Below are 57,671 nucleotides of genomic sequence, written 5' to 3'. Positions count from 1 at the left end.
CGTTCCGGGCGCGCATGTCAATGGCGTACGCCGGCGCAGTCGGCGCTCACCCTCCTCGCAGTCCAACCACCGTTCGACGCGGGTCTGCTGCCTGGCTCCCTGAGCGGCGTGGGCAGGGAACCAGGCCCCGGAATGCCGGGCACGCCAGAACCTCATATCATCTCTCAACTCCCTTCACTTAAAGGTGTGTTGACAGCATCAGGCGGCTCGCCTCACCATCTGGAATCAGGTCTGGCCAAGCAACTACGGCACCGTCTCTGGCCAGCTGACGCAGTAAGTACCGCACAGAACTTCCGGTGCTTCCATGCGTACCAAGCTGGTGCGCATGTTCAGCCGTACCCGCTCGCTCAGGTCACAGCGGGTCCATGTCGAAAACGGGGGGAAATCGCATGAGGATCCTGTCCAAGGGCGTCTTACGCGGCCGGGCCGCCGCGCTCGTCGGCCTGGCCGCCCTCTTCGGAATGCTGGGAATGTCCGGACCGGCCGCACCCGTCGCACATGCCGCGACCGCGCCACCGCACCTTGCCGACGGTTACGGCCTCACCGTGGTCAGCCAGCCGAAATGGGTGGACGGCAAGGAGCGCACGTTCATCTTCACGGTGAAGTCCGACCAGGTCCCGACCTACGATGCGATGGCGGGCCAGGTCCCGGGCGAGCACGTCGTGATGGTCACTCTGCCGACCGGGTACGACGGCGCCGCCGGCACCCACTACCCGGTGCTTTACAACCTGCACGGCCGCGGCGACCTCCCGAACTCCAAATGGAACCAGGACTTCGCCGAGCGGTCGGCCAAGGACGAGCCGCTGATCACGGTCAGCCCGAACGGCGGCGGCCACGGCTGGTACGCGAATTGGCGGAACCCCGGCTCGCGGGGCCGCCAGAACTGGGAGACCTTCCACCTCGACCAGGTCATCCCGTTCATCGACGCCAACCTGAAGACCATCCCCGCCAAGAAGGGCCGGGCGATCGTCGGCCACTCGATGGGCGGCTTCGGCGCGTTCCACTACGCCGAGGACCGGCCGGAGCTGTTCAGCTACGTGGGCAGTTTCTCCGGCGGCCTCGACCTCCAGGATCCATTGGTGCGCGCCGCCGTTGTCGGCAGCGGAGTGCTGCCGGACTCCGGGACGCCGTTCGCGATGCCCGACGCGGTCTTCGGGCTGCCGGTGTGGCCCCTCGACCGTGCCTGGAACGAGGCGAGCCCCGCCCAGCACGTCGACAAGCTGCGCGGTATGGGCGTCGCGATGTACAGCGGCGACGGCGGCAACCTGCTGGACAACCCGATCCAGGCCGTGTTCGAGAACGGAGCCCGCCGGACGACCGTGACGACCGCGGCCCACCTGAAGGCGGCCGGCATCCCGTACCGCTTCGTGGACTACGGCGACGGCAGCACATGGGCCGAGGGCTGCACCGGCAAACACGCCCAGTATCCGTGCCTCCAGGCCGATATGGACGACTACGTGAAGCTGATCATGAAGCGCCTTCAGCACCCGTGACCGTCGCGACCGGCGGACTGCCGGGGCCCGCATCCGCAGGGGCGGCAGCGTGAGACGGCCGTCGCCGGTCGCCAGGCTCCTCGGCACGCTGGCGCCCGTCGTGCTCGTACTGGCCGGCGGTCTGGCGGCGGCAACCGGCCTGGTGCCGGCCAGGTACGCGCCGTGGGCCGGGGCCGTGGTCATCGGGCCGGCCGCGGTGATCGTCGTCCGCGAGGTGCATCGCCTCCGGACCGGCACTGCCGCGGCGGGCCGGCGCGCGTCGAGCCGGGGCGCGTCGGCCGGCGCGGCGAGGACGGCCCATGCGGCGCGGACGTCCGGCGTGGCGGCGACGCCCGAGGGTGCGAGTGGGAGCACCACGTCCAACACCATGAGTGGGACCGTGAGCGGCCCCCTGGTCATGGCCGGAGCGGTCGACAACGTGACCTTCGTCGACGTCCGGCCGCTCCCCACCTTCCACAGCGCGCTGGACGACGCCGCGGACCGGCTGGCGGAGTTGATCCGCAGGCAGTGGCGGGGCGAGGAGGAACACCGGAAGATCCAGGATCCGATCCCGCTGCCGGTGTGCTGGCGGCCGGCGCCCGATGAGCTGACGGACCACTGGTCCAACATCTGCTGCTCCCTGGACGCGGACGTCCCGCCACTGGCCCTGGCCGGCCGGCTGAACGAGATCGTGGACGTCTACCGGCGGATTCCGTCCGGACGGCTGGTGGTGCTGGGCCGCGCGGGCTCGGGAAAGACGATTCTCACCATACGGTTCGTCCTGGACCTGCTGACGGTTCGCAGCCGTTCCACCGACCCCGTGCCGGTGATCTTCAGCCTCGCGTCGTGGAACCCCGCCACCACACCACTGCGCCGCTGGCTGACCGGCCAACTGGAGCGCGACTACCCCGGGTTGGCCGCGCCGGGCCCCGACCCGGGCTCCGGGCCCGGTACGTCGTCCCTGGCCGCCGAGCTGGTCGAGAACGACCGTATCCTTCCCGTCCTCGACGGGTTCGACGAGATCGCCGACGGCCTGCACCGTGCCGCGCTGGAGAGGCTCAACGACAACGCGAAGATGCCCCTGCTGCTGACCAGCCGCCGTACCGAATACACCGCGGCCGTGCAGCACAAGGCACTGACCTCGGCCGCGGGTATCGAACTGACCGACCTCTCGGTGGCCGACCTGCACGACTACCTGCCGCGCACCTCCCGCAAGGCCACCCCCACCTCGACCGTGTGGGATCCGGTCCTGACGTACCTGCGCGACCATCCCCAGGACCCGGCCGCCCGCCGTCTCGCCACGGTGCTGACGACTCCCTTGATGGTCGCGCTCGCCCGCACCATCTACAGCGACACCCCGGACCGCGATCCGTCCGTACTGCTGGACACCGACCGCTTCGACACCCCCGAGGCCCTCGAAGACCACCTCCTCGACAACTTCATCCCCGCGGTGTACCGCGATCAGCCCCCGGCCCACCGCGAACGCGTCCCGCACTGGCTCGGCCACCTCGCCCAGCACCTGGACCGGCTCGGCGCCCGCGACCTCGCCTGGTGGGAACTGGGCAGCACGCTGAGCCGCTGGTCGCGCATGTGCGTGATCGGCCTCATGGCCGGTCTGGCCCTCGGACTTGTGGACGTGCTGGTGATGTGGTCCGCGTTGCACTACGTGGGGTACGGACTCGTGCCGGCACTCAGAGTGGGCCTCCTGAACGGGTTTTCGTTCGGGTCCACGTCCGGTCTGATCTTCGGGCTCGTGTACGGACTCAGGTACGGCAACAAGGCACGTGAGCCGTCGCGTGCACGCGTGCGGCTTCTCGGCGGCACGAAGGAGATGCGCAAGGAGTTCGCCCCCAGGCTGGCGATCGGACTCGTGGGCGGGTTCGGCTTCGGATTCACCGGCTGGCTCGTGGAAACGCTCGTGATCGGACTGTCGGAGACCGAGTACGGGCTCATGACCTTGCTCGTCCATGGGTCGGAACTCGGGCTCCGCAGCGGGCTCGCGTACGGTCTTGCCGCCGGCCTCACGTTCGCGCTCACGGCCTCGCTGGAAGCCCCCATCGACCTCGAAACCGCGGTCAGTCCCTCTGAGCTGTTGCGCACCAACCGCGCGACGGTGCTCTTCCACCTGCTGGTGTTCGGGCTCGTCATCGGGATCGTGGGCGGGATCCTGTACGGGCTCCAGGTGATCAGGGTCGACGACTGGATCTTGATCTGGGCCGTGGGCTGGCTGGGCGGCGGCCTCGCCTACGGACTCAGCCTGACGGCGTGGGGCCAGTGGGTGACCCTGTCCCGCATCTGGCTACCGCTGACCGGCCGGCTGCCCTGGACCGTGAACGCCTTCCTGGCGGACGCCCACCGACGAGGCGTGCTCCGCCAGGCCGGCGCGGTCTACCAGTTCCGGCATGCACGGCTCCAGGGCCATCTGAACCGGAAACGGCTGTAAGGCGGCAGCGAGCCAATTGACCGCCTGGCAGGCATAAAAGGGTTGGCGCTGTTGCCTGGTGCTGTTCTACTCTCGGCGATGTTCCTGACGGTGCCCTGGGGCTGCCGTCGTTGGCTGTTGAGGGATTCGGGAGGTGAGTACTGATGACTGTCGTTGCGAGGGGCGCTGCCCGCATCCAGAAGTTCATCAATTCCACCTCCGTGGTCTCCGGCTGACTCGATTTCTCCTTCTCTTCTCGCGCGTTGCGCGCGTAGCCGGGACCGCTCCTTCTTGAAGGGTCATCCCGTTGTTCGACCTCGATCTCTCTGCTGCGCATCCGCTGACCGGCTACGGCTGGGACGACGGATTCGCGGAGAGTTTTCTTCCCTTTGCCGGGCAGGGGCTTGTGCCCGGCCGTATCGTCCGCGTGGACCGCGGGCGCGTGGATGCAGTGGTGCCCGACGGGGCCGGCATCCGTACCGTTCTCGCGGACACCGCACTCGTGGCGACCAGCGATCCGATGCGGGTGCCGTGCACCGGTGACTGGGCCGTGGTGGACCTGGAGAACGGCCGTGTGGGCGATCATGTCGACGGTGTCGTAAGGGTGTTGCTGCCGCGGCGTACGTCGTTCGTGCGGTCGACGTCGTCCAAGCGTTCCGAGGGGCAGGTCCTGGCGGCGAACGTCGATCATGCGGTGATCGCGGTCTCGCTGGCCGATGTGCTGGACCTCGGGCGCATCGAACGGTTCGTCTCGCTGGCCTGGGAGAGCGGGGCGCAGCCGCTGGTCGTGTTGACCAAGGCGGATCTGGTGGGGGAGCTGGGCGGGCTGGAGCATCTCCTCGCCGATGCTGCGGGCGCTGCTCCGGGGGTTCAGGTGCTGGCGGTCAGTGGGGCGACCGGTGAGGGGCTCGATGCGCTGGCCGCGGTGCTCGGTGGCGGGACGTCCGTACTCCTGGGGCAGTCCGGTGCCGGTAAGTCCACGCTGGCCAACGCGCTGCTCGGCGAGAGCGTGCAGGTCGTGCAGGCCATCCGGGACCGGGACGGCAAGGGGCGGCACACCACGACCACGCGGGATCTGCATGCGCTGCCCGGTGGCGGGGTGCTGATCGATACGCCAGGGCTGCGGGGCGTCGGGATGTGGGACGCCGGAGGCGGGCTGGCCCGGACGTTCTCGGATGTCGAGGCGCTGGCCGAGGAGTGCCGTTTCCATGACTGTGCGCATGAGACAGAGCCCGGGTGCGCGGTCCAAGAAGCCGTGGAGAACGGCGAGTTGGCGGTGCGTCGGCTGGAGAGCTACCGCAAGCTGCTGCGTGAGAACCAGCGGATCGTGGCGAAGACGGACGCCCGGCTGCGTGCCGAGATCCGGCGGGACTGGAGGCAGAAGCAGGCGCTGGGCCGGCACATGATGGAGCGGAAGCGGGGGCCGCGGAGGTGAGGTGAGCCGCTGGGGGAACGGGCCGGCCCGCTGAGGGGCCGGCCCTGCGGCGCTGCTCGGCAGGGCGGCCGGCGGGGGCTGTCGTCCGCCGGGAACGCCATGTCCGATTTCCGCCAGTGAGAGTGCGGGTGTGCGGCTCAGACTGGGTGTGTGATGGACGACGAGACCAGTTACGAAGCGGTGTCCAGCCGGGACGGGCGGTTCGACGGGGAGTTCTTCTTCGCGGTGGTGACGACCGGTATCTACTGCCGGCCGAGCTGTCCTGCGGCCACTCCCAAGCGGGTGAATGTGCGGTTCTTCGCGTCCGCCGCGGCGGCGCAGGCGGCCGGGTTCCGGGCCTGTCGGCGGTGCCGGCCGGATGCCGTACCCGGTTCGGCCGAGTGGAATGTGCGGGCTGATCTGGTGGGCCGGGCTATGCGGTTCATCGAGGACGGGGTGGTCGACCGGGAGGGCGTCGACGGGCTTGCGCGGCGGCTGGGGTACAGCGCGCGGCAGGTGCAGCGGCAGCTGACGGCGGAGCTCGGCGCGGGGCCGGTGGCACTGGCGCGGGCCCGCAGGGCGCATACCGCCAGGGTGTTGCTCCAGACCACGCGGCTGCCGGTCACCGAGCTGGCCTTCGCCGCCGGATTCGCCAGCATCCGGCAGTTCAACGACACCATGCGGGAGATCTACGCGGGCACGCCGAGCGAGCTGCGGGCGGCGGCCGGGCGCCGCGGCGGGGGAGCAGTACCGGGCACGCGCGCCGGGAGAGGGGGGCGTTCGGCGGGGCCAGGAGCCGGGGGCCGGGGGGCGTCGGCGGGCGGGGGGATTCCGCTGCGGCTGGCGTACCGGGGACCGTGTGCGACGGCCGAGATCTTTGACTTCCTGGAGGTACGGGCGGTGCCCGGGGTGGAGGAGGTCTGCGGGCCGCGAGGGTCGCGCACCTACCGCCGTACGCTGCGGCTGGACTACGGCAGCGGGATCGCCGAAGTCGACGAGCCCGCCGGGCCGCGCGGACGGCGCCGGCCGCCGGCCGGGCTGGTGTGCCCGGCGGAGCGCGGTGCGGACGGCGGCTGGCTGGAGTGCCGGCTGCGGCTGACCGATCTGCGGGACCTGTCGACGGCAGTGCAGCGGATGCGCCGGCTGTTCGACCTGGATGCCGACCCGTATGCGGTCGCCGAGCGGCTGGGCGCGGACCCGCTGCTCGGACCGTTGGTGGCCGAACGGCCGGGGTTGCGTTCGCCCGGTGCCGCGGACCCCGAGGAGCTGGCCGTACGGATCGTCCTCGGCGGGCCGCCGGAGCGCGCCGCCGAGCTGGTACGGGCGTACGGCACGCCGCTGGAGGCGGCCCACGGCGGCCTCACCCACCTCTTTCCCGCGCCCGGGGAGCTGACCGGCGCACCGGAAGCCGGGGAGCCGGTGCGCACGCTGTGCACCGCGCTCACGGAGGGCACGGTCCTGCTGGACGCGGGCGCGGACCGGCACGCCGCCGAACGTGCGCTGGCCGCACTGCCCGGAATCGGCCCGAGGGCGGCCGCATACATCAGGATGCGGGCGCTGGGCGACCCGGACATCGGCGGTACGGAGAGCGGTGTAGAGAGCGGTGTGGTGGCAGGGGAGGGTGTGCGGCTCGCGGGGGCGTGGCGGCCCTGGGGTGCGTATGCGCTGCATCATCTGTGGTGTGCCGGGCTGTTGCCCGCGGGCGAGCTGCCGGGGACGGCGGACGCGTCCGCAGCGTGGCGCCGGCCGGTGTTCGCCGGGGCCGCCCCGGCCGGGTGAGCCCACCGGCCCGTACTCAGCCTCCCAGTACGGCCCCCACCCAGGCCCCGACCACCAGCAGACACACGAACAGCTCGATCAGTACGCTCAGCCCCACGGTGCGCATGACCGTACGGGTCGAGGCCCAGGCATCGCCATGGCTGCCGAGCCGGACCCGCTCCAGGAGGTAGAGACCGCCGACCGCGCCCAGCGGGCCGCCGATGACCGGGATCACGAAGAAGCCCACGATGCCGGCCGTGCCTGCCAGGAACAGCGTGCGGTACGGCGCGCCCGCGGCACGCAGATTGCGGGCCGGCAGCAGCCACTTCAGCGCCTGATTGAGGAGCAGCAGGGCGGTGGCGCCCATCAGCAGCGTCCAGGCCAGGCCGGACTTCTCGGTCGCCGTCCACCACAGCACACCGGCCCAGACGATCAACGGGCCGGGGATACCGGGCACCAGCACACCGACCAGTCCCAGCAGCATCAGCAGGCCGACCGCGACCAGCTGCCAGGAACTCATCCGCGGGCCTCACTCCCGGCGGGCGTACGCCCGGTGACGGCTCGTACGCTGCGCTCTCTCATGGCCCAAGACTGCCGGAAGCGGCCCGGAAACGCTTGCGGACCCGGCGCCGGCACCCCTGCCGCGACCGCCGGACCGGCCGCCCGTCGGGGAGCGCCTGCCCCGCACCGCCCGCGAGCTGTGCGCCGGGACCGGCGGTGCCGCGGACCGCGGTGACACCCGACTGGCGGAGAGCGTTGTTGCCGGCCACCGCGTGCCCTGTTTCCGCAGGGCGTTCGCCTGGCCAGGTGACGCCCCCGCTGCTGTGCAGGGCCGGTCGGGCCGGAACCGGTGGCAAGAGTCCGTCTTCGTCGCCCGTCCGGTCGCCCGTCAGGGAGACGCGGCCCGGAGGCGGCCGCTCACGCCCCGTGGGTTCATGGGACGGAGGGGAGCAGCCCAGCAGCCCAGCAGCCCAGCAGCCCAGCAGCCCAGCAGCCCAGCAGCCCAGGAAGCCAGCGGGGGGCACCCGTCGAAGGAGCGAGCGCGAGATGGCGAAGCAGACCGTGGCCGAGCAGTTCGTGGACATCCTGGTGCGCGCGGGGGTGCAGCGGCTCTACGGGGTCGTCGGCGACAGCCTGAACCCGGTGGTGGACGCCGTCCGCCGGAACTCCGCGCTGGAGTGGATCCAGGTCCGGCACGAGGAGGCCGCCGCCTTCGCCGCCGGGGCGGAGGCGCAGCTCACCGGCAAGCTCGCGGCCTGCGCCGGCTCCTGCGGTCCGGGCAATCTGCACCTGATCAACGGGCTCTTCGACGCCCATCGCTCGATGGCCCCGGTCCTCGCCCTGGCCTCCCACATCCCGTCCAGCGAGATCGGCACCACCTTCTTCCAGGAGACCCACCCCGACCGGCTGTTCACCGAGTGCAGCCACTACAGCGAACTGATCTCCAGCACCAAGCAGATGCCGCGTGTGCTCCAGACGGCGATCCAGCACGCCGTCGGGCAGAGCGGGGTGGCGGTGGTCGCCCTCCCCGGTGACCTCGCCGCCGAGCAGGCGCCCGAGCGGGCCCCCGAGCACGCCCTGGTCACCACGCGGCCCTCCGTACGCCCCGGCGACGAGGAGATCGACCAGCTGGCCCGGATGATCGACGAGGCCCGCAAGGTCACGCTGTTCTGCGGCAGCGGTACGGCGGGCGCGCACGCCGAGGTGATGGCGTTCGCCGAACGGGTGAAGTCCCCCGTGGGACATGCGCTGCGCGGCAAGGAGTGGATCCAGTACGACAACCCGTACGACGTCGGCATGAGCGGCCTGCTGGGTTACGGCGCGGCCTACGAGGCCACGCACGAGTGCGATCTGCTGATCCTGCTCGGCACGGACTTCCCGTACAACGCGTTCCTGCCCGACGACGTCAAGATCGTGCAGGTCGATGTCCGCCCCGAACACCTGGGCCGCCGCACCAAGCTCGACCTCGCGGTCTGGGGCGATGTCCGCGAGACGCTGCGCTGTCTGATCCCCAAGGTCCAGGTCAAGACCAACCGCAAGTTCCTGGACCGGATGCTGAAGAAGCACGCGGAGGCGCTGGAGGGGGTGGTCAAGGCCTACACCCGCAAGGTGGAGAAGCGCACGCCGATCCACCCGGAGTTCGTCGCCTCCGTGCTGGACGAGGAGGCCGCGGACGATGCGATCTTCACCGTCGACACCGGCATGTGCAACGTCTGGGCGGCCCGCTATCTCACCCCCAACGGCCGTCGCCGGGTGATCGGTTCGTTCAGCCACGGCTCGATGGCGAACGCGCTGCCGCAGGCGATCGGTGCCCAGTTCATCGACCGCGGTCGGCAGGTCGTCTCGATGTCGGGCGACGGCGGATTCGCCATGCTGATGGGCGACTTCCTCACCCTGGTCCAGTACGACCTGCCGGTGAAGGTGGTGCTGTTCAACAACTCCTCGCTGGGCATGGTCGAGCTGGAGATGATGGTGTCCGGACTGCCGTCGTACGGCACGACCAACCGCAACCCGGACTTCGCCGCCATCGCCCGCGCGGCCGGGGCGTACGGCATCCGGGTGGAGAAGCCCAAGCAGTTGCGCAGCGCCCTGCGCCAGGCCTTCAAGCGCAAGGGCCCGGCGCTGGTCGATGTCGTCACCGACCCCAATGCCCTGTCCATGCCGCCGAAGATCAGCGCGGAGATGGTGTCCGGCTTCGCCCTGTCGGCGGGAAAGATGGTGCTGGACGGCGGCGTGGGGCGGATGGTGCAGATGGCGCGGTCCAATCTGCGCAACATTCCCCGGATGTGAGCGGGAGGACACGCCCTGGGGAGACAGTCCTGGGGGGAGAAGCCCCTACGCATGCTGACGCTGGGGGCGCAGCCGTAGCGTCAGGATCTGGAAGGGGCGGAGGTCGAGGGTGACATCGGAGGTCGGGCCCTCCTCCTCGTCGTGCAGCGGGCGCTCCAGCAGGTCGGTCACGGTGGCACGTTCGACGGGGAAGCCGGGGGAGAGGGTGCCGGTGGCCCGGCCGCCCCGGGACTCGTAGAGCCGGACGACCACATCGCCGCTGCGGTCCTCGGCGAGCTTGACCGATTCGACGGTGAGCGCCGGGTGGTCGACGCGGATCAGCGGGGCAACGGGCGGTGCGGTGGCGGCGAGGCGGAGGGGGAGGTTCAGCGCCAGGCCCTCGGCGACCGCGTCACCGACCCCGGCGCCCGGCCGCAGTGCGTAGGTGAAGTGGTGGGTGCCCTGGTCGGTCTCCGGGTCGGGGCTGTGCGGGGCGCGCAGCAGGGTCAGCCGTACGGTCGTCCCGAGGCCGTCGGGGTGCGGGGTGCGGGTGACGTCGTGACCGTAGGTCGCGTCGTTGAGGAGGGCGACGCCGTAGCCCGGTTCGGCCACCTGTAGCCAGCGGTGCGCGCAGATCTCGTAACGGGCGGCGTCCCAGCTGGTGTTGGTGTGGGTGGGGCGGTGCACATGCCCGAACTGCACCTCGGAGGTGGACCGTTCGGCGTGCACATCCAGTGGGAAGGCGGCCTTGAGGACCTTCTCCGATTCGTGCCAGTCGATCTCGGTGCGGATGTCGAGGCGGTGCGCACCGGCCCGCAGGATCAGCTCCTGGGTGAGCCGGGAGGCGCCGAAAGCCCTGGTCACCCGTACCGCGGCGGTCAGTGGTCCGGGCGCCAGCAGCTCGACGGACTCGGCATCGGTCAGATCGGTGTGCCGGTGGCGGTAGTGCGGGTCGAGGTCCCAGGCGTCGTACTTGGTGGGGTGGTCGGGGTGCAGTTGCAGCAGATTGCCGCGGGTGCCCGGCGCCAGGACCTCCCGCCCCGCGTGCAGATCGCGTACGGAGACGAGCAGACCGTCGGTGTCGATCCGGACGCGGAGGAGTCCGTTGTCGAGGGTGAGGGTGCCGTCGGGGCCGGTGGTGGTCCGTACGGGCGGGGGTGGCGGGGTGGGGGAGTCCGGGGCGGGCGGGCGGACGGGCGCCGAGCCCAGTGCGGGTACGTGGACGGGGACGGGGGCCTGGCCGGGCAGCTCGATGATCTCGTTCCGGTCATACGGGGAGGCGTTGAACGCCGTCGGCGGCCCGGCGGCCGGCTCGCCGAGCGCGTCGATCGCCGCCTCGATGAGCTCGGTCAGCTCCGCCACCACCGAGGCATAGGTCGCACGGGCCTCCCGGTGCACCCAGGCGATGGACGAGCCCGGCAGGATGTCATGGAACTGGTGCAGCAGAACGGTCTTCCAGAGCCGGTCGAGAGCGTCGTACGGGTACGCGTAACCGCCGCTCGCGCCCGAGCGCACCGCCGCCGTCGTGGACCACAACTCGGCCTCGCGCAGCAGGTGTTCACAGAGCCGGTTGCCCTGCTTGGTCTTCGCCTGCGAGGTGTACGTACCGCGGTGGTACTGGAGGTACAGCTCGCCCGACCAGACCGGCGCCGCCGCCCCGTACTCCTCGTGGGCGGCCTCGAAGAAGCGGGCCGGCGGTTCGACGGCGACGCGCGGGGAGCCCTCCAGGGAACGCAGCCGGCGGGCCCGCTCCAGCATGTCGCGGGTCGGACCGCCGCCGCCGTCGCCCCAGCCGAACGGCACCAGGGAGCTGGTGGCGCGGCCCTTGTCGGCGAAGTTCCGCTCGGCGTGGGCGAGTTCGCGGGCGTGGAACTGGGCGTTGTAGGTGTCGACCGGCGGGAAGTGGGTGAAGACCCGGGTGCCGTCGATGCCCTCCCACCAGAACGTGTGGTGCGGCATCTTGTCGGACTGGTTCCACGACAGCTTCTGGGTCAGGAACCACTTCGCGCCGGCCAGCCGGGCCAGCTGCGGGAAGGCGGCGGTGTAGCCGAAGGAGTCCGGCAGCCAGATCTCCTCGGTCTCCACCCCCAGCTCCTCCAGGAAGAACCGCTTGCCGTGGACGAGCTGCCGGGCCAGTGCCTCGCCGCCGGGCATATTGGCGTCGGACTCCACCCACATCGAGCCGACCGGAACCCAATTGCCCTGGCGTACGGCCTCCTTGATGCGCGTCCAGATGTGCGGCTGGTGCTCCTTGACCCAGGCGTACTGCTGCGCCTGCGAGCAGGAGAACACCAACTCCGGGTACTCCTCGGCAAGTTGGGTCACATTGGCGAAAGTGCGGGAGGCCTTGCGCACGGTCTCGCGCAGCGGCCACAGCCAGGCGGAGTCGATATGGGCGTGCCCGGTGGCCGAGACGCGGTGGGCGCTGGCGGTGGCCGGGCGGGCGAGGACCTCCGCCAGGGCGGCCCGGCCTGCTGCCGCAGTACCGCCGACATCGTGCAGATCGAGCGCGTCCAGCATGTCTTCCAGGGCCCGCAGGATCTCGTGGCGGCGCGGGCGGTCGGCGGGCAGTTCGTGCATCAGCTCCGAGAGCACCTCGATGTCGAGGACCAGATGCCAGACGGTCTCGTCGAGCACGGCCAGATCCGCCGAGGCGAAGCGGTACAGCGGGCGGTCGGGCGCGGTGCGGACGTCGCCGAGGTCGGTGGGGCGGAAGTCGCGCAGCACCGCCGGGTTCGCGGCGGCCTCCAGCAGCAGCCGCACCTCCTCGCCGCCGCTGACCGGCGCGCCGACCGGGACATGCCGGTTGCGGGGGTGGATGCCCTTGAGCGGTACGCCCTCGGCGTCGTACACCAGGCCCTCGGCCTGGAAGCCGGGCCCGTCGCCGCTGAACCCGGGGTCGATGACGGCCTCCACCCGCCGCCCCGCCCAGTCGCCGGGCACCTCGCCCGCCAGCCGGAACCAGCTCGTCGACCACGGCGGCCCCCACGGCTCACCGGCCGCGAACGGCTCATATGAGGCCTGCAACGCCTCCCGCACCGGCACCGGCTCGCCCGCCACGTGCCATGCCGCCAGCCGCAGCGGCACCCGCGCCGCGTACTGCGCGGGCCGGATGAACTGCCCCAGCGCCCGCTCCAGGCGCCCCTCCACCAGCAGTCGGTCGTCGTGCACAGCGGCTCCTCAGGCTCATCGGGGACGCATCCGGAGCCCGGCCGCGCCTTCACGCCAGGCTCGGATCAGGCATACCCACTGGGTCCGGCCCGGCCCACCCGGCGCGCGGGGGGCGCATGCGAGCCATGGCCGCGGGCGGAAGCATGGCGACCGGCCCGATGGGCATGCTGACCGTGAGGCTGTTCGAGACCGGGCGCCGAGGTACGTGGGGGCGGGGGAGAGAATGCGTCAGCCTGTGCGGCGCGAGGAGCGGGAAAGACGGCACGAGACGACGGAGGGGAGCCGGGACGGAGCGACGACGGCGCGGGCGCCGGGCGTGCTGGAGCGGAAGGTACGGCATGCGGATCTGCGTGCCGTGGGCGAGGTGCGCCGGGAGCTGCGCAAGTTATTGAGCCGCTGGCCGGCCTCGCGCGGCGGTGAACTCGCCGAAGTCGCGACGCTGCTGACCAGCGAATTGGTGACCAACGCCCTGGTGCATGCGGAGGGCGGCGCAGTCGTCACGGCCAGGATCGGCGACCGGCTGCGGGTGGAGGTGCGGGACTGTACCTCCGGGAGCCCGGAGGTGCGGGCGGCGACCACGGACGGCACATCCGGCCGGGGGTTGATGCTGGTGCGCTCGCTGGCCGACGCCTGGGGGGTGCGCTCCGAGGGCTTCGGCAAGTGCGTGTGGTTCGAGCTGGGCGGCGGACCGGCCTGACCGGAAGCGGTGGTGTGGGCCGGCGCGGTCCGCCACGGGTCAGCCGAATTGCCGTTCGATCTCGGCGAGTTTCTCCTCCAGGGAGTCCAGACGGGGCAGCGTCTGGGTGTCGTCCTCGGCAGTGAGATCGACGGCCCGCGAGGGGGCGGCCACGGTGTCGAGGGGGTCGGCGTCAGCGCCCGATACGGCCTTGAGGGCCGGGCGGGAGCGCACGGGCAGGTCTCCGGCGGGCAGCGGCACGGGCTCGCCGGCTATGGCGGGGTCCGGGCCGGCCACTTCGGCGGGGGCCGACGCGGCCGGCGTCACCGCCAGCTGACGGCCGCCACCGCGGCCCCAGGAGCGGTGCTGCCGGTTGAGGGCCCTGATGCGGGCCCGGTCGAGCCTGCTCTGCTCGCGTCGGCGCAGCCGGTTCTGCTCCCGCTCGCGCCGGTCCTCGCGGACCTCCTCGACCGCCTCGTCCAGCGTCCGTACGCCCTCCAGCAGCATCAGCGACCAGGCCGCGAAGGTCTCACGGGGAGCGCGCAGCCAGCGCACGATCCGGATCTGCGGCAACGGACGGGGTACCAGGCCCTGTTCACGCAGCGCCGCACGGCGGGTCTGCTTGAGCGCCCGGTCGAAGAGCACCGCGGCGGACAGTGACATACCGGCGAAGAACTGCGGTGCGCCCGCGTGGTCGAGGCCGCGCGGCGCATGCACCCAGTTGAACCAGGCCGCGGCGCCCGCGAACGTCCACACCAGCATCCGCGAGCCGAGCGCGGCATCGCCGTGGCTGGCCTCCCGTACGGCCAGGACGGAGCAGAACATCGCCGCGCCGTCGAGACCGAAGGGCACCAGATACTCCCAGCCGCCGGAGAGGCCGAGGTTCTGCACGCCGAAGCCGACCAGACCGTGGAAGGACAGTGCGGCCGCGACCGCGGCACAGCAGAACAGCAGCAGATAGGAGGCGGAGGCGAAGATGGCCTCCTTGCGCCGGCGGCGCTCCTCGCTGCGCTCCCAGGAGTCGTCCGCGCCGGCCCGTGCGGCGGCGCGCCTGCCGCGCACCAGCAGTGCCACGGCGGCCATCGCGGCGCCGAGCAGCAGGGCGCCGGGAACCATCCAGGCCAGCGATATATCCGTCGTTCTCATTGCGGGGATCCCTTTGCCTCGGGTACGCGATGTGCGCGACATCCTGGCGGAACGCACCCCTCGTACAGGGGGTTTCGGGGCAAGAGCACGCCAAGGAGGACCGGAGACCGGCGGATGGCCCGCGTCTCGTCGAACTCCCTTGTGAGGTCGGCGAGTTGCGTTCGAATGCAACGACCCGAACGGGTGGTGTGGGGGTCAGGTGGTTGCCGTGAGGCGCCTGATGCGATCCGTGTCGCAGGTGCGGGGGCAGGTGACGCAGGTGTCCTCGGGGCGCAGTGTGTAGAACATGCAGCAGCTGGCACGGTCCCGGGTCGGCAGCGTCTCGCCGGCCGGGCCGGTCAGCGTACGGAACCCCGCGCCGCCGACGTACGGTGCGGTGGCGCCCGGCAGCAGCCGCTCCAGTTCGGCCACCGCGCGGGGCTCCTCGCCCAGCAGATGGCCCACGTACCACAGCCCCTCGACGATCTCGTCGGACGCCGTGCCCCACAGCGCCCGCGGCCCGCGCCGCATCCGGGGGCGGAACCCGTCCAGTACGGGCCGCAGATGCGCGGCGACCGCGGACCGCACCTCCGCGCGCAGCGCCTCCTCGTCCGCCACGACCCGGGCGCCGGGCAGCGCCGCCGCCGGATCGTCCGGCAGGCACCCGAAGGCGCCGATGCGCACCGCCATCCGGGCCGGCTCCCGGTGGAAGGAGACGTCCCGCACGGGCAGCCGGGGGACCCGGCGGTGCAGGAACCAGGGGATGGTGATCAGCAGACAGGCGGGCCAGGCGTAGCGGTGCAGGGCGAAGGCGGCCGTCACATCGGTCCGGGCGCGCCGGCCGTACTCCCGCATGATCTGGGCGTCCTCGCAGGCCAGAAACGCTTCGAGCGCCGCGCCGCCGGCCGCCAGATCTGCGGCGCCGACCCAGCCGTCACTGGTGGGCGGCGCCGAGTCCCGGAGGGTCACCTGGAGGCCGGGGAACACCTCGGTGAGCCGGGCGTAGGCGTCGGCCACGGGGTGGGCGGTGAGCCGGGCGGCGGGGGCAGACGTCATGCGGGAGACCACCGAATCGCGAGCGTCAGCAGGTAAGGCTTACCTTATCCGAAGACTTACCCGCGCCCGACGGGAGCCAGGCCCGGCAGCCCGCAGACTGTCCGGGACCGGCTGCCGGATTTGAACTGTGGCCGAGGCCGCCTATGGTGCTGGGAACGTCAGGAGGAGCCGTCATGGAGCAGGGTGCTGCGGAAGAGCAGCCGCGCGCAGGGGCCAGGGTGCCCGCGCAGGCCGGCCCCGTCGTACCCCAGCGGCACTCCGTCCGTGGCCAGGTGCTCGCCGCGCTGCGCCGAGCCCTGGTCGACGGTGAGCTGATCCCCGGCGAGGTCTACTCCGCTCCGGCGCTCGCCGAGCGCTACGGCGTCTCGGCGACCCCGGTCCGCGAGGCCATGCAGCAGCTCGCGGGCGAGGGGGCGGTCGAGGTCGTGCCCAACCGGGGCTTCCGGGTCGCCGAGCGCAGCCCGCGCGACCTGGCCGAGCTGGCCGAGGTCCGCGCCATGTTGGAGGTGCCCGCGATCGTCCGGCTGGCCCGGGCGCTGCCCCCGGAGCGCTGGGAGCAGCTGCGGCCGCTCGCCGCCGAGGGCGTCGCGGCCGCCGCCCGCGGGGACCGGGCCGGCTACGCCGAGGCCGACCACGGCTTCCACCAGGCGGTGATCTCGCTCACCGGCAACCGCCGGCTCACCGAGGTCACCGGCGATCTGCTGCGCCGTGCGCACTGGTCGGTGGCCGGCGGTTCCCGGCTGCGTACGGCCGAGCTGCTGGCCGACGCCTCCGAGCACACGGCGCTGCTCGATGCGCTGATCGCGCAGGAGTACGCGGTGGCCGAGCGGATCGCCCGCGACCATGTGTCGGTGGCACGCCACCCGCACTGATGGCCGCGGGGTCCGCGTCATTCCGGCAGTAGCTCTGCCAGGGGGAGCGCCGCGACATCGGCGGCGGGCCGGGACACATACAGGTCGGCGTGGTAGTAGCCGTCGGACTCCTTGCCCGCGACGGACAGCCCGCGTGCGGCCAGCGCCTCGAACGCGGAGCGGCGCTCGTTGGCGTCGGCGAACCGCCGCTGGCGGAACGTACGGGTGGTGACCTTCTCCGTCACCAGGCCGGCGCGGGCCAGCAGGGCGGAGACCGGCCGGTAGGACACCTCGCGCAGGACGAACGCGGCGATCCATGGCGGCGCGGACACACAGTCGAGGAGACGGCCGAAGGTACGCTCGGTGATGTAGCCGACGCCACCGGTGACGGTGATCAGGTCGGTGCCGGCCAGCGCCTGGCACAGCTCCGGGCTCGGCTCCGTGAGCTCCAGGTTCTCCGCGAAGCCGTGGTCGAGCAGGCCGACCGACCGTGCATAGGCGACCGCGTGCCCGGCCGCGTCGAGGCCGGTCACCCGGAAGGCTTCGGCGCGGCGCCGGGTGGCGAAGAACGTGCGGTCCTCTTCGGCGAGTTGACGGGTCGTCGGGACGTCCTGGCGGTACCTCGTATAGCGCTCGTAGAGATCGGTGAGGGACAGCCCGTAGTTGAGCAGTGCCGCGTTCACCCCGTATGAGCAGCACAGGTCGACGACGTTGAGTGGCGGGCGGTCGCTCCGGAGCCGCTGGAGGGCTCCGGCCACGGCGCGGAACACCGCCTGGCCGTGGTGCGGAATCTGGTAGTCCAGGGGTTGCAGGGTGGTGAAGTACCGACGGGGATCAGGGCAGTTGTAGATCGCCTCGAAATCCGCCTTGCCCCAGTCGGTTCCGGCGGTTGTCTTGGTCACTGCTGCTGCCACGGCGCCTCCTGAAAGGCATCGGTCAATGGGAGGGGGGCCCACGCTGGTCCTGGACCAGCATCCAGTCCCCACCGTCGCGTCACAGTGCGACTTGCGGCCATTCTCGGGGCCAGTGGGGCGTTGTGGGGCGCCGCTGCCCCGGGGCCTTCGCTCATGGTCCCACCTCCCGGTTCGCTCGGCGCGTCGAAGCCGGGCCGGTACGTCAACCGTCAGGCCCCGGCCGATCCGCCGCGGGGACCGTCGATATCCGGCCAATCGGCGCCGGGCCCTGCATGGCCGACTACGAGGGGTTGACGGCGCGCCGGTGACGTGTTCATGGCGAGCGCGCACGAAAACGGCCAACCAGCGGCAGGTTGCGGCTGGTTGACCGTTTCCGGAGCGGGGAAAGTCCGTCGCCCGGCACGAGCGGGTCGTCGTCCGTCGTCGGGCGACGCCGCCCCTCGTCGGGTTACGTGGCCGCCGGAGCCGTGGAGAGATGGTCGGCGAGCCAGGTGGGGACACCGCCCATGAGGCGGAAGAGCCGGGCGGCCTCGGCGCGCAACCGGTCGGCATCGCCTTCCGGCGCCGCGTCCGCCAGCGCCGCGAGGGCCGGTGCCGTGCCGATGAGGAAACCCAGGTCCTCGCGGATCCGCAGCGACTCGGCGAAACCGTGCCGGGCCTCCGCCAACTCGCCGTCGCGCAGGGCGAGTCCGGCCAGATGGCGCCAGGTGAAGGAGAGCAGCAGGGTGTCGTCCTGTGCGGTGGCGCCGGCGTGTGCGCGGCGGTACGCGGCCCGGGCCGCGTCCGGGCTGTCGGCGACGTGCTCGGCCATCAGCCCGCGGCGGAAGTCCAGCAGCGGGCGCCCGGGGGCGGCCGGGGCCAGCAGCGCGGCGGCCCGGCCCAGCGCCGAGCGCGCCTCGTCGGCCCGGTCCCTTACGCCCAGGACCGTGGCGGCGTACGCGAGGTGGCCGCGTTCGCAGGCCGCGCCGCCCCGCTCGTCGTCATCACCGGCCAGCGCCTCGGCGGTGCGCAGCGCATCCTCGGCCTCGGCCCACCCGTTGGCGGTGAACATGCAGCGCTCCACCAGGAGGGCGGCGCGGCGCAGCGCGGCGGAGGCGTCCCCGGCGGCGTGCGGCTCCAGGAGGGCCGCCGCGTCGTCCCAGCAGCCACGGGAGCGCAGCCGCCATACGGCCCGGTCGAGGGGATCGTCCCCTATGACCCTTGCGGCTGCCGGTACTTCCGGTGCGGATGCCGGTCCCGGCAGCGGAATCGGTACCGGATCCGCGGACCTGACCGGATCCGCGTATTCGACGGGATCCCCAGAACTGACGGGATCCGCGGCATCCGTGGATCCTGGCATGGCGGTATCCGCCACATTGCCCTCCCCGAGCGCGCCATTGAGCTGGAAGTCGGAAGCTGTGGGCGAATCTCAGCACGAATTCCGTCACCGGGCCAAGGGGGCGGGTGAATGATTTCACAATCGCCGGACGGGCGTTGCGGGCGGCCTGTAGGCCCCTGAACGGCCGCGCTGCGGCGGGCCGTGGTCGCTGCCGGGGCACGGGCCGTACCCGATCCCGCCCGATCGAATTACCCCGAATGGCGTAGCGCGAGGGGAGCGGTAGGCGCCGGGGCGCATACGCCCCGGTTCAGCTCATCCGCAGCGCGAGGAAGAAGTCGAGCTTGTCCTCCAGGCGGGCCAGATCCCGGCCGGTGAGCTGTTCGATCCGGCCCACGCGGTAGCGGAGCGTGTTGACATGCAGGTGGAGGCGGGTGGCGCAGCGGGTCCAGGAGCCGTCGCAGTCAAGGAACGCCTCCAGCGTGGGGATCAGCTCGGCGCGGTGCTTGCGGTCGTAGTCGCGCAGCGGGTCCAGCAGACGCGCGGTGAAGGCGCGGCGGACGTCGTCCGGGACGAAGGGCAGCAGCAGGACGTGCGAGGCCAGCTCCTCGTGTCCGGCGGCACACACCCGGCCCGGGCGGGCGGCGGCGACCCGGCGGGCGTGCCGGGCCTCCTCCAGGGCGCCGCGCAGACCCTCGGCCGAGTGCACCGCCGCGCTCACACCGACCGTCAGCCGCCCGTCACCGTCCAGGCCACGGCCCAGCGGCTCCTGGACGACGGAGAGCAGCTGCTCGGCGTGCAGCCCGGTCGCCGCGGAGTCCCCGGACTCCTCCGGCACGGGCAGCGGCACCAGCGCCACCGCCTCGTCGCCGGTGTGCGCCACCGCGATCCGGTCGGAGGGCTCGGGGCCGGACGTGCCCGGGTCGACCAGCATCTCCTCCAGCAGGCTCTGTGCCACCGGTCCACCGGGGACGTCACCGCCCTCCCACTCGACCTTGGCCACCACGATCTGCCACTGGGGTGCGGTGCCCAGACCGGGCAGCAGCACCGGCGCCGCCACCCGCAGCCGGGCCGCGATCTCGGCGGGCGGCGCACCGGTCTGGACGAGCTCCAGGACCTCCTGGGCGAGCCGTCGGCGGACCGTACGGGCGGCATCGCGCCGGTCGCGTTCTACGGCGATCAGCTGGGTGACGCCGTGCAGCAGGTCGAGGCGCTCCTCGGACCAGTCGCCGGCGTCCGCCTCGACGGCCAGCAGCCAGTCGCTCAGCACGGTCTGCCGCAGGTCACGGCCGTCGTAGCGGATGGGGAACAGCGAGTACGTGATGTTGCCGAGGGTGACCCGGTGGGGGCCGCGGCGGCCGGTGCGGGCCGCGGCCAGATGCTCACCGGCGAGCCGGGCGGCCAGGTCACCGGACAGCTCGGGCCCGGAGTCCGCCAGCGTGGATCCGGCGATCTGCCGGCCGGTGGGGGAGAGCACCCAGGCCCGCAGGTCCAGGTCCGAGCCCAGCAGGTCGAGGACCACCTCCGGGCCGCCGCCGGCCGGACCCGAGGTCATCAGCCGCCGGTGGCGGTCCACCACGGCGGCCAGGTCACCGGCCCGCTCGCTGGAGACCTGGCGGACGACATGCTCGGTGATGGACGCGAAGGAGACCGCCTCCTCGACGGCGAACAGCGGCAGCCGGTGCCGCCGGCAGGCCTGCACCAGGTCGTCCGGGATCGCGCCGAGCTCGGCCTCGCCCGCCGCGAGCCCCGCGACATTGGCCGCGGCCAGGATGCGCACGAACCGCTCGGAGTCCTCCGGCTCGCGACGCCAGGCCAGACCGGTCAGCACCAGCTCCCCGCCGGAGAGGTAGCGGCTGGGATCGCGCAGATCGGTGGTCATCACGCCACGTACAGTGCGGTCCAGCTCGTCCTCGCCGCCGAGCAGCCGAAGGCCCAGTGATGGGGTGTCCAGGAGTGCGCGGAGCCGCATGACCTCGCCCGCCGTTCTTTGCTGTCTGGTGTTGCCGGTGGAATGCCGCGAGGTTTCAGAGCCTCGTCTTTCGTTCGAATCTACAAGACAGGTGGCTTGGCCAGCCAACCGCTTCATGGTTTCGGTGACTGCACCGGGTGGGTCCGCTGAGCGTTCACTAAGCCCAACCGCGTTAACAAGACATGAACGGCTCCATGGCGATGAGGGCCCGCCGCCCTCACCCTGAGCAACGAATGACCCGATTCCGCAGAAGAGGCCAACCATGGACTTCCTTCGCCCCGCCAGCTGGGAGGAGGCGCTCGCAGCCAAGGCCGAGCACCCCACCGCTGTGCCCATCGCGGGCGGCACGGACGTGATGGTCGAGATCAACTTCGACCACCGCCGCCCCGAGTACCTGCTCGACCTGAACCGCATCGGTGACCTGAGCGAGTGGGAGGTCGGAGAGAAGACCGTACGCCTGGGTGCCTCCGTCCCCTACACCAAGATCATGGAGAATCTGCGCGGCGAACTCCCGGGCCTGGCCCTGGCCTCGCACACCGTCGCCTCCCCGCAGATCCGCAACCGCGGCGGCGTCGGCGGAAACCTCGGCACCGCCTCCCCGGCCGGTGACGCACACCCCGCACTGCTCGCCTCCGGCTGCGAGGTCGAGGCCGAGTCCGTACGCGGCCGCCGGATGATCCCGATCGACGACTTCTACCTCGGCGTCAAGCGCAATGCGCTGGAGCCCGACGAGCTGATCCGTTCGGTGCATCTGCCCAAGGCGGACGGACCGCAGCAGTTCTCCAAGGTCGGTACGCGCAACGCCATGGTGATCGCGGTCTGCGCGTTCGGTATCGCACTGCACCCCGAGACCCGTACGGTCCGCACCGGTATCGGCTCCGCCGCGCCCACCCCCGTACGGGCCCGCGAGGCGGAGGACTTCCTCACCGCGGCCCTGGACGAGGGCGGCTTCTGGGAGTCGGGCAACCCCATCCCGCCGTCCGTCGCCAAGCAGTTCGCGCAGCTCGCCTCCGGCGCCTGCAACCCGATCGACGACGTGCGCGGCAGCGCCAAGTACCGCCGGCACGCGGTCGGCATCATGGCGCGCCGCACCCTCGGCTGGACCTGGGAGTCCTACCGCGGTAACCCCCACGGCACAAAGGGAGGCGCACAGTGCGCGTGACATTCACCGTCAACGGCCGCCGGCAGGAGGCCGACGACGTCTGGGAAGGCGAGAGCCTGCTGTACGTCCTCCGCGAGCGGATGGGCCTGCCGGGTTCGAAGAACGCCTGTGAGCAGGGCGAGTGCGGGTCCTGCACGGTCCGCCTGGACGGCGTGCCGGTGTGCTCCTGCCTCGTCGCCGCGGGCCAGGTCGAGGGCCGCGAGGTGGTGACCGTCGAGGGGCTGGCGGACTTCGCCAAGCAGCGTGCGGAGCACGGGGGCTGCGGCACCGGCGCATGCGGCACCTCGCTCCAGGACGCCCAGCAGTGGTCGGCGCACGGGGCGAACGGCGGGCTCCGCCCGCAGGCCCAGGACTCGCAGACCGGCGAGGGCGCTGAACTCTCGCCGATCCAGCAGGCGTTCATCGACGCGGGTGCCGTCCAGTGCGGCTTCTGCACCCCGGGCCTGCTCGTCGCGGCCGACGAGATGCTGGAGCGCAACCCGCAGCCGACCGACGCGGACATCCGTGAGGCGCTGTCCGGCAACCTCTGCCGCTGCACCGGTTACGAGAAGATCCTGGACGCCGTCCGGCTGGCAGCGGCCCGTCAGGAAGAGGCGGTCTGACCCATGGCAACGACCGGTACTCCCACCAACATCACCCAGGGGTCCAAGACCAAGGGCGGCATCGGTGAGTCGACGCTGCGCCCCGACGGCACCCTGAAGGTCACCGGCGAGTTCGCGTACTCCTCGGACATGTGGCACGAGGACATGCTGTGGGGCTTCACGCTCCGCTCCACCGTCGCGCACGCCGAGATCGTCTCCATCGACACCTCCGAAGCGCTCGCGCAGTCCGGCGTCTACGCCGTGCTGACCTACGACGACCTGCCCACGTCGATCAAGAACTACGGCCTGGAGATCCAGGACACCCCGGTGCTGGCGCACGGCAGGGTCCGCCACCACGGCGAGCCGGTGGCCCTCGTCGCCGCCGACCACCCGGAGACGGCGCGGCGCGCGGCCGCCAAGATCAAGATCGAGTACAAGGAGCTGCCCGTCGTCACCGACGAGGCCTCCGCGACCGCCGCCGACGCGCCGCTGCTCCACGAGGGCCGCAACGACCACCACGCCGGGCACGTCGCGCACCCGAACATCGTCCACCGCCAGCCGATCGTCCGCGGCAACGCCGACGAGGCCGCCAAGAAGGCCGATGTCATCGTCTCCGGCGAGTACGTCTTCGGCATGCAGGACCAGGCCTTCCTCGGCCCGGAGTCCGGCCTCGCGGTGCCCGCCGAGGACGGCGGGGTGGACCTCTACATCGCCACCCAGTGGCTGCACTCCGACCTGCGCCAGATCGCCCCGGTCCTCGGACTTCCCGAGGAGAAGGTGCGGATGACGCTCTCCGGCGTCGGCGGCGCGTTCGGCGGCCGCGAGGATCTGTCGATGCAGATCCACGCCTGTCTGCTCGCGCTGCGCACGAACAAGCCGGTCAAGATCGTCTACAACCGCTTCGAGTCCTTCTTCGGGCATGTCCACCGCCACCCGGCGAAGCTCTGGTACGAGCACGGCGCCACCAAGGACGGCAAGATCACGCACATGAAGTGCCGGATCGTGCTGGACGGCGGTGCCTACGCCTCCGCGTCCCCGGCCGTCGTCGGCAACGCCGCCTCGCTGTCGGTGGGTCCGTACGTGATCGACGACGTCGACATCGAGGCCGTCGCGCTCTACACCAACAACCCGCCCTGCGGCGCAATGCGCGGCTTCGGCGCGGTCCAGGCGTGCTTCGCCTACGAGGCCCAAATGGACAAGTTGGCAGCCAAGTTGGGCATGGACCCGGTCGAGCTGCGCCAGCTCAACGCCATGGAGCAGGGCACGATCATGCCGACCGGGCAGCCGGTCGACTCGCCGGCCCCGGTCGCCGAGATCCTGCGCCGCGTCAAGGCCCGCCCGCTGCCGCCGGAGCGCCAGTGGGAGTCCAGCGAGGGCGCCGACGTCCGTCAGCTGCCCGGCGGCCTGTCCAACACCACCCACGGCGAGGGCGTCGTACGCGGTGTCGGCTACGCGGTCGGCATCAAGAACGTCGGCTTCTCCGAGGGCTTCGACGACTACTCCACCGCCAGGGTGCGCATGGAGGTCATCAACGGCGAGCCGGTCGCCACCGTGCACACCGCGATGGCGGAGGTCGGCCAGGGCGGCGTCACCGTCCACGCGCAGATCGCCCGCACCGAGCTCGGTGTCACACAGGTGACGATCCACCCCGCCGACACTCAGGTGGGCAGCGCCGGTTCCACCTCGGCCTCCCGTCAGACGTACGTCACCGGCGGCGCCGTCAAGCACTCCTGCGAGCTCGTCCGCGAGAAGGTCCTGGAGATCGGCCGCCGCAAGCTGGGCACGTACCACCCGGCGTGGGCCACCGCCGACCTCCTCCTGGAGGGCGGCAAGGTCGTCACCGACGGCGGTGAGGTCCTCGCCGACCTGGTGGACGTCCTCGAAGGCGAGGCCGTCGAGATCGAGGCCGAGTGGCGCCACCGCCCCACCGAGGCGTTCGACCTGGTCACCGGCCAGGGCAACGGCCACGTCCAGTACTCCTTCGCGGCCCATCGCGCGGTCGTGGAAGTGGACACCGAACTCGGCCTGGTCAAGGTCATCGAACTGGCCTGTGCCCAGGACGTCGGCAAGGCGCTCAACCCGCTCTCCGTCGTCGGCCAGATCCAGGGTGGCACCACCCAGGGCCTGGGCGTGGCGGTCATGGAAGAGATCATCGTCGACCCCAAGACCGCGAAGGTGCGCAACCCCTCCTTCACGGACTACCTCATCCCCACGATCCTCGACACCCCGACCATCCCGGTCGATGTGCTCGAACTCGCCGATGAGCACGCCCCCTACGGGCTGCGCGGCATCGGCGAGGCCCCGACCCTGTCGTCCACCCCGGCCGTCCTCGCGGCGATCCGGAACGCGACCGGGCTGGAGCTCAACAAGACGCCGGTCCGCCCTGAGCATCTGACCGGCACATAGAGAGCCGTCCGGGGACCCCGGTCCCCGGACTCCGGTCCTCCGGGCGGTGCACGGCAGGGGTGTCCTGTCCGTCCTCCTCCGGATACCGCCCGGAGAACCTTTCCGCACCACGCAGTTGCTGCTGCCTCGTACGCAGTCAGTCCCCAGTTCGTCTCGGGCCGTCCCCCGGGTCGTGCAGCCGAAGATCCATCCCAAATCTCGCATCTGATGCGAGTGCCCCTTTGAACCTTGGGAGTAAGGCACCATGACCCAGCAGTCCACTGAGCCGAGGACCACGGCGGAAGACGCGGGCGACGGCTCGCGTCAGCCCGCCGGCCGGTCCTGGCTCGACCGGTACTTCCACATATCCGACAGAGGGTCGACGGTCGGCCGTGAGGTGCGTGGCGGCGTCACCACCTTCATGGCGATGGCGTACATCGTCCTCCTCAACCCGGTGATCCTGACCACTACCAAGGACATCACCGGCGCCACCCTCAACGCCGACCAGGTGACCACGGCGACCGCGCTCGCCGCCGCCGTCACCACGCTCGTGATGGGCTTCCTGGGCAATGTGCCCCTCGCCCTGGCCGCCGGACTCAGCGTCTCCGCGGTGATGTCCTTCCAGGTCGCCCCGCAGATGACCTGGGACAACGCCTGGGCGATGTGCATCATCTACGGCGGGGTGATCGTGCTGCTGGTGCTCACCGGTATGCGCGAACTGATCATGAACGCCATCCCGTTGCCGCTCAAGCACGCGATCACCATGGGGATCGGCCTGTTCGTCTGCCTCATCGGTCTCGTCCAGGCGGGCTTCGTCACCTCGATGCCCGGCCCGGGAGGCCTCGCCGGTGCCAAGCCGATCCAGCTCGGCACCGCGGACATGCTCACCGGCTGGCCCGTCCTGTGCTTCGCCTTCACCGTCCTGCTGATCTTCCTGCTCCAGGTCCGCAAGGTGCCCGGCGCGATCCTCATCGGCATCGTCGGCGGCACGGTCTTCGCCGCGCTCGTCCATCAGTTCGCCGGGCTGACCGTCAAGGACTGGGGCGGCCGCAACGCCCCGGTGGTCTCCGGCTCCGTCGTCTCCACCCCCGACTTCGGACTGCTGGGCCATGTCTCCTTCAGCGGCCTGGGGGACGTCGGCGGCATCACCATCGGTGTCATCGTCTTCACGCTTGTGCTCGCCGGCTTCTTCGACGCCATGGGCACCATCATCGGCATCGGCCAGCAGGCCAACCTCGCTGACAAGGACGGCAAGATGCCGGGTCTGAACAAGGCCCTGGCCATCGACGGTGCGGGCGGCATGGTCGGCGGTCTCACCGGCGCCTCCGGCCAGACCGTGTTCGTCGAGTCCACCGCGGGCGTCGGCGACGGCGCGCGCACCGGCTTCGCCAGCGTCATCACCGGCCTCGGCTTCGCGCTGTGCCTGTTCTTCACCCCACTGGCGCAGGTCATCCCCACACAGGTCGCGGCCGCCGCCCTGGTGGTGATCGGCTCGATGATGCTGACCAACGCCAAGCACATCAACTGGGACGACCCGGCCACCGCCATCCCGGTCTTCCTGACGACGGTCCTCATGCCGTTCACCTACTCCATCACCGCGGGCATCGCGGCCGGCGTCATCGCCCATGTCGCGATCAAGGCCGCACAGGGCAAGTGGCGCGAGCCCGGCTGGCTGATGTGGGTGCTCTCCCTGGTGTTCCTGGCCTACTTCTCGCTCAACCCGATCGAGAGCTGGCTGGGGATACACCACTGACCCGCCCTTCCAACCTCCGTAATCCGTAAGGAGACCGACATGCTGGACATCGCCGAAGAGCTGCACCGGTGGGTCGAGCAGGGCCGCGAGTTCGCGGTGGCCACCGTGGTGGCCACCAACGGCAGCGCGCCCCGCCAGCCCGGAGCCGCCCTCGCCGTCGACGGTGACGGCACGGCGATCGGGTCGGTCTCCGGAGGATGCGTGGAGGGAGCGGTCTACGAGCTGTGCCAGGAGGCGCTGCGGATCGGCCGTCCGGTCCTGGAGCGCTTCGGGTACAGCGACGAGGATGCCTTCGCCGTGGGCCTGACCTGCGGCGGCATCATCGACATCCTCGTCCAGCCGGTACGGACGGGCGCCCCGCGCTCCGCAGACGACGGCGGAGCCGCGGGGGAGGTGGCGGAGCGCACCGCCGGCACGCTCGCCGCCGGGCTGGCCGCCGCCGCGGCGGGAGAGGCGGCGGCGGTCGCCCGGATCATCGACGGGCCCGCCGAACTCCTCGGCCACGCGCTGCTGGTCCGCCCCGACGGCAGCCACACCGGCACCCTCGGCGGCCACCCCGCCCTCGACCGCACCGCGGTCGCGCAGACCCGCGCGCTGCTGGACGCCGGACGCACCGCCACCGTCGAGATCGGCGCGGAGGGTGCGCAGTGCGGCCGGCCGGTCGTCCTCCTCGTCGAATCCTCCGTGCCCGCCCCGCGGATGATCGTCTTCGGCGCCATCGACTTCGCCTCCGCGCTGGTCAGGGTCGGCAAGTTCCTCAACTACCACGTCACGGTCTGCGACGCCCGGCCCGTCTTCGCGACCCGTACCCGCTTCCCGGACGCGGACGAGATCGTCGTCGACTGGCCGCACCGCTACCTCGACTCCCAGGAACTGGACGCACGTACGGTGCTGTGCGTCCTCACCCACGACGCCAAGTTCGACGTCCCCCTGCTGGAGCGGGCGCTCAAGCTCCCGGTCGCCTACGTCGGCGCCATGGGCTCGCGCCGCACCCACCTGGACCGCCAGCAGCGGCTGCGTGACGTCGGACTGACCGAGCTCGAACTCAACCGGCTGCGCTCGCCCATCGGCCTCGACCTCGGCGCCCGCACCCCCGAGGAGACCGCGCTCTCCATCGCCGCCGAAATCGTCGCCAACCGCCGCGGCGGCACCGGCACCCCGCTGACCGGCGCCCACACGCCCATCCACCACGACACGGCCCGGCCGGTGGGGCGGATCGGATCGGTGGCCTGAATTCCTGAACTCCTGAACTTCTGAACTCCTGACGGAAACCTGGCCAAAAGGATGACGGAGCCCTCCGCGCGATATGGCAGGATCCGGAGTTGACGGCGCGCGCTGAGCGGCGCCGGGAGATGTCCGCGCGAGCAAGGAGGTGATCGGGATGAGTCCCGAAGGAAGTCCTTGCCGCAGCGATGCAGCGTACTGACCGCTGCTTCCTCCCCGAGCTGAACGCGGAGTGCCCGTAGCGGACTCCGTACCGGCTCCGCTGTGTGCCTTCACATCTGACAGCAGGGTGCTCCGCCGCACGTTGCGGCTGCCCTGTTCCCGTTATTCGCATTCTTTGCGCGGAGGGCCGTTCCGGCCTGCCCGAAAACGGTGGCGATATCCCGTGCCGTAGTGCCGCATCACGGCTGCGGTACGCGCGTATTCCGCTGAATTCCGCCCCGTATTCCGGTCGGCCGGTCAATTCCTCCTGCGCGCTCGGAGGTTTTTCGTCATGACCACCCTGTACACCCCTGAGAAGCTCGCTCCGCCGGGCCGCGGTGCCCGCCGCCGGGACCGCCGGGCCGCCGAACTGGCCGCCCGTACCCGGAAGGCCGCCGACCGGCTCGCTGCCGTCAGCGCCTGCCCCGCCGACCAGGTCCTGGCGGACCTGAAGAGCACGCCCAGCGGCCTCTCGCACGGCATGGCGGTGAGCCGGCTGGACCGGGACGGTGCCAATGGCATCACCCACCAGCCGGCGCCGCGCTGGTACGTCCAGCTCGGCCGGGCCTGCTGGAACCCGTTCGTCCTCGTTCTGACGGTGCTGGTCGCCGTGATGTACGGGCAGTGGCTGCCGGTCGCCGGCGAGGAGCCCTTCGACCCGAAGATCGCGATCCTCGGTGCGATGGTGCTGATCAGCGTGGGGCTGCGCTTCTGGCAGGAGCACCGGGCCGGCAGCTCCGCCGCCTCGCTGCGCGCCCTGGTCACCACGACCACCACGGTCCAGCGGCTGGCCGGCCACGGGCGGCTGCCCACCACCCTGGAGATCCCGGTGGACGGCGTGGTCAGAGGGGACCTCGTCAAGCTGGCCGCCGGCGATCTGGTCCCCGCCGACCTCCGGCTGCTCACCGCCAAGGATTTGATGGTCAGTCAGGCTGCGCTGTCCGGCGAGTCGCTGCCGGTCGCCAAGGCCGACACCCGGTGGCCGGACGCGGGAGCGCACGCGACCGGCGACCCGGTCGAGGCCGACAACCTCGCACTGGCCGGCACCTCGGTGACCTCCGGCACCGCGACCGGCATGGTCGTCGCCACCGGCGCGGACACCTACTTCGGCTCCATGGCGGCCGCGCTGTCCGGCGAGCGCCGGGAGACCGGCTTCGACACCGGGGTGAAGAAGGTGAGCCTGCTGCTGATCCGCTTCATGCTGGTGATGGTCCCCGTCGTCTTCCTGATCAACGGCCTCACCAAGGGCGAGTGGGCCGAGGCGTTCACCTTCGCGGTCGCCGTCGCCGTCGGCCTCACCCCGGAGATGCTGCCGATGGTCGTCACCACCAACCTGGCGCGCGGCGCGGTCGCCATGGCCCGCCGCAAGGTCGTCGTCAAGCGGCTGAACGCCATCCAGGACCTGGGCGCCATGGACGTCCTGTGCACGGACAAGACCGGCACGCTCACCGAGGACCGGATCGTCCTCGACCGCTACCTCGACGTCCGCGGCGAGCCCGACGACGAGGTCCTCGAATACGCCTACCTCAACAGCCACTTCCAGACCGGGCTGCGCAATCTGCTGGACCAGGCCGTCATCGACCGGATGCACGAGGCGGAGGAGGTCGTCGTCGACGCCCGCTTCACGCTGGTCGACGAGATCCCCTTCGACTTCGCGCGCCGGCGGATGTCGGTGGTGCTGCGGCGCAACGACCCCACCGGACCGGCCGGTGAGCGGGCCGCCCGGGAACACTTCCTGATCACCAAGGGTGCGGTCGAGGAGGTGCTCGCCCGGTGCACCCACGTGGCCGAAGGCGGCCGCCGCGGCGAACTGACCGACGTGCTGCGCCGCCGGGCCCTGTTCACCGCGGAGGAGCACAACCGTCAGGGCCTGCGGGTACTGGCCGTGGCGACCCGCACCCTGCCCGCCGACCTCCCCCATAGCCCTGATGGCATGGGAGGTGCTCCCATCACCTACGGCACCGCCGACGAGGACGGGCTGACCCTGATCGGCTTCCTCGCCTTCCTCGACCCGCCGAAGCAGGACGCCGCCCGGGCGCTGCGGGCGCTCGCCCGCAACGGCATCACGGTCAAGGTCGTCACCGGCGACAACGAACTGGTCGCCGCCCGGATCTGCGCCCAGGTCGGCATCGACGTCAACGCCGTCGTCACCGGCGCCGAACTCGACGGCCTGGACGACCGCGAACTCCTCGAACTCGCCCGTACGACCACGCTGTTCGCCAAGGTCAACCCCGTACAGAAGGCCCGGATCGTAGGGGCGCTCAGGGCCGGCGGGCACACCGTCGGGTTCCTCGGCGACGGCATCAACGACGCCGCCGCGCTGCGCGAGGCCGATGTCGGCATCTCCGTCGACACCGCGGTCGACATCGCCAAGGAGTCCGCCGACATCATCCTGCTGGAGAAGGACCTGACCGTCCTCGGACAGGGCGTGCTGCGCGGCCGGCTGACGTTCGGCAACACCATCAAGTACCTCAAGATGACGGCCTCCTCGAACTTCGGGAACGTCTTCTCGGTACTGGCCGCCTCCGCGTTCCTGCCCTTCCAGCCGATGCTGGCCCTGCAACTGCTCGTCCAGAACCTGCTGTACGACATCTCCCAGCTGGCCACGCCCTGGGACCGGATGGACCGCGACTATCTGCGCACCCCGCGCACCTGGGACGCCCGCGGTATCGGCCGCTTCATGCTGGTCCTCGGGCCCACCAGCTCGCTCTTCGACCTCACCACCTTCCTGCTGATGTGGCACGTCTTCGGGGCGGACTCCGAGGCGCACCAGGCGCTGTTCCAGTCCGGCTGGTTCGTCGAGGGGCTGCTGACCCAGACGCTCGTGGTGCATATGCTGCGCACCCGGCGGATCCCGTTCCTTCAGTCGCGGGCCACCCGCCCGGTGATGGTGATGACGGCGCTCATCATGGCGGCCGGTCTGTATCTGCCGTTCTCCCCGCTGGCGGGGGCGCTCGGCATGCAGGCGCTGCCGGTGAGCTACTTCCCCTGGCTGATCGCGACGCTGACGGCGTACTGCCTGCTCACCCAGGGCGTGAAGAGCTGGTACGTCCGCCGGTTCCACAGCTGGCTGTAGCGCGGGGCATCGGCCGTGCCCGCACCGGGGGACGGTCGGGCGGCTCACGGCCGGGCCTTACGGGACGGAGCCGGTCCGGCGGCTCACGGCCGGTCCTGACCGGAGGGAGCCGGGTCCGGCGGCTCACGGCAGGGAAGCTGATCGTGTCGGGCCCTTGCGGACGGTCTCTGTCCGCAAGGGCCCTTACCGTCTTTCCATGACGCAGCGCCGCACCGCCCCCGTCCTCACCCCCCGCGCCCTCGGCCGGGCCACCCTCGCCCGCCAACTCCTCCTCCAGCGCGCCGAGACGGACGTCCTCACCGCCGTGGAGTGGCTGGTCGGACTCCAGGCCCAGGCGCCCGGGCCGCCGTACCACGCACTCGCCGCCCGGCTCGCCGCCTTCCGGCCGGAAGAGCTCGCCGGCCTGCTGGAGACCCGCCGGGCGGTCCGCATTTCGGCGATGCGCTCCACGATCCACCTGGTCAGCGCCCGGGACGCCCGGCTGCTGCGCCCGCTCCACCAGCCGGTGCACGACCGCATCCTCCGCGGCAACTTCGCCCGGCAGCTGACCGGTGTCGACCTCGGACGGCTGGCCGCCGCCGCCCGCGCGCTCGTCGAACAACGCCCGCTGACCTTCCAGGAGTTGGGGGAGCGGCTGGCGGAGGAGTGGCCGGAGTACGAGGGCCGGGCGCTGGCCATGGCCGCCCGGCAGACGCTGCCGCTGGTGCAGGTCACCCCGCGCGGAATGTGGGGACGCAGCGGACCTGCGGCCCACACCACCCTGGAGAACTGGGTGGCCGGGGCGCCGGACCCGGCACCGGAACCCGCCCCCGCGGAGGAGGATCCGCAGCGCGCCCTGCCCACCGTCCTCCTGCGCTACCTGGCCGCCTTCGGCCCGGCCTCCGTCAAGGACATGCAGACCTGGTGCGGACTGACCCGGCTGCGCGAGGTCGTCGAGCCGCTACGGCCCCGCCTGCGCACCTTCCGCGACGAGAACGGGGTCGAGCTCTTCGACCTGCCCGATGCACCACTGCCGGACCCGGACACCGAGGCGCCGGTCCGCTTCCTCCCGGAGTTCGACAACGTCGCCCTCTCGCACGCCGACCGTTCCCGCATCCTCGCGCCCGAGTACCAGGGCCGCACCTGGGACCGGAACGTCGCCTACCGGGTCTTCCTCGTGGACGGCACCATCCGCGGCCTGTGGCGGACCGACACCGAGGACGGCACCGCCCGGCTGACCATCGAGCCGTTCGCCCCGCTGAGCCCCGCCGAGCGCACCGCCGTGGAGGCCGAGGCGGCCGGAGTCCTGCGGATGACGGCACCGGACGCGGGCCACGACCTTCACTACGGCCCGGTCGCCAAGCGCGGGGCGCGGTAACGCCGGAGGCAGCGGAAAACGGGGTGAAGCCCGACGGCGGGCCGGGTTACCTTCCCCGCGTGACCAGTGACCACACGCAGACCGCCGTCGACATCCGGGAGATCCCCGAGTCCGGTCTCGACCAGGCCCTGGACCTGGTCTACCTCGCCTTCCATCTGCAACCGGGCGAGAAGGCCCGTAAGCGCCACCTGGAGCTGCTGCGGGCCTGCGCACGGATCGGTGCCTACGAGGGCGCGCAGCTGGCCGGGATGGCCGGTGCACACCGGTTCACCCTCTCCGTCCCCGGCGGCCAACTCCCCTGCGCCGCAGTGGACTTCGTCTCCGTCGCGCCCACCCACCGGCGGCGCGGGGTGCTCACCGCGATGATCGACGGACTCTGGCGCCGCTGCGCCGACGAGGGGCGTGCGCTGGCCTGCCTCTGGGCGTCCGAGAGCGCCATCTACGGCCGTTACGGCTTCGCCGCCGCCACCGAGACGTACCGCATCGAGATCGACTCGTCCCGGCCACTCGCGCTGCGGATCGCCCCCGACTCCCGCCCGCTGCGGCTGATCGAGCCGGCCGACGCACCCGCGCTGCTCGCCCCCCGCTTCGACGCGAGTCTTCCCGAGCGCGCCGGCCGGTTCACCCGTGACGAGGCGTGGTGGCGCAAGGTGCTGGATCTCGACGGCTCCCGGAGCGCCGAGGACCTGGACGGCTTCGGCCCCCTGCGGGCGGTGGTGCTGGGCGCACCCGGCGAGGTGCCCGGAGGCTATGCGCTCTACCGCACCCGCGGTCCGGGCGAGAGCCGCCCCGGCGCGGTCTCCGTCGGGGAACTGGAGGCGGAGAGCGCACCGGCCGCCGCCGCGCTGTGGTCCTACCTCTGCTCCATCGACCTGACCACGACCGTACGCGTCGAGGCCCGCCCCGCCGACGACCCGCTGCTGCTCCTGGCCGCCGACCGGGACCAGATACGCGTCACCGCCCAGGAACCCGGCCTGTGGGTACGGCTGGTGGACGTCCGCACCGCCCTGACGGCCCGCGCCTGGGCGTCCCCCGTCGACCTCGTCCTCGTCCTCGGTGATGCCGCGCTGCCGGCCAACGCGGGCCGCTTCCGTCTGACCGCCGGCCCCGGCCGGCCCACCACCTGGGAGCCCACCACCGACGCCCCCGATCTCTCCCTCGACGTACGGGAGTTGTCGGCGGTCTACCTGGGCGGCAGCCCGCTGCGGCGCTTCCTGCACGCCGGTCTGGCCACCGAGCACACCCCGGGCGCTGTCCGCCGCCTGGACGCCGCGCTGGAGACCGCGTGGCTGCCCTTCACTGCGGAGAACTACTGAGCGGTGGGTGCGGCGCCTGCCGGGGCGCGAGCGCCGCCATCACCAGGACGTCGTGCCACTCGCCGTCCCAGAACAGCGCCTCGCGCAGCCGGCCCTCCACCTCGAAGCCGCACTTCTCGTAGGCCCGCCGGGCGCGCGCGTTGAAGGTGAAGACCTCCAGCTGGACGCGGTGCAGCCGCACCCGCTCGAAGGCGTAGCCGAGCAGCAGCCGGATCGCCTCGCTGCCGACGCCGCGGCCGGTGGCGTGCTCGGCGAGGGAGATACGGAAGCTGCCGTGGGCGTTGTCCTCGTCGATCTGGCTGAGCGCGAGCTCGCCCAGGTAGGCCCCGCTCTCCCGGTCCTCGACGGCGAGGTCGAGACGGTCCGGCCGCCCGGCGGCCTTGGCGCACCAGTCCGCCAGCTCCTCCCGCGTCCAGTCGTGGTGGGTGCCGGTCAGCCGCCGGGTCTCAGGGTCGAGAAAGGTGGCGTGGAAGGCCTCCGTATGACGGGACGACAGCGGGACGAGCCGGATCCGGGCGCCCGTGAGCACCGGCTTTTCGGAGAGTGCGGTGGCGTCGATCATGGCGGGATGATGGCGGGGCCGCGGCCGTCGCGGCAATCGAATTGACCGGGTGGTGAGGCACCGGCCGGGAAGGGGGAGGCGTGGAGCTGCGGCAGGTGCGGTACTTCGTCATGGTGGCGCAGGAGCTGCACTTCGGGCGGGCGGCCGAGCGGCTGCACATCGTCCAGTCGGCGGTGAGTCAGCAGATCAGACGGCTGGAACGGGAGCTGCGGACCGAGCTGTTCGACCGGTCGGCGCGCCAGGTGCGGCTGACCGCGGTGGGCGAACGGTTCCTGCCGGAGGCGCGGGCGCTGCTCGCCGCCGAGGAGCGGGCCCGGGCGGTGGTCACCGAGCTGACCGCCGGGCGCGCCACCACCCTGCGCCTGGGCACGAGTACGGGCCTGGGCACCCATCTGGACCGGGTGCTCGACGCGCTGGCCGGGATCGCTCCACAGACCACGGTGGAGCTGGTGTCCGCGCGCACCCAGGAGCGACTGGACCTGGTGGCGGCGGGGGAGCTGACTGCCGCGTTCCTCCGTGGTGCACCGGACGGCGGCGGACGGGACGGCCTGCGCTTCGTCCCGTTGTGGCAGGACCCGCTGGTGGCGGTCGTCCCGGCCCGCCATCGTCTCGCCGCCACACCCGACGGGCTCGCGCTCGCCGAACTGGCGGACGTCCCGCTGGTGCTGACCGCGCGCCGCAACAACCGTGCCCTGGTCGACCTGGTCGTCAACGCCTGCCACGAGGCCGGCTTCACCCCCGTACCGGGCCCCAGGTACGGCTCGCTGGACGACACCCTGACCGCGATCGGCGCGGCCGGCGGCCCGGCGGAAGGCCTGTGGACCGTCGTCTACGCCGCGCACGCCGCCCGGCTGAGCACTCCCAGGGTCGCCTACCTGCCGTTCCGCGACCCGGGCCTGGAGCTCACCACCTATCTCGCGGTACGCCGTGCCGACCCGCCCGCCGGACTGGAGCAGCTGCTGACGGCGTGTGCGGTGACGGACGGCGGCCCGGACGCCACCCAGCGGTCCGATCTCGATCGGTGATCGCTGTGTGCGCGATCCGCTTCTTGGTCGCACGGCCCGTTCGCGATGGACTGAGTGCACGCCGGTGAAGCACCGGAAACCCGGGGAAAACCCGGGAGCCCCAGGCCGGGGAACCCCGGGATCTCCCTGATCCCGGCCTTCCCGTACGGCCGTACCAGAAAAGGGAGTTCAGCCATGCCGATCGTCACCGTCCAGCAGGGTCCGCGCAGCGTCGAGCTGAAGCGGGAGCTGGTCCGGCAGATCACCGATGCGTTCGTCGACGCGTACCAGATCCCCGCCGAGACCGTCCAGGTGTGGATCCAGGAGGTGCCCACCGACAGCTGGGGTGCGGCGGGCACGCTGACCGCGGACAAGTAGGCGACGGAACCGGGCCGGCCCGTCGGGGGAGGGCCGGCCCCCTCCGGCGGGCCGCTCCCCGCCGAAGCCGTCACTTCGCCCCCTGGCGGCCCCCGCAACCGCCACACTCTCCCTTCAGACATGTCTGTTCCGGATACATCCGAACACAGGAGAGAGCATGCGGACACCGATGACGATCGCGGACTTCCTCGACCGGGCCGAGCTGGGGTTCCGCGACAGCCCGGGCGTGGTCGACGAACCGCGGCAGCCCGCCTCGCCGGTGCCCGAATCGACCTACAGCCGGTTCGGCGAACGCGTCCGCGCGTGGCAGGCGGGACTGGACGCGCTCGGGGTCGGTGAGGGCGAGCGGGTGGCGGTGGCGAGCCACAACTCCGCGCGCCTGCTGGAGTTGCTCTTCGCGGTGCCGATGAGCGGACGGATCTGCGTGCCGGTGAACTTCCGCCTCAAGCCCGAAGAGGTCGCTTACGTCGTGCAGCAGAGCGGATCCTCGGTCCTCCTCGTCGACCCGGAGCTGGACGACGCCCTCTCCGGCGTCAAGGCGCGGCACCGCTTCGTCCTCGGCGAGCAGACCGAGACCGAACTCATGCGCTTCGGCGTCGAGCCGCGCCCCTGGTCGGCCCCGGACGAGGACGCCACCGCGACGATCAACTACACCTCGGGTACGACGGCCCGGCCCAAGGGCGTCCAGCTGACCCACCGCAACATCTGGGTCAACGGCCTGACCTTCGGCCTGCACACCCGCGTCTGGGAGCGCGACGTCTACCTGCACACCCTGCCGATGTTCCACTGCAACGGCTGGGGAATGCCGTACGTGATGGCCGGCCTGGGCGTCAAGCAGGTGGTGCTGCGCAAGGTCGACGGCGCGGAGATCCTGCGGCGCGTCGAGGAGCACGGCGTCACGATCATGTGCGGGGCGCCGGCCGTGTGGAACATGGTGCTCGACGCGGCAGCCACCTGGCAGGGCGAGATCCCCGGCCGGGACCGGGTGCGGCTCGTCTGCGCGGGCGCCCCGCCGCCGACCAGGACCATCCAGCGCGTCGAGGAGGAACTGGGCTGGGAGTTCACCCAGCTCTACGGCCTGACGGAGACGTCCCCGCTGCTCACCTTCAACCGCACCCGACCCGGCGACACGGAACTCCCCGCAGACGAGCGGGCGCGCAGACTCGCCCGCGCGGGACTGCCCGTCCTCGGGGTCACGTTGAAGGTCTCGGAGACCGGTGAGGTGCTGGCCCGCTCGAACACGGTGCTCGACGGGTACTGGGACAAGCCCGAGGAGACGGCGGAGGCGCTGGCGGACGGCTGGTTCCACACCGGCGACGGCGGCACCATCGACGCCACGGACGGCCATCTCACGATCTCGGACCGGAAGAAGGACGTGATCATCACCGGCGGCGAGAACGTGTCGTCCATCGAGGTCGAGGACGCGATCTTCGGCCACCCGGCGGTCGCCGAGGTCGCCGTGATCGGTGTGCCGCACGAGAAGTGGGGGGAGACGATCAAGGCCCTCGTCGTCCTCGCCGAGGGCGCGACCGCGCAGGAGGCCGATATCATCGCCCACTGCAAGCAGCGCATGGCCGGCTACAAGGCGCCGACGTCGGTGGAGTTCCGCGACAGCATCCCCCGCACGGCCACGGGAAAGATCCAGAAGTTCAAGCTTCGCCAGCCGTACTGGTCCGGACGCGACCGAGGCGTCAACTGAGCAGCGGCCCGGCCCCGGTAAGCGCCTTGTGGGGCGTGGCGCCGGGGCCCTGACCGCGTGGGCCAAACGGGTGAAAACTCGCTCGTTCCTTGCGGTGCGCAGCGCAGTAGTGGGTTACTCGTGCTATCCGCACGACGGGCCGCCCATCCCTTCACGGACCGGATCAGTCAACAGCCGATCCCGGGCCGCCCTTTCTTCGACACGCGCCACTGACGGACCGGGCCCCGGGAGTCGACACACCGGGAGTGCCGGGCATGGTTCCCACCCTCACCTTCGTCAGTTCCGCCCCGAACCCTGCGACAGCCGGGCAGACGGTCACCCTCACCGCCCTTGTCCAGCCCCTGTGGTTCGGCACGCCAACCGGAACGGTCACGTTCCGCTTCAGCAGCGGCCTCACGCTGACGGCGCCCGTGGTGGGCGGTCGCGCCACTGTGTCCACCAACGCCCTGGACGCGGGTTTCCACACCGTCACCGCGGTCTACAGCGGCGACGCGAACTTCGGCCCGTCCACCGGCACCGGCCTCCAGGTGGTCTTGAAGAGTCCGACCGTGACCACGGTGACCTCCTCGCCCGACCCTTCGGACCTCGGGCAGCCGGTGACCTTCACCGCGACCGTCACCCCGTCCGCCCCCGGCGTGACCGGCACACCGACCGGCAGCGTCACCTTCGTCATCAGCGGCGGCCCCACGCTGACCGCCCCCGTGGTCGGCGGGCGGGCCACGGTCACCACCAGCGCCCTGCCCGCCGGCAGCCACACCGTCACCGCGACGTACAGCGGCAGCGCGGCCTTCCTCACCTCCACCGGCACCGACGTCCACACCGTCCGCGACCAGGCCGGGACCAGGACCGCGCTCACCTCCTCACCGGACCCTTCCACAGCCGGCCAGTTGGTGACCTTCTTCGCGACCGTCACACCGGTCGCACCGGGGCCGGGCACGCCGACCGGCACGGTCACCTTCACCTTCGGCGACAACACACCACCGGTCACGGCACCGGTGCGGGGCGGCCTGGCGACCGCCACCCACGCCTACCTCAGCCCCGTCGGCAGCCCCTTCACCGCCACCGCGTCCTACAGCGGTGACGCCTCCTTCGCCGCCTCCGCCGGTACGGACACCCAGACGGTCACGCGTGCCGCGTCGTCGACGACGGTGTCCACGTCGCCGGACCCGTCGGTGGTGGGTCAGCCGGTGACCGTCACCGCCCAAGTCGGCCCGGTCGCGCCGGGGTCGGGCACGCCGACCGGCACGGTCACGTTCACTTTCGGCGACGGGTCCGCGCCGGTGACCGTCCCCGTGACGCGGGGGGTGGCCGTCACCTCGCACACGTACACCGGGGCGGCGGGCAGTCCGTTCGTGCTGACCGCGTCCTACAGCGGCGACGGCGACTTCGCCGCGTCCACCGGTACGGATATCCAGACGGTGGGCAGGGCGTCGACGACCACCGTGGTCTCCTCGTCGCCGGACCCATCGGTGGTGGGCCAACGCGTGGCCTTCACCGCCCGGGTCGCACCGGTCGCGCCGGGGTCGGGCACGCCGACCGGCTCGGTCACCTTCACCTTCGGCGACGGCACCCCAGCCGTCACCGTCCCCGTCACACGAGGGGCGGCCGTCACCTCGCACACCTACACCCGCGCGGCCGACAGCCCGTATCCGGTCACCGTCACCTACAGCGGTGATGCCTCCTTCGCCGCGTCCGCCGGTACGGACACCCAGACGGTGGGGAGAGCGTCGACGACCACCGTGGTCTCCTCGTCGCCGGATCCCTCCGTGGTCGGTCAGCCGGTGACCGTCACCGCCCAAGTCGCCACGGCCACACCGGGGTCGGGTACACCGACCGGCACGGTCACCTTCACCTTCGGCGACGGGTCCGCGCCGGTCACCGTCCCCGTGACGCGGGGGGTGGCCGTCACCTCGCACACGTACACCAGCGCGGCGGGCAGTCCGTTCGTGCTGACCGCGTCCTACAGCGGCGACCGCGACGTCAGGCCGTCGTCGGGTACGGACACCCAGACGGTGGGCAGGGCGTTGACGACCACGGTGGTGTCCTCGGCGCCGGATCCGTCGGTGGTCGGGCAGTTGGTGACGTTCACTGCCAACGTCGCGGCGGTTTCCCCGGGCGGGGGCACGCCCACCGGCACGGTGACGTTCGACTTCGGCGACGGGACGGCGCGGGTCACCGCACCCGTCACGGGAGGTGTCGCGAGTACCTCGCACCGGTTCCCGACCACGACGGGCAGCCCGTTCGCGGTCACCGCCACCTACAGCGGGGACGGTGACTTCACGGCCTCCGCCGGTACGGACACCCAGACGGTGCGTCGCGCGCTGTCGGTGACCGTCGTGCGGACGTTCCATGACCCGTCGGTGGCGGGCCAGCGGGTGGCAGCCATCGCGCGGGTGGTGGCCGTTCCGGTGGGAGGGGCGCGCCCCACGGGGACGGTGACGTTCGACTTCGGTGACGGGACGGCGCCGGTGGTCGCGCGGGTCGTGGGGATCGGCTGGGCGTGGGCGGTCCACACCTACCCGACCACGGCGGGCAGTCCGTACGCGGTCACCGCCACCTACAGCGGTGACCGCGACGTCAGGCCGTCGTCGGGCAGGGACACCCACACGGTGGGGAAGGCCGCCACGACCACCGTGGTGTCCTCGTCGCCGGATCCGTCGGTGGTGGGTCAGCCGGTGGACTTCACGGCGACGGTCGGCGCGGTCGCGCCGGGGGCGGGGACGCCGTCGGGCACGGTGACCTTCGACTTCGGCGACGGGACGGCACCGGTGACGGCCCCCGTCTCGGGTGGCGCGGCGACGGTGACGCACGCGTACGTCAGCGCGGCCGGCAGCCCCTACCCGGTGACGGTTACCTACAGCGGGGACGGCGACTTCGAGGCCTCCGTGGGCACTGGGAACCACACCGTGGCCCAGGCGTCGTCGACCACCACCGTCACCTCGTCGCCGGATCCGTCGGTGGTGGGTCAGCCGGTGGACTTCACGGCGACGGTCGGCGCGGTCGCGCCGGGGGCGGGGACGCCGTCGGGCACGGTGACCTTCGACTTCGGGGACGGCTCGCCGGCGGTCACCGTGCCGGTTGAGGCGGGGACGGCGAACGTGGCGCACACCTATGTGAGCGCGGCGGGCAGCCCGTACACCGTCACGGCCACCTACAGCGGGGACGGCGATTTCGGTGCCTCGGCCGGCACGGAGACCCACACCGTGGGACAGGCGTCGTCGGCCACCGTCGTCACGTCGTCGCCGGATCCCTCGGTGGTGGGCGAGCCGGTGACGTTCACCGCCCTGGTCGGCGTGATCCCCCCGGGGGCGGGGACGCCGTCGGGCACGGTGACGTTCGACTTCGGCGACGGCTCCTCCCCCCTGTCGGCGCCCGTCGAGGCGGGGGTGGCGACGGTCACGCACACCTATGTGAGGACGTCGGGCAGCCCCTACCCGGTGACCGCCTCCTACGACGGGGACGGCGACTTCACCGCCTCGGTCGGGACGGACACCCAGACGGTGGGCCAGGCGTCGACGGCCACGACGGTGAGTCTGTCGCCGGATCCGTCGGTGGTCGGCCAGGCGGTGACGGTCATCGCCGAGGTGGCTCCGGTCGCGCCGGGGGCGGGGACGCCGACCGGCACCGTGACGCTCGACTTCGGGGACGGGACCGCCTCCGTGGTGGTGCCGCTGACCGGCGGGGTGGCGGCCGTCACCCACGCCTACGCCGACGTGTCCGCCACCCCCTACACGGTCACGGCCGTCTACAGCGGGGACGGCGACTTCACCGCCTCGGTGGGGACGGAGACCCAGACGGTGGACCAGGCGTCGTCGACCACCACGGTGACGTCCTCGCCGGAACCGTCCGTCGCCGGGCAGCCGGTGACGTTCACGGCCGTCATCGCGGCCCTCCCGCCGGGTGAGGGCCTGCCCACCGGCACGGCGACGTTCGACTTCGGGGACGGTACGCCGGCGGTCACGGCACCGGTCGAGGGCGGGACGGCGACCGTCACCCATACGTTCACCGGCGCGGCCGGCAGCCCGTACCCGGTCACCGTGACCTACAGCGGCGATGCCCGTTTCCACCCCTCCTCCGCCGGGGGCGTCCACACCGTCGGTCAGGCCGCCACGGCCACCACCGTGGTGTCGTCGCCGGACCCGACCGTCGTCGGCGAACCGGCGGAGTTCACCGCGGTGGTCACACCGCTCGCCCCCGGGGCAGGGGCCCCGTCCGGCACGGTGACGTTCGACTTCGGGGACGGTACGCCGGCGGTCACGGCACCGGTCGAGGGCGGGACGGCGACGGTCACCCACACCTTCACCACCACGGTCGGCAGCCCCTACCAGGTCACCGCGACCTACGGCGGGGACCTGGACTTCCTGCCGTCCAACGGCACGGACAGCCACACCGTGGACCGGGCCCAGACCACCACCGCGCTGACGACGTCGCCGAACCCCTCCGCGCCCGGGGACCCGGTGACCCTGGCCGCGCGGATCGCCGTGGTGGCTCCCGGGGCCGGCGCCCCGACGGGGACGGTGACCTTCGACTTCGGCGACGGGACCGCTCCGGTCACCGTGCTGGTGGCGGACGGACTGGCCACGGTCGAGCACGCGTACGCGAGCGAGACCGGCAGCCCGTTCACGGTGACCGCCTCGTACAGCGGCGACGCCGACTTCACGCCCTCCGGCGACACCCGGAGCCATACCGTGGATGCCGAGGTCGCGGTCACGTCGACCGTGGTGACCTCGTCACCCGACCCCTCGGCGGTGGGCGATGCGGTCGCGTTCACCGCGACGGTCACCGCGCTTCCCGCCGGGTCGCCCGAGCCGACCGGAACCGTCACCTTCGACTTCGGCGACGGTACGCCCCTTGTCGAGGTGCCCCTGGTGAATGGGGCCGCCACCGCCGTGCACACGTACGCCACCGCCGTCGGCAGCCCCTATCCGGTCATCGCCACCTTCAACAGCGGGTCCGGATTCGCCGCGCGGACGCTCGCCGCAGCGGAAACCTTCAGCTCCTCCACGGGAGTTGACACCCAGACGGTGGTCCCCGGGGCCTCGACCACGACGGTCACCTCGGCGCCGGACCCCTCGACGGTGGGGCAACCGGTCACCTTCACCGCGACCGTCGCGGCCGCCGAAGCGGGGGCCGGCACCCCGACGGGCGCGGTGACCTTCGACTTCGGGGACGGTACGCAGACGGTCACGGCCTCTGTCGAGGACGGCACGGCGACGGTCACCCACACCTACGCCACCGCGGCCGGCAGCCCGTACCCGGTCACCGCCACCTACAACGGCGACGCCGACTTCACCCCCTCCCTCGGTGCCGACACGCAGACCGTCGACCCGGCCGCGACGACCACCCAGGTGTCCTCCACACCGGACCCGTCGGTGGTGGGCCAGCCCGTGACGTTCATCGCCCGGGTGGCGGCGGCCAACAGCGGGTCCGGCACACCGTCGGGCACGGTCACGTTCGACTTCGGGGACGGTACGCCACCGGTCACCATCCCGATCACCCTGTTCGCGTTCAGCAGCGCCCTGCGGGTCACCCACACGTACACCAGCGCCTCGGGCAGCCCGTACGCGGTCACCGTCACCTATAGCGGCGACGGTGACTTCACCCCCTCCGTGGGCACCGACACGCAGACCGTCGGCCCGGCCGCGACGGTCACCGAGCTCTCCTCGTCACCGGATCCCTCGGTGGTGGGTCAGCCCGTGACGTTCGTTGCCCGGGTCCTGCCGGTCGCCCCCGGAGCGGGGACTCCTGACGGCACGGTTACCTTCGACTTCGGTGATGACTCGCTGCCGGTCACGGTGCCGGTCGACGGTGGGGCGGCCACCGTCACGCACGCCTACGCGAACTCGGCCGCGGACGCCTACACGGTCAGCGCCACCTATAACGCAGCCGCCGACTTCGCCTCGTCGGCCGGTACGGACACCCAGACGGTGCGCCCGGCCGCGACGGTGACCGAGGTGACCTCGTCCCCCGACCCGTCGGTGGTCGGCCAGCCGGTCACCTTCACCGCGACCGTCTCCCCGGCCGAGCCGGGGGCGGGCGCTCCCACGGGGACGCTCCTCTTCGACTTCGGGGACGGCTCCACACCGGTGGCGGCGCCCGTCACCGACGGCAAGGCGACGGCCGCCCACTCCTACACCAGCGCCTCGGGCAGCCCCTACACGGTCACCGCCACGTACGGCGGGGACGGCGACTTCGAGGCCTCGGCCGGCTCCGACACCCACGCCGTCGGCCCGGCCGCGACGACCACCACCGTGACGTCGGCCCCGAACCCCTCGGTGGTCGGCCAGCCGGTGCTGTTCACCGCGAGGGTGACACCGGTACCTCCCGGGGCGGGAGTTCCCACCGGCTCGGTCACCTTCGACTTCGGTGACGGCACCGCAGGCCTCACGGTGCCGGTCACCGGCGGAGTCGCGACGGCGTCCCACACCTACACCAGCACCGCCGCCGGCCCCTACACGGTCATCGGCGCGTACTCCGGAGGCGCCGACTTCGAGGCCTCCGTCGGCACCGACGTCCAGACCGTCACGCAGGCCGAGTCGACCACGACGGTGACCTCCGCGCCGGACCCGTCCGTGGTCGGCGAGCCGGTGGCGTTCACCGCCACGGTGACCACGGTCGCGCCCGGTGCCGGCAGCCCCGCCGGCACGGTGACGTTCGACTTCGGTGACGGCACACCACCGGTCACGACACCGGCCACCGAGGGCCGGGCCACCGTCGGCCACGCCTACGAGCACGCCGCCCTGACGCCGTATCAGGTCACTGCCTCCTACAGCGGCGACGGCGACACCACTGCCTCCGCGGGCGTGGAGCACCACCTCGTCGCCCCGGCCGCCACGATCACGACCGTCAGCTCCCGGCCGGACCCGTCGGTCGTGGGTGAGCCGGCGACGTTCACCGCAAGGGTGCTGCCCGTCGCCCCCGGGGCGGGGGAACCCGCCGGCACGGTGACGTTCGACTTCGGAGACGACACCCCGGCCGTCACGGTGCCCCTCGCGCAGGGGGCCGCGACCGTCACCCACGCCTACACGGGCGCGAGCGCGAGCGCTTACCAGGTCACCGCCACCTACGACGGCAGCGCCGATTTCTCCGGATCGCTCGGTACCGACACCCACGCCGTCGGCCCGGCCGCGACGACCACCACCGTGGTGTCGTCGCCGGACCCGTCGGTGGTCGGCCAGCCGGTGACCCTGAGCGCCACGGTGACCGCCGCCGCGCCGGGCGCCGGCACCCCGACAGGCACCGTGACCTTCGACTTCGGCGACGGCACCCCGCCCGTCACGGCGCTGCTGGCCGGTGACACGGCGACCATCACGCACGCGTACCCCACCGCCGTGAGCAGCCCCTACACCGTCACGGCCACCTACAACGGGGACGTCGACTTCACCGCCTCAGCGGGCTCGGACACCCAGGTGGTCGGTACGGCGGAGACGACCACCGCACTGACGTCGTCCCCCGATCCGTCGGTGGTCGGCCAGCCGGTGACCTTCACCGCCACCGTGGCCCCGGCGGCACCGGCCGACGGCACCCCGGCGGGCTCGGTGACGTTCGCCTTCGGCGACGGCACCCCGCCGGTCACTGTCCCCCTCGACGGCGCGGTGGCCACGGCGACGCACGCCTACCCCGGCGCTGGCCCGTACACGGTGAACGCCCACTACGGAGGCGACCCGGACTTCGCCCCCTCCCAAGCCGCAAAGACCCAGGCGGTGGTCAGGGCGTCGTCCACGACCACGGTGGTGAACTCGCCCGATCCCTCGGTGGCCGGTCAGCCGGTGACCTTCACCGCCCGCATCGCCGTCGCCCAGCCCGGCGCCGCGGTCCCCACCGGCACGGTGACCTTCACCTTCGGCGACGGCACGCCACCGGTCACGGCGCCCGTCACCAACGGGACGGCGACCACCCAACACGCGTACGCCGGTGCGGCCGGCAGCCCCTATACCGTGACCGCGAACTACAGCGGTGACCAGAACGTCACCCCCTCCTCGGCCACCGACATCCACACCGTGGGGGCCAGGGCGGCCTTCACCTCCACCACGGTGACCTCGTCCCCCGACCCCTCGGTGGCCGGCCAGCCGGTGACCTTCACCGCCACGGTCGCACCGGTGCCACCCGCCGCGGGCACCCCCACGGGAACGGTCAGCTTCGACTTCGGCGACGGCACACCGCCCGTCGAAGTCCCCCTCAGCCAGGGCACGGCGACGGTCTCCCACGCCTATCCCGGCGCGGCCGGCAGCCCCTACACGGCCACCGCCTTCTACAGCGGGGACGCGGACTTCAGCTCCTCCGCCGGCTCGGAGAAGCACGTCGTCAGCCGGGCCTCGACGACCACCGCGGTGACCTCCTCCCCGGACCCGTCGGTGGTCGGTCAGCAGGTGGCCTTCACCGCCACGGTCACCCCCGTCGCGCCGGGAGCCGGTACGCCCACGGGCACGGTCACCTTCGACTTCGGCGACGGCACACCACACGTCCTGGCACCGGTCGTTGACGGAGTCGCGCAGGCGGCGCACGCCTACGCGGACGTGCCCGGCGCCCCCCTCACCGTCCATGCCGCCTACAGCGGGGACGCCAGCTTCGGCTCCTCCGGCGGCACCGACACCCAGAGCGTGGTGCGGGCCGCGTCGGCCACCACGGTGACCTCCGTCCCCGATCCGTCGGTGGTGGGCCGGCCGGTGACGTTCACCGCCACGGTCACCCCCGTCGCGCCGGGAGCCGGTACGCCCACGGGCACGGTCACCTTCCACTTCGGCGACGGTAGGACCGCCACCGCCCCGCTCGTGGACAACATGGCCACGGTGACGCACACCTACACCAGCACGACGGGCAGCCCGCTCACCGTCACGGCCGCCTACAGCGGCGACGCGAACATCGCCCCCTCCAGCGGCACCGACATCCACACCGTCGACCGGGCTGCCACGGCCACCACGGTCACCTCGTCACCGGATCCGTCGGTGGTGGGCCAGCAGGTGACTTTCACGGCCTCGGTGGCGCCGGTCGCGCCTGGCGCGGGTACGCCGTCGGGGTCGGTGGCGTTCGACTTCGGTGACGGCACCGCCCCGGCCACGGCCCCGTTGTCGGGTGGCAGCGCCACGGTGACCCACACCTACAGCACCCGGTCCGGCAGTCCGTACGCCGTGACCGCCACCTACAGCGGAGACACGGACTTCGCCTCCTCCACCGGGACGGACACCCAGACCGTGAACGCGGCCGGGACGACCACCACCGTGGTCTCGTCGCCGGATCCGTCGGTGGTGGGCCAGCAGGTGACTTTCACGGCCTCGGTGGCGCCGGTCGCGCCTGGCGCGGGTACGCCGTCGGGGTCGGTGGCGTTCGACTTCGGTGACGGCACCGCCCCGGCCACGGCCCCCTTGTCGGGTGGCAGCGCCACGGTGACCCACACCTACAGCACCCGGTCCGGCAGTCCGTACGCCGTGACCACCACCTACAGCGGAAGCGATGACTTCACGTCCGCCAGCGGCACCGACACCCACACCGTCGACCGGGCTGCCACGGCCACCACGGTCACCTCGTCGCCGGATCCGTCGGTGGTGGGCCAACAGGTGACCGTGACGGCCACGGTGGCGCCGGTCGCGCCGGGTGCGGGTACGCCGTCGGGGTCGGTGGCGTTCGACTTCGGTGACGGCACCGCGCCGGCCACGGCCCCGTTGTCGGGTGGCAGCGCCACGGTCACCCACACCTACACCACCGGGGGCCCGTATCCGATCGCTGCGAGCTACGGCGGGAACACGGACTTCGCCCCCTCCACCGGCACCGACACCCAGACCGTGAACCGGGCCTCGACCAGAACCACCGTGGTCTCGTCGCCGGATCCGTCGGTGGTGGGCCAGCAGGTGACTTTCACGGCCTCGGTGGCGCCGGTCGCGCCGGGCGCGGGTACGCCGTCGGGGTCGGTGACGTTCGACTTCGGTGACGGCACCGCCCCGGCCTCGGCCCCGTTGTCGGCCGGCAGCGTCACGGTCACCCACACCTACACCACCCGGGTCGGCAGTCCGTTCACGGTCACCGCGACGTACGGCGGAAACCCGGGCTTCGCCCCCTCCAACGGGACGGACACACAGGTCGTGAACGGCGCGGGGACGGCCACCACCGTGGTCTCGTCGCCGGATCCGTCGGTGGTCGGCCAGCCGGTGACGTTCACCGCGACGGTGGCACCGGTGGCGCAGGGCGCGGGCACCCCGAGGGGCACGGTGACCTTCACCTTCGGCGACGGCACCGCCCCGGCCACGGCCCAGCTGTCGAACGGGACGGCCACCCTCACCCACACGTACACCACCAGGTCCGGCAGTCCGTACACGGTGAAGGCGACCTACGGCGGGAACACGGACTTCGCCCCCTCCAGCGGCACCGACACCCAGACCGTGAACCAGGCCTCGACCACGACCACGGTTATTTCCTCGCCGGACCCGTCGGATCCCGGCCAGCCGGTCAACTTCACCATGCGGGTCGACTCCGCCCCGCCGGGGGCGGGGACCCCGACCGGTACCGTCACGCTCGAGATCAGCGGCCGCCTGGCGATCACGCTCACCCTGGTCAACGGCGCGGCCACACTGACCACCCAGCCGCTGAGCGTCGGCGTCCACACCATCACCGCGACCTACAGCGGTAGCGGCGACTTCCTCCCCTCCAGTGGGACGGACACGCACACGGTGAGCCCCTGACGGGCCGTCTGCCACGCGCCGGGGAGGGCCGTCTCTGAGTACCCTGGGGCCCGACGCCGACGCGGGCCCCAGGGTTGCGGCGGCGGGAGTTCGCCGACCTGCCGAAGACCGTCTCCGGCAAGATCCGCCGTATCGGACCGCGTGAGGGCACCGCGCAGGGAAACGGCGGCGCCGCGTACCGGGAGGAGAACCACCGATGAGCCGCCACCAGGAGCTGTCGTACGCCAGCGGAGCCGCCGAACGGCCGCTGCTCGGACACACCATCGGCGCCGATCTGACCGGCACCATCGCCCGGTTCGGCGACCGCGAGGCGCTGGTCGAGGTGGCGAGCGGCCGCCGCTGGACCTACGCCGAGCTGGGCCGCGCCGTCGACGAGGTGGCGCTCGGCCTGCTCGCCAAGGGGGTCGCCAAGGGCGACCGGGTCGGTATCTGGGCGCCCAACTGCGCCGAGTGGGTCCTCGTCCAGTACGCCACCGCCAAGATCGGCGCCATCCTCGTCAACGTCAACCCGGCATATCGGGTGCACGAGTTGGCGTACGTCCTCCAGCAGGCCGGGATCACCGTCCTGGTCTCCGCCGTCCATCACAAGACCAGCGACTACCGCCGGATGATCGAGCAGGTGCGCGCCGACAGCCCGGCGCTGCGCGATGTGGTCTACATCGACGACCCGACCTGGGGCGGGCTGCTGGCCGCCGGCGCCGCCGTGCCGTCCTCCCGGCTCGCCGCGTGCGAACGCGCGCTGACCGCCGACGACCCGGTCAACATCCAGTACACCTCGGGCACCACGGGCTTCCCCAAGGGCGCCACCCTCTCGCACCACAACATCCTCAACAACGGCTACTGGGTCGCCGAGACCCTCGCCTACACCGAGCACGACCGGGTGTGTCTGCCGGTGCCCTTCTACCACTGCTTCGGCATGGTCATGGGCAACCTCGGGATCACCTCGCACGGCGCCTGCATCGTCATCCCGGCCCCCGCCTTCGACGCCGCGAGCACCCTGAAGGCCGTCCAGGACGAGCGCTGCACCTCCCTCTACGGCGTCCCCACCATGTTCATCGCCGAACTCAACCACCCCGACTTCGCCGACTACGATCTCTCCTCCCTCCGTACCGGCATCATGGCGGGCTCCCCCTGTCCGGAGGAGGTCATGAAGCGGGTCGTCGCCGAGATGCACATGTCCGAGGTCTCCATCTGCTACGGCATGACCGAGACCTCCCCGGTCTCCACCCAGACCCGCCGCGACGACGACCTCGAACACCGCACCGCGACCGTCGGCCGGGTGCTGCCGCACATCGAGGTCAAGGTCGTCGACCCGACGAGCGGGGTGACCGTGCCCCGCGGCACCCCGGGCGAGCTGTGCACCCGTGGCTACAGCGTGATGCTCGGCTACTGGGAGGACCCCGAGCGCACCGCCGAGGTCGTCGACGCCGCCCGCTGGATGCACACCGGCGATCTCGCGGTGATGAACGACGACGGCTACGTCCGGATCGTCGGCCGCATCAAGGACATGATCATCAGGGGCGGTGAGAACGTCTACCCGCGGGAGATCGAGGAGTTCCTGTACTCCCACCCCAAGATCGCCGACGTCCAGGTCGTCGGGGTCCCCGACGAGAAGTACGGCGAGGAGATCGCCGCCTGCGTCATCCTCCGCGACCCCGAAGACCCGCTCACCCGCGACGAGTTGGCCCGCTACTGCCGCTCCCGCCTCGCCCACTACAAGGTGCCTCGCTATCTGGAGATCGTCGACGCCTTCCCGATGACCGTCAGCGGCAAGGTCCGCAAGGTCGAACTGCGCGAACGACTGGCCAAGGAGGTGGGGGCGGTGTCGTCGCCGTAGGGGCGTCCGCGCGGGCCCGGTTTCCGGGGTGAGCCGGGCCCGTGGGCTGTCGGGCCGGCGTATGCGGTTGCCGGATCGGCCGGGCCGGCGGGCTGCCACGCTCGATTGTCAGACCCGGCAGGCAGGATGGAGGGGTGAGTGAACGGCGGGCAGCTCCGCCGGGCAAGGCCTACGGGGACACGGGGGCAGGAAATGACCGACACTGTCGTGGAGTTGGCGCGGCGGCTCAGGGACGCGGATGCCGGTGGCTGGACACCGCAGGGGGCGCGGGCCCTGGTCGCGGGGCTCGGCTGGACCTGGACGGACGGCGGTGCGGGACCGGTCATCGGCACGGGACGCTCCACCGGTGACGCCCGGCTGCGCCCGGTCGGCTCGATGGAGGAGCGGTTCGCCGACGGGGAGAGCTATGTCGAACTCGCCGTTCCGGTGCGGTCCGCCGGGCCGGACGCGAGGAGTCAGGCGGCGGCCTTCCGCGCGGTGCGGGACGAGCTGACCGCGGCCCTCGGCGAGGCGTCGGTCATGGGGGTGTACGGCGACATGGGCCCGTTCTACGACTCCGGGCCGTTGTGGGGCACTCCGTTCCTGCGCTGGCGCGACCGGCCCGACACGCTCGAACTCCGCGCCGGGAAGGCCGGTCCCGAGCTGATTCTCCAGCCCACGGATCCGGTGGAGAACTGGTTCTGGCGCCAGGGCATCGGCGAGGAGCACGCGATCACCGGCTTCTTCGGCAGCCGTAACGACCCGTCCAACGGGGGCCTCGGTTTCCCGGGCGCCTGGTACGCCCGGAGCTGGAAGACGGTGACCGGAGCGCTCGCCGGCTTCCTGGGTACCCTGCCGGCCGAGACGACCGCGCTCGGCACCTCCGTCTCCATGCCGCTCTACGGGCGGGTGCCCGGGGCCGGCGCCCCGATCCTCTTCGACCTGACCTGCGGCGACCGGCTCTCGCTCGGGTGCTTCGCGGAGGGGCTCGACGGGGGAGCCCTGGGGTGGGGCACCGCCGCCGACCACCCCGGGACGCGTTCGGTGTGGCCCGACGACGAGGACCCGCGGTGGCGTGTTGATGCCGGCGGTCCCGGTGAGCCGAAGGGCCATGAGCTGGCCGAGCTGTTGGTGGCCACGGCCCGGGCGGCAGGGGTGGAGACGCCCGGCGATCTGATAGTCGGCGGTGAGGCCACATACATGGGCCCGTACCACGTCAGCTTCTACGGCCTCGGGCTGAAGACCGGCTGAGCCGCAGGGGCCGGCGAGGCCGAGCAGCGGCGCGGCGCGGGGCCGCCCATGGACGTCCTGGCTCGCTCAGCGCTGCCGCTCTCCGGGCCAGTCGAGCAGCAGCCGCTGAGCGCGTGGCAGTGAGGCCACCACGAGGTCGTAGGAGTCCTCGATCATGTCGAGGACCAGCCGGTCGGGCAGCGCACCGTCCAGTGAAACGGTGTTCCAGTGCCGCTTGTTGAGGTGGTAGCCCGGGACCACCTCCGTATGCGCCGCACGCAGCCGCTCGGCAAGCTCGGGCTCGCACTTGAGGCTCACGGTGAGCGGTGTCTCCGTCAGCGTCGTCAGTGCGAAGATCTTGCCGCCGACCTTGAAGGTGGACACGTCCGGATGCCGGGGAAAGGGGAACTCCTCGGTCGCACCGTTGAAGCCCAGGCAGACGGTTCGTAGAGCCTTTGCGTCGATCATTCCGCCATTATGTCCGGCGCGGCAGGCGGACTGACGGGGCGTCATATGGTGCCCTCCGTACGGAACTCCTCCGGTCCGGATGAAAGCGCTGTGGGCTCCGGGCCGGTTTCGCTAGCGTGGCGGTATGTGGGTACGAGGGTGCGCGGCGGCCCCCTGCGCCATGCTTGCCGTCGACGGCGGAGGGCGTCCTGATTACGCCGTTGTGAGCTATCTGCTGCCGCTGGTGGTCGTGCTTGCTGCGGTCGGATATCTCGTGGCCACCCGGTGGCGGAGACTCCGCGACGCGGGTCTCTCCCGGTCGACACGCCGGGCCCACCGACCCGATGTCGTCAAGAGGCTCCGGCTGACCCGCGCCCAGGCGGCGGACGGTCTCACCACCACTGTGCGGTACCGGGTACGGACCGCCTGCCCCACCTGTGACGGGACCGGCTACCGGGCACAGGGCCGGCCGTGCCAGGCCTGCGCCCGCACCGGGCTCGGGCGGCGCCGCAGCGCGAAGGTCACCCTCAAGGTGCCGCCCGGCGTCCGGCACGGCACCGTGGTGAGGGCACGCGGCAAGGGCACCCCGGCGAGCGGCGGACGGCCCGCCGGAGACGTCCTGCTGGAGGTCGTGGTGCGGGGCGCCGCAGGCCCCAGCGCCCCACCGCCCCAGGCCCCTCCGCCACCCCAGGCCCCTCCGCCACCCCAGGCCCCTCCGGCGCCCCAGGGCCGGGGCCGCGCGCCATGGGCCTTCACCTCCGACGGCATCCGCTTCACGGTGGACCCGACCGGCTTCGGCGTCGACACCCAGCGCCTCGGCGTCACCACCCGGTCATGGTCCACGGAGATCCGGATGGCCTGGTCCGAGGTCCGCGCGATGGAGTTCTCCGCGGGTCCGCACGACCCGGTCCCCGCGCTGTATGTGGTGCCCAGGTCCGGTGTCCGCCGCTTCGTCCTGGACCAACGGCAGTTGAGCGGGGCGACCTGGCGGTCCCTCGCCGAAGCGGTCAGCGGTTGCACCGACGGCCGGGTCTCCTTCCGCCCGCCACGCCACGACGACATCAGCTGACCGGAGGCTCAACGGCGGCCGGCCCGGCGGCCGACCGGACTGCCGGGTCAGAGCCGGACCGGCGGCCGACCGGACTGCCCGGTCAGGCCCGGACCTGCGCCGACCAGCCCGGCTCCCGTCGCATACACATCCGCGGCCAGCGGTCCAGCCCCAGCTCGGCCTCGTGGGCCCGGACGGCCCGCAGTCCCGGGGTGAGTTCGGCATCGGTCAGCACCCGGAACCCGATCCGGGCGTAGTACGGCGCATTCCACGGCACTTCGGTGAAGGTCGTCAGGGTCAGCGCGGCCCCGCCGCCGTCCCGCTCGGCCCGTTCGATCAGCGCCCGGCCGATACCCCGGTGGGCCCGGTCCGGGTGTACGGAGACCTGCTCGACATGGGTGCATCCGTCGACCGGTTCCCAGAGGAGGTAGCCGACCGGCTGCCCGGTCCCGCCCCCGTCCGCCGGTTCGTCGTACGCCGCCAGTGCCCGTCCCGCCTGCTGAAAGGCCATCAGCTGCGCGGGCGACGGCGGCTCGTCGTCCGCGACCGGTCCCATACCGAGGTCGCGGAACGCCTCCCCGGCGGCCCGCTCGATGTCGCGGAGTACGGACAGTTCGGCGGGGGAGGGCGTGTGGATATGCACCGGCTCAGTCTTGCCGTTCCGGCCGGCGCGGGCCACCGGGTTTCCGGGGCCTCGCCGCCGGACGCCTGCGAAGGCCGGATCAGCGGCCTGCCGCGCCGTACTTGATGAGCTCGTCGGCCGGGTCGTTGACCGGCTGCGGGGTGCCCGTGAGGTCCATGACGAACAGCGGGAGGTGCAGCTCGTCCGCGCGGGCCCGGGCGTCCCGGGCATAGCCGGCGAGGGAGAAGAAGACCGCGAGGGCCGAGTCGTTGAGGCCGTTGAGCCAGACGCATTCGATCTCGCGCAGCTTGGTGGCCCGGGTGGTCGGGTCGACCTGGGCGACCACTCCGGTGCCGCGCAGGTCGATACCGGAGGCGGTGCGCTCCTGGGTCCGTGCCACATCGGCGTACCCCAGCCACTTCAGATACTGCTCGGCGGCGGTGACGCAGTCCCGGGCCGTACGGATCGTGACCGGGCGGAACGCGGGCCGCAGGAGGGCGCGCGGCGTATCGTCGGGGGCCGGCGACGGTGCGGGCTTCGACAGCTGCCGGCCGGCCGCGCGGAAGTTCGGCGGCGGAAGGGCGGGCGCCGGGGCGACCGGGACCCGGACGACCGTGCCGCAGGCGCAGCCGGACTCCGGCGCCGGCCACTCGTCCTGCCGCCCGCACACCTCACAGCGCACCTCCACCCAGGAGGCGCGCCAGGTGCGGTGCCGAATCTCGACGGGCACCCCGCCGCGCAGTACGGGCAGGGTCAGCGGGGCACCGCATGCGCACGGGAAGGTGGGCGGGGTGAAGGCGTTCTCCCGGCGGCACGTGGGGCACCGCACCGGCACGCTGTCGGCCATGTTCGGCTCCTGCGGGTAGGGCGGCAGACACCTCGATTCTGCCGCTGACCCCATCGTCCCGCCAAAGCCGGGTGGCCGGGGCCGAATCAGGAGGAGAGCGCCAGGCCGTGGGGAGGAAGCGGGGGAGCCATGGCGCACCTCGGGCAGATGGCGGCGCACAGGGCCCGGTATCCGTGACCGTACGGATTCCGGGCCCTGTGCGGCGTTTTCCGACCGACAGCGCGAGAAGTGGGCGCGACAGGACATCGCGCCGCCGGACGGAGTCTGTGGGGCAGGGGAGGAGGCGGGCTCCGCGGCGGGGGAGGCCGCTCGCCGCTCCCTGTCGGGCGAGCACTGCCACCGCACTGGATCTCCCCGCGGACCGCGGAGCTCGCGCTCCCTCTCCGTGCCGGCCGACCACCCCTCAACGGGCCGGCCGGCACGGATGCGCAAGGCGGCTGACCTCCCGTCAGTCCTCGCGCAGCTCGTGGACCCTGGCCTCGACGCGCTTGCCGTAGTCCGGGTCGGCGGCGTGGAAGTGGGCGAGGTTCTTCTCGATCACATCGTCGCGGCTGACCTGGGAGAGACCGCCGGCGATGTTGTCCACCAGGCGCTTCTTCTCGTCCTCCGACATCAGCCGGTAGAGCTCACCGGCCTGGAAGAAGTCGTCGTCCTTGGTGTGCGCCGGGGCCTCGTGGGTGCCGGTGTGGCCGGAGACGGCGAGCGGGGCGGAGAGCGGCTGGTCCGTCTGCACCGGGCCGCCGTAGGAGTTCGGCTCGTAGTTCTTGGCGTGCCGGTCGTAGCCGTTGGTCGCCATGAGGCCGTCCCGGCCGTAGTTGTTGGCCTTGCCACCCGCGACGGCCTTGGGGGCGTTCACCGGCAGCTGGGTGTGGTTGACGCCCAGGCGGTAGCGGTGCGCGTCGGCGTAGGCGAACAGCCGGCCCTGGAGCATCTTGTCCGGGGACGGGCCGATGCCGGGCACGAAGTTGTTCGGTGAGAACGCGGACTGCTCGACCTCGGCGAAGACGTTGTCGGGGTTGCGGTCCAGGACCAGGCGGCCGACCCGCTGGAGCGGGTAGTCAGCGTGCGGCCACACCTTCGTCAGGTCGAAGGGGTTGAAGCGGTAGTTCGCCGCCTCGGCCGCCGGCATGATCTGCACATACAGCGTCCAGGAGGGGTAGACACCGCGCTCGATGGACTGGAGCAGGTCGGTCTGGTGGCTGTTGGGGTCCTTGCCGGCCAGCTCGGCGCCCTGCTCGCTGCTCAGGCAGCGGATGCCCTGGTTCGTCTTGAAGTGGTACTTGACGAAGAAGGCCTCGCCCGAAGCGTTCGTCCACTGGTAGGTGTGCGAGCCGTAGCCGTTCATATGGCGGTAGGAGGCCGGGATGCCGCGGTCGCCCATGAGCCAGGTGATCTGGTGGGTGGCCTCGGGGGCGTGCGCCCAGAAGTCCCAGACGTTGTCCGGCTCCTGCTTGCCCGTGAAGGGGTCGCGCTTCTGGGAGTGGATGAAGTCGGGGAACTTGATCGGGTCCTTGATGAAGAACACCGGGGTGTTGTTGCCGACGAGGTCGTAGTTGCCCTCTTCGGTGTAGAACTTCAGGGCGAAGCCGCGCGGGTCGCGGGCCGCGTCCGGGCCGCCGAGGTTGTCGGCGACGGTGGAGAAGCGGATGAACGTCTCGGTCCGCTTGCCGACCGTGTCGAGGAAGTCGGCGCGGGTGAAGGCGGTGACGTCGTCGGTCACCTCGAAGTAGCCGTACGCGCCCGAGCCGCGGGCATGGACGACTCGCTCCGGGATGCGCTCGCGGTTGAAGCGGGCGAGCTTCTCCAGCAGGTGCTGGTCCTGGAGGATGATCGGGCCGCCGACGCCGGCGGTGGAGGAGTTCTGGTTGTCGGCGACGGGGGCGCCAGCCTCCGTAGTGAGAAAGCGCGCCGTCGGCGTGGGCTTCGACATGGTGACCTTCCGTACGAGAGCGCGGAAGTTGGCTTCCGCAAGTCGGAGCGTAAGAAGAGCTCCGACCAAACGTCAACAGTTTGTTGAAACAAACCCTGGCGGGTATGCGGGTGGGTATTCCGGGCGGCGGCCGCGCCTGGGCGCGACAGGACAGGTGTCAGCACAGCCACCGCCCGGAAGCTGATGGGAAGCCCTACGCCAGGCCTCCGGCGCCCCGGACCTCCAGGAGGACCGGTCGCCGCGTGGAGACGGCTTCCTTACGCGCCCACTCGGCCGCCGAGCGGAGCTCCGCCGGATCGGCCGGACCCGCGAGGGACCGGCCTGTGCAGCCGTATGCCTCGACGAGCTTGAGGTGATCCGTGAAGCCCGCCTCGTGGTCGAGCGGGGTGAGCATGATCAGTACGAACGGCGTCTCATACTGTGCCGCCGCCGCCAACTCCTCGGCAATAAAGGGGAGTTCGTGGCTGTCGATCACCACGACGACCTCCGTATCCAGCTCGCCCCGGGAGTCCAGCGCCTTGCGCACACCGATCGCGGCGGGCACCTCCCAGCCGGGCGGGCCGCCGCCGGCGCCGTCCGTACCGCCGATGACCTGGGCATCCGGCCCGAAGAGCGCGATGAGCTCCCTGGGCGCCCCGGACGTCGGACCGCGCCCGGCGTCATAGGTGATCTCCGTCGCGGCCGGCCCGGCCGGGACCTCGATCAGTACCGGACCGGGACGTCCCTCCCGCGCGATCCGGAAGGCCTCGCGAAAGGCTCCCGGAATCCGTGCCGGATCCTCGATCCGCTCGGCGCGTTTGGTGACCGCCCCGGCCAGCCGGACGAGATCCGGCAGCCGGAAGGCCTCGTGGTGCGGCGGCCAGGTCCGCTGCGGACCAGGCCCCTCCCGGCCGGTGACGCACACCAGGGGGACCGCCTCCTGCTGGGCCGCGTACAGCCCGGGGACCAGACGGGCCACCCCGGGCCCTGCGGCCACCGCGACGACGCCCGCCGTCCCGCTCGTACGTGCCCAGCCGCGCGCCATGTGCGCGGCGGCCTCTTCGTGGCGCACCGGCAGATGCGCGAGGCCGCCGGCCTCCTCCATCGCCGCATAGAGCGGGAGAAGGGCGGCACCGGGGCAGCCGAAGACGAGCTCGACGCCCTCGTCCCGCATGATCTGGACGGCCGCCGTCCCCCATTGCCCGAACGGCACGGGAGGTACCGCCACGGCGGGAATCCGCTGCACCGCCATGGGCTCAGTTTTCGGTGGTGTGTCCGGAGAGGCGTTCGACGCCGCGCAGGAGGGCGGAGTGGTCCAGGCCGCCGTCGCCTTGGGCGCGGAGGGAGGCGACGAGGTTGGCGACGACTGCACCGACGGGGAGGGCGGCGCCGACGGTGCGGGCGGCGTCGGTGACGATGCCCATGTCCTTGTGGTGCAGGTCGATGCGGAAGCCGGGGGTGAAGTC

36 protein-coding genes are annotated in these 57,671 nt (G+C 72.0%); 22 read left to right on the top strand and 14 right to left on the bottom strand.

Annotation, left to right across the window (positions count from 1 at the left end):
* Window positions 1-389 precede the first annotated feature (389 nt).
* The 4 genes from ACZ55A_RS14730 (at window position 390) to ACZ55A_RS14715 (ending at window position 7,087) form a co-directional block, all read left to right on the top strand.
* Window positions 390-1,493 carry an alpha/beta hydrolase gene (locus ACZ55A_RS14730; RefSeq protein WP_468839283.1) on the top strand — a complete coding sequence of 368 codons (1,104 nt, stop codon included), beginning with the start codon at window positions 390-392 and terminating at the stop codon, window positions 1,491-1,493.
* A 49-nt stretch (window positions 1,494-1,542) separates the two neighbouring features.
* The gene (locus ACZ55A_RS14725; RefSeq protein WP_468839280.1) at window positions 1,543-3,915 is read left to right on the top strand and encodes an NACHT domain-containing protein; all 2,373 of its coding nucleotides are present in this window, start codon (window positions 1,543-1,545) and stop codon (window positions 3,913-3,915) included.
* Between the two features lie 286 nt (window positions 3,916-4,201).
* Window positions 4,202-5,329 carry a ribosome small subunit-dependent GTPase A gene (gene rsgA, locus ACZ55A_RS14720; RefSeq protein WP_468839277.1) on the top strand — a complete coding sequence of 376 codons (1,128 nt, stop codon included), beginning with the start codon at window positions 4,202-4,204 and terminating at the stop codon, window positions 5,327-5,329.
* Between the two features lie 153 nt (window positions 5,330-5,482).
* Window positions 5,483-7,087 (top strand): AlkA N-terminal domain-containing protein, encoded by a 1,605-nt coding sequence (locus tag ACZ55A_RS14715; protein ID WP_468840082.1) that lies wholly within the window; start codon window positions 5,483-5,485, stop codon window positions 7,085-7,087.
* Window positions 7,088-7,103: 16 nt separating this feature from the next.
* Here ACZ55A_RS14715 and ACZ55A_RS14710 read toward each other — a convergent pair whose 3' ends face one another.
* Window positions 7,104-7,586 (bottom strand): DUF456 domain-containing protein, encoded by a 483-nt coding sequence (locus ACZ55A_RS14710; protein WP_468839274.1) that lies wholly within the window; start codon window positions 7,584-7,586, stop codon window positions 7,104-7,106.
* Between the two features lie 527 nt (window positions 7,587-8,113).
* Between ACZ55A_RS14710 and ACZ55A_RS14705 the strand changes: the two genes are divergently transcribed.
* Window positions 8,114-9,856: a pyruvate dehydrogenase gene (locus ACZ55A_RS14705; RefSeq protein ID WP_468839271.1), complete on the top strand. Its 1,743-nt coding sequence runs from the start codon at window positions 8,114-8,116 to the stop codon at window positions 9,854-9,856.
* A 45-nt stretch (window positions 9,857-9,901) separates the two neighbouring features.
* Here ACZ55A_RS14705 and ACZ55A_RS14700 read toward each other — a convergent pair whose 3' ends face one another.
* Entirely contained in the window at window positions 9,902-13,006 is a 3,105-nt protein-coding gene (locus tag ACZ55A_RS14700; protein ID WP_468839268.1) for an alpha-mannosidase, read from the bottom strand.
* Between the two features lie 319 nt (window positions 13,007-13,325).
* Here ACZ55A_RS14700 and ACZ55A_RS14695 point away from each other — a divergent pair, with 319 nt between their 5' ends.
* Window positions 13,326-13,703 carry an ATP-binding protein gene (locus tag ACZ55A_RS14695; protein ID WP_468840080.1) on the top strand — a complete coding sequence of 126 codons (378 nt, stop codon included), beginning with the start codon at window positions 13,326-13,328 and terminating at the stop codon, window positions 13,701-13,703.
* A gap of 39 nt (window positions 13,704-13,742) precedes the next feature.
* On the opposite strand, the gene ACZ55A_RS14690 is transcribed toward ACZ55A_RS14695, so the two are convergent.
* Window positions 13,743-14,828: a DUF2637 domain-containing protein gene (locus ACZ55A_RS14690; RefSeq protein WP_468839265.1), complete on the bottom strand. Its 1,086-nt coding sequence runs from the start codon at window positions 14,826-14,828 to the stop codon at window positions 13,743-13,745.
* Between the two features lie 195 nt (window positions 14,829-15,023).
* On the bottom strand, window positions 15,024-15,863 hold the full coding sequence (locus ACZ55A_RS14685; RefSeq protein ID WP_468839262.1) for a (2Fe-2S)-binding protein: 840 nt from the start codon (window positions 15,861-15,863) through the stop codon (window positions 15,024-15,026).
* 173 nt (window positions 15,864-16,036) lie between these two features.
* On the opposite strand from ACZ55A_RS14685, the gene ACZ55A_RS14680 reads away from it, so the two are divergent.
* On the top strand, window positions 16,037-16,735 hold the full coding sequence (locus tag ACZ55A_RS14680; RefSeq protein ID WP_468839259.1) for a GntR family transcriptional regulator: 699 nt from the start codon (window positions 16,037-16,039) through the stop codon (window positions 16,733-16,735).
* 17 nt (window positions 16,736-16,752) lie between these two features.
* Here ACZ55A_RS14680 and ACZ55A_RS14675 read toward each other — a convergent pair whose 3' ends face one another.
* The 3 genes from ACZ55A_RS14675 to ACZ55A_RS14665 all read right to left on the bottom strand — a co-directional run bounded on the left by ACZ55A_RS14675 (window position 16,753) and on the right by ACZ55A_RS14665 (window position 20,915).
* Window positions 16,753-17,628: a hypothetical protein gene (locus ACZ55A_RS14675; protein ID WP_468839256.1), complete on the bottom strand. Its 876-nt coding sequence runs from the start codon at window positions 17,626-17,628 to the stop codon at window positions 16,753-16,755.
* Between the two features lie 448 nt (window positions 17,629-18,076).
* A complete protein-coding gene (locus ACZ55A_RS14670; protein WP_468839252.1) occupies window positions 18,077-18,967 on the bottom strand; it encodes a hypothetical protein in 891 nt (296 codons plus the stop codon).
* A 286-nt stretch (window positions 18,968-19,253) separates the two neighbouring features.
* Complete coding sequence (locus ACZ55A_RS14665; protein ID WP_468839248.1) at window positions 19,254-20,915, bottom strand: PucR family transcriptional regulator; 1,662 nt, start codon at window positions 20,913-20,915, stop codon at window positions 19,254-19,256.
* Between the two features lie 262 nt (window positions 20,916-21,177).
* Here ACZ55A_RS14665 and ACZ55A_RS14660 point away from each other — a divergent pair, with 262 nt between their 5' ends.
* The 8 genes from ACZ55A_RS14660 (at window position 21,178) to ACZ55A_RS14625 (ending at window position 33,970) form a co-directional block, all read left to right on the top strand.
* Window positions 21,178-22,077 (top strand): FAD binding domain-containing protein, encoded by a 900-nt coding sequence (locus tag ACZ55A_RS14660; protein ID WP_468839245.1) that lies wholly within the window; start codon window positions 21,178-21,180, stop codon window positions 22,075-22,077.
* A complete protein-coding gene (locus tag ACZ55A_RS14655; protein ID WP_468839242.1) occupies window positions 22,068-22,679 on the top strand; it encodes a (2Fe-2S)-binding protein in 612 nt (203 codons plus the stop codon). The genes ACZ55A_RS14660 and ACZ55A_RS14655 overlap by 10 nt, the downstream gene beginning before the upstream one ends.
* 3 nt (window positions 22,680-22,682) lie before the next feature.
* Window positions 22,683-25,064: a xanthine dehydrogenase family protein molybdopterin-binding subunit gene (locus ACZ55A_RS14650; protein ID WP_468839240.1), complete on the top strand. Its 2,382-nt coding sequence runs from the start codon at window positions 22,683-22,685 to the stop codon at window positions 25,062-25,064.
* A 244-nt stretch (window positions 25,065-25,308) separates the two neighbouring features.
* Window positions 25,309-26,796 (top strand): NCS2 family permease, encoded by a 1,488-nt coding sequence (locus tag ACZ55A_RS14645; protein ID WP_468839237.1) that lies wholly within the window; start codon window positions 25,309-25,311, stop codon window positions 26,794-26,796.
* 39 nt (window positions 26,797-26,835) lie between these two features.
* On the top strand, window positions 26,836-28,029 hold the full coding sequence (locus ACZ55A_RS14640) for an XdhC family protein (RefSeq protein ID WP_468839234.1): 1,194 nt from the start codon (window positions 26,836-26,838) through the stop codon (window positions 28,027-28,029).
* Window positions 28,030-28,513: 484 nt separating this feature from the next.
* A complete protein-coding gene (gene mgtA / locus ACZ55A_RS14635) occupies window positions 28,514-31,297 on the top strand; it encodes a magnesium-translocating P-type ATPase (RefSeq protein ID WP_468839231.1) in 2,784 nt (927 codons plus the stop codon).
* 196 nt (window positions 31,298-31,493) lie between these two features.
* The gene (locus tag ACZ55A_RS14630) at window positions 31,494-32,654 is read left to right on the top strand and encodes a winged helix DNA-binding domain-containing protein (RefSeq protein ID WP_468839228.1); all 1,161 of its coding nucleotides are present in this window, start codon (window positions 31,494-31,496) and stop codon (window positions 32,652-32,654) included.
* 59 nt (window positions 32,655-32,713) lie between these two features.
* Entirely contained in the window at window positions 32,714-33,970 is a 1,257-nt protein-coding gene (locus ACZ55A_RS14625) for a GNAT family N-acetyltransferase (RefSeq protein WP_468839225.1), read from the top strand.
* On the opposite strand, the gene ACZ55A_RS14620 is transcribed toward ACZ55A_RS14625, so the two are convergent.
* A complete protein-coding gene (locus tag ACZ55A_RS14620; protein ID WP_468839222.1) occupies window positions 33,951-34,532 on the bottom strand; it encodes a GNAT family N-acetyltransferase in 582 nt (193 codons plus the stop codon). The two genes, ACZ55A_RS14625 and ACZ55A_RS14620, sit on opposite strands and share 20 nt — an antisense overlap.
* 80 nt (window positions 34,533-34,612) lie before the next feature.
* Here ACZ55A_RS14620 and ACZ55A_RS14615 point away from each other — a divergent pair, with 80 nt between their 5' ends.
* From ACZ55A_RS14615 to ACZ55A_RS14590, 6 genes are all read left to right on the top strand, one after another.
* The gene (locus ACZ55A_RS14615) at window positions 34,613-35,557 is read left to right on the top strand and encodes a LysR family transcriptional regulator (RefSeq protein ID WP_468839220.1); all 945 of its coding nucleotides are present in this window, start codon (window positions 34,613-34,615) and stop codon (window positions 35,555-35,557) included.
* Window positions 35,558-35,731: 174 nt separating this feature from the next.
* Entirely contained in the window at window positions 35,732-35,914 is a 183-nt protein-coding gene (dmpI, locus tag ACZ55A_RS14610) for a 4-oxalocrotonate tautomerase DmpI (RefSeq protein ID WP_468839217.1), read from the top strand.
* A gap of 157 nt (window positions 35,915-36,071) precedes the next feature.
* A complete protein-coding gene (locus tag ACZ55A_RS14605; RefSeq protein ID WP_468839214.1) occupies window positions 36,072-37,613 on the top strand; it encodes an AMP-binding protein in 1,542 nt (513 codons plus the stop codon).
* Between the two features lie 254 nt (window positions 37,614-37,867).
* Window positions 37,868-48,286 (top strand): Ig-like domain repeat protein, encoded by a 10,419-nt coding sequence (locus ACZ55A_RS14600; protein ID WP_468839211.1) that lies wholly within the window; start codon window positions 37,868-37,870, stop codon window positions 48,284-48,286.
* A 196-nt stretch (window positions 48,287-48,482) separates the two neighbouring features.
* Complete coding sequence (locus tag ACZ55A_RS14595) at window positions 48,483-50,123, top strand: AMP-binding protein (protein WP_468839208.1); 1,641 nt, start codon at window positions 48,483-48,485, stop codon at window positions 50,121-50,123.
* 192 nt (window positions 50,124-50,315) lie between these two features.
* Entirely contained in the window at window positions 50,316-51,353 is a 1,038-nt protein-coding gene (locus ACZ55A_RS14590; protein WP_468839205.1) for a hypothetical protein, read from the top strand.
* Window positions 51,354-51,419: 66 nt separating this feature from the next.
* Here ACZ55A_RS14590 and ACZ55A_RS14585 read toward each other — a convergent pair whose 3' ends face one another.
* Window positions 51,420-51,800 carry an MmcQ/YjbR family DNA-binding protein gene (locus ACZ55A_RS14585; RefSeq protein ID WP_468839202.1) on the bottom strand — a complete coding sequence of 127 codons (381 nt, stop codon included), beginning with the start codon at window positions 51,798-51,800 and terminating at the stop codon, window positions 51,420-51,422.
* 124 nt (window positions 51,801-51,924) lie between these two features.
* On the opposite strand from ACZ55A_RS14585, the gene ACZ55A_RS14580 reads away from it, so the two are divergent.
* Window positions 51,925-52,848 (top strand): DnaJ C-terminal domain-containing protein, encoded by a 924-nt coding sequence (locus ACZ55A_RS14580; RefSeq protein ID WP_468839199.1) that lies wholly within the window; start codon window positions 51,925-51,927, stop codon window positions 52,846-52,848.
* Between the two features lie 82 nt (window positions 52,849-52,930).
* Here the strand turns inward: ACZ55A_RS14580 and ACZ55A_RS14575 are convergent, their stop codons facing one another.
* The 5 genes from ACZ55A_RS14575 to ACZ55A_RS14555 form a co-directional block, all read right to left on the bottom strand.
* On the bottom strand, window positions 52,931-53,470 hold the full coding sequence (locus ACZ55A_RS14575; RefSeq protein WP_468839196.1) for a GNAT family N-acetyltransferase: 540 nt from the start codon (window positions 53,468-53,470) through the stop codon (window positions 52,931-52,933).
* A gap of 79 nt (window positions 53,471-53,549) precedes the next feature.
* Window positions 53,550-54,296 (bottom strand): hypothetical protein, encoded by a 747-nt coding sequence (locus ACZ55A_RS14570; RefSeq protein WP_468839193.1) that lies wholly within the window; start codon window positions 54,294-54,296, stop codon window positions 53,550-53,552.
* Between the two features lie 448 nt (window positions 54,297-54,744).
* Window positions 54,745-56,226: a catalase gene (locus ACZ55A_RS14565; protein WP_468839190.1), complete on the bottom strand. Its 1,482-nt coding sequence runs from the start codon at window positions 56,224-56,226 to the stop codon at window positions 54,745-54,747.
* Between the two features lie 193 nt (window positions 56,227-56,419).
* Window positions 56,420-57,457: a thiamine pyrophosphate-binding protein gene (locus ACZ55A_RS14560; protein WP_468839187.1), complete on the bottom strand. Its 1,038-nt coding sequence runs from the start codon at window positions 57,455-57,457 to the stop codon at window positions 56,420-56,422.
* A gap of 4 nt (window positions 57,458-57,461) precedes the next feature.
* Window positions 57,462-57,671 (bottom strand): NAD-binding protein (locus tag ACZ55A_RS14555; protein WP_468839184.1); only part of this gene is annotated, 210 nt, incomplete at its 5' end.

The organism is Streptomyces sp. NPDC034111, assembly GCF_055575375.1.
The sequence above is the reverse complement of the archived record's forward strand: the minus strand, read 5'-3'. Positions and strand labels throughout refer to the sequence as shown.

Excerpts from the sequence above, each read along its gene's own strand:
- ACZ55A_RS14620 (WP_468839222.1), bottom strand. The coding sequence starts at position 34,532 with ATGATCGACGCCACCGCACTCTCCGAAAAGCCGGTGCTCACGGGCGCC.
- dmpI (WP_468839217.1), top strand. The coding sequence starts at position 35,732 with ATGCCGATCGTCACCGTCCAGCAGGGTCCGCGCAGCGTCGAGCTGAAG.
- ACZ55A_RS14630 (WP_468839228.1), top strand. The coding sequence starts at position 31,494 with ATGACGCAGCGCCGCACCGCCCCCGTCCTCACCCCCCGCGCCCTCGGC.
- ACZ55A_RS14600 (WP_468839211.1), top strand. The coding sequence starts at position 37,868 with ATGGTTCCCACCCTCACCTTCGTCAGTTCCGCCCCGAACCCTGCGACA.
- ACZ55A_RS14650 (WP_468839240.1), top strand. The coding sequence starts at position 22,683 with ATGGCAACGACCGGTACTCCCACCAACATCACCCAGGGGTCCAAGACC.
- mgtA (WP_468839231.1), top strand. The coding sequence starts at position 28,514 with ATGACCACCCTGTACACCCCTGAGAAGCTCGCTCCGCCGGGCCGCGGT.
- ACZ55A_RS14590 (WP_468839205.1), top strand. The coding sequence starts at position 50,316 with ATGACCGACACTGTCGTGGAGTTGGCGCGGCGGCTCAGGGACGCGGAT.
- ACZ55A_RS14585 (WP_468839202.1), bottom strand. The coding sequence starts at position 51,800 with ATGATCGACGCAAAGGCTCTACGAACCGTCTGCCTGGGCTTCAACGGT.
- ACZ55A_RS14730 (WP_468839283.1), top strand. The coding sequence starts at position 390 with ATGAGGATCCTGTCCAAGGGCGTCTTACGCGGCCGGGCCGCCGCGCTC.
- ACZ55A_RS14665 (WP_468839248.1), bottom strand. The coding sequence starts at position 20,915 with ATGCGGCTCCGCGCACTCCTGGACACCCCATCACTGGGCCTTCGGCTG.
- ACZ55A_RS14605 (WP_468839214.1), top strand. The coding sequence starts at position 36,072 with ATGCGGACACCGATGACGATCGCGGACTTCCTCGACCGGGCCGAGCTG.
- ACZ55A_RS14570 (WP_468839193.1), bottom strand. The coding sequence starts at position 54,296 with ATGGCCGACAGCGTGCCGGTGCGGTGCCCCACGTGCCGCCGGGAGAAC.
- ACZ55A_RS14685 (WP_468839262.1), bottom strand. The coding sequence starts at position 15,863 with ATGACGTCTGCCCCCGCCGCCCGGCTCACCGCCCACCCCGTGGCCGAC.
- ACZ55A_RS14645 (WP_468839237.1), top strand. The coding sequence starts at position 25,309 with ATGACCCAGCAGTCCACTGAGCCGAGGACCACGGCGGAAGACGCGGGC.
- ACZ55A_RS14595 (WP_468839208.1), top strand. The coding sequence starts at position 48,483 with ATGAGCCGCCACCAGGAGCTGTCGTACGCCAGCGGAGCCGCCGAACGG.
- ACZ55A_RS14640 (WP_468839234.1), top strand. The coding sequence starts at position 26,836 with ATGCTGGACATCGCCGAAGAGCTGCACCGGTGGGTCGAGCAGGGCCGC.
- ACZ55A_RS14580 (WP_468839199.1), top strand. The coding sequence starts at position 51,925 with ATGTGGGTACGAGGGTGCGCGGCGGCCCCCTGCGCCATGCTTGCCGTC.
- ACZ55A_RS14660 (WP_468839245.1), top strand. The coding sequence starts at position 21,178 with ATGGACTTCCTTCGCCCCGCCAGCTGGGAGGAGGCGCTCGCAGCCAAG.
- ACZ55A_RS14680 (WP_468839259.1), top strand. The coding sequence starts at position 16,037 with ATGGAGCAGGGTGCTGCGGAAGAGCAGCCGCGCGCAGGGGCCAGGGTG.
- ACZ55A_RS14690 (WP_468839265.1), bottom strand. The coding sequence starts at position 14,828 with ATGAGAACGACGGATATATCGCTGGCCTGGATGGTTCCCGGCGCCCTG.
- ACZ55A_RS14560 (WP_468839187.1), bottom strand. The coding sequence starts at position 57,457 with ATGGCGGTGCAGCGGATTCCCGCCGTGGCGGTACCTCCCGTGCCGTTC.
- ACZ55A_RS14565 (WP_468839190.1), bottom strand. The coding sequence starts at position 56,226 with ATGTCGAAGCCCACGCCGACGGCGCGCTTTCTCACTACGGAGGCTGGC.
- ACZ55A_RS14670 (WP_468839252.1), bottom strand. The coding sequence starts at position 18,967 with ATGCCAGGATCCACGGATGCCGCGGATCCCGTCAGTTCTGGGGATCCC.
- ACZ55A_RS14710 (WP_468839274.1), bottom strand. The coding sequence starts at position 7,586 with ATGAGTTCCTGGCAGCTGGTCGCGGTCGGCCTGCTGATGCTGCTGGGA.
- ACZ55A_RS14715 (WP_468840082.1), top strand. The coding sequence starts at position 5,483 with ATGGACGACGAGACCAGTTACGAAGCGGTGTCCAGCCGGGACGGGCGG.
- ACZ55A_RS14705 (WP_468839271.1), top strand. The coding sequence starts at position 8,114 with ATGGCGAAGCAGACCGTGGCCGAGCAGTTCGTGGACATCCTGGTGCGC.